Source organism: Erythrobacter sp. F6033 (assembly GCF_023016005.1).
In the GTDB taxonomy this organism is placed as follows: Bacteria; Pseudomonadota; Alphaproteobacteria; order Sphingomonadales; family Sphingomonadaceae; genus Erythrobacter.
On record NZ_JALKAZ010000001.1, the window covers coordinates 2,285,225 to 2,342,895 of the forward strand.

Genomic DNA, 57,671 nt, shown 5'->3' on the forward strand with positions numbered 1-57,671 from the left:
AAAATTTTCGCCCGTGAAGTCGGCGCGACGGCTCAGGTCGCAGGCGGAACGCCCGCGATGTGTGACGGCGTAACGCAGGGCGAAGATGGGATGGAACTGTCTCTGTTCAGCCGCGATGTTATCGCAATGTCGACGGGGATCGCGCTTTCGCACCAAATGTATGACGGCATTGCCGCACTGGGCATTTGCGACAAGATCGTTCCGGGATTGCTGATGGGGGCATTGCGGTTTGGGCATTTGCCAGCCGTCTTTGTGCCTTCTGGTCCCATGCCTTCGGGGATTTCGAACAAGCAGAAACAAGATACCCGCCAGAAATATGCCGCGGGTGAGATTGGCCGTGATGCTCTGCTTGAAAGCGAACTTGGTAGCTATCATTCGCCAGGCACCTGCACCTTTTACGGCACCGCCAATTCCAATCAGATGATGATGGAGATGATGGGTCTGCACATTCCGGGCAGCGCTTTCGTCCAACCCGGCACCAAGTTGCGTCAATCACTCGATCGCGCAGCGGTTCACCGTCTTGCCGAGCTGGCCGGAACGAGCGAGCGCACATTGGCGAAGGTTGTCGACGAGAAGGCGATAATCAACGCAGTGATCGGCCTGCTCGCTACTGGCGGATCGACCAATCACGCGATCCACATTCCGGCAATGGCCCGTGCGGCGGGTATCATCATCGATTGGAATGACTTAGCCGAACTCTCAAGCGTCGTGCCGTTGCTGGCCCGCGTCTATCCCAACGGATTGGGTGACGTGAACCATTTCCACGCTGCTGGTGGCATGGCCTATGTCACACGCACGCTGCTCGACGAAGGTCTTGCGCATAGTGATATCCTCACCGTCTGGGATGGAGGGATGGAAGCCTACACTGCGGAACCTGTGATGGAGGGCGATACGCTTGCATGGTCCCCCGTCAGCGAAAGTCGCGATGATGCGATGCTGCGCCCTGCCTCCAATCCATTCCTGCCCGATGGCGGGATGAAGCTCGTCACTGGCAATTTGGGCCGCGCCTGTTTCAAATCCTCGGCCGTCGCTCGCGAGCGCTTCACAGTCGAAGCGCCGTGCCGTGTGTTCGAAAATCAGGCTGATGTCGTGACTGCCTTTAAAGCGGGCGAACTCGACAAGGATGTTGTCGTCGTCGTCCGCTTCCAGGGACCGCGCGCCAATGGCATGCCGGAACTGCATTCGCTCACACCGTCGCTCGCTGTCCTTCAGGATCGCGGTCACTCCGTCGCTCTTGTCACCGATGGCCGGATGTCGGGAGCTTCTGGCAAAGTGCCAGCTGCGATCCATTGCACACCAGAGGCATTGGGCGGAGGCCCGCTCTCGCTGTTACAAGATGGGGACGTTATCCGGGTTTGCGCAGAAACCGGCGCGCTTTCAACGACCGCCGATTTATCGAGCCGTAGCCCCGCACCCGATCCGGTTTCCGAATGGGGCGTCGGGCGAGAAATGTACCGGATGCTGCAAACCCAAGCCGATGGCGCCGAAAAAGGCGCATCAGCCATGCTGGCCAGCGCAGGCCTTTAGGATGAGCGGAAGCAAAGACATTGTTGCGGTCGACATTGGCGGCACCCACGCCCGATTTGCGATTGCTACGATCAAAGCGGATGGCGAAATCTTACTGGGTGAACCGACGACCCTTCATACGGAGGATCACGCCAGCTTTCAGACCGCTTGGGAAGATTATCAAAATCGCATGGGCGGATCACTGCCAGATGCTTTGGCAATGGCGGTAGCCGGACCGATCAAACCCGATGTGATCCGTTTCACAAACAACCCGTGGATCATCCGGCCACCTTTGATTGAAAGCAAACTGGGCTGTTCAAAATACACGATCATCAATGATTTTGGCGCTGTTGCCCATGCAGCGGCCCGCGCGCCTTCCGATGAATTCATCCACCTTGCCGGGCCAGAGGGTGAACTGCCCGACACCGGAACGATCAGCGTGCTCGGCCCGGGCACCGGCTTGGGCGTAGCCTATTTCTACCGCCGGCCAGACGGCACCTACCGTGTGCAAGCGACCGAAGGCGGGCATGGCGATTTCGCTCCGGTTGACGCGATTGAGGATGCGATCCTCGCACGGCTACGCAAGCGACACACGCGTGTTTCGGATGAACGCGTTGTCTCTGGCCCTGCGATTGTAGATATCTATCAAGCATTGGCTGCGATGGAAGGCCGCGCGGTAAAAGACGCGACCGATATCGAGATCTGGACAGCGGGCACCGATGGTTCGGACAGCCTCGCTGCTGCTGCAGTGGACCGCTTTTGCCTCGCACTTGGGTCGGTCGCAGGCGATATAGCCCTTATACAAGGGGCGAAAGGTGTCGTGATTGCGGGCGGTCTTGGCTATCGCATTCGTGAGACTATCATCGCTTCCGGCTTTGCATCACGCTTCACCGCGAAAGGCCGCTTCGCCGGTCTGATGGCAACATTGCCGGTCAAACTGATTACGCATCCTCAGCCGGGCTTGCTCGGCGCGGCGGCTGCATTTGCACAAGAACACCTCGGAGAATCCCGCGCATGACTTTGCCGCTTAAATCCACCGCCGATCTCAGCGCGCGGCTTCAGGAACTTCACGCTCGCACACGCGAGACGCCATTGTTCAATCCAGTGTTTCAACTGGGATTGGACCTTTCACGCGCGCTGGAAGGTGGCTCGACCGATCTGGACGCGCTTGAAGCGTTAGTTGAAGAGCTGGAATGCGCCGGTCTGGAAGCGCGCGCTGGCCGTCTGCAAAGGCTCGTCGCTCCGGTTACACCGGAAGCCAATCAGACCGCGCTTGGATCGGCTTTGGCCTCCACGACAGATTTCGATGCGTTTCGTGCGCAATGGGAATCCCCGCGTCTGCATGCAGTCTTTACCGCGCACCCGACATTCCTGATGACGCCTGGCCAATCGGCTGCTGTGGCCGAAGCCGCGAGCACCGATGCGCCAATCACCCGCGCCGTATGTGCCGCCGATGCCGATCGTCCAGCGATCACGCTCGAATACGAGCACGGTGAAGTGACGAAAGCACTCGCCAATGCGCAGGATGCCCGCGCTCAAATCGTCAAAGACACGCTCACCCACGCTGCGAAGACTTGGCCAGACAAGTGGCTGGAGCTCGCTCCTCTGCCGTTCCGCTTTGCGAGCTGGGTTGGCTATGACATGGACGGGCGGACCGATATCAAATGGTACACCTCGATCCGTTTCCGTTTGAGCGAGAAGGCGCAGCGACTGCGCCGTTTTGCCGACGATCTGGAGGCAATCTCTGCCGACCACGAATTGATCGACCCCCTGCGGCTCGGTGCGGATCATGCCGCACGCAGTGCCGAGGATTTTGGCGAAGACTTGAGCGAGCCAGAGGCTCTGTCACAAGCCGCCAACCGACTGACTTACGATCATCCAGACAAGCTTACCTCGCTCGAAGCGATCATCGCGCAGCTTGAAGACGAGGCACGCAGCGCGACCGATGCAGACCAAGCAATCGCGCTCAAGGCGCTAGCGTCCTGCATGCGCGCCGATGGTCTTGGCATGGGGCATGTCCACTTCAGAGTGAACGCGAAACAGCTTCACAACGCCATCCGTAGCCATATGCACGAGACGCCCGAACTCGACCTCGCTAGCAAAGGTGCTGTGGCGACACTGCGCCGGATGCTGTCCGGGCAGAAGTCGATGCGGACCAACTTCGCCAGCCTCGCCATCGAAAGCTCAACAGCGACACGGCAGTTTCTGGCGATGGCGCAAATTCTCGAACATATCGACGCCGATACGCCCATCCGGATGCTTATCGCGGAATGCGAGCAGCCTTCGACGGTTCTCGCCGCACTGTATTTCGCCCGTGCATTTGGCATCGAAGACAAAGTCGACGTATCGCCTCTGTTCGAGACGGAAAGCGCGCTGGAGCATGGTGGCCGTTTCCTCGATTCCCTCTGCGCAGAAGAGCAGTACCGTGAATATGTCCGCCTTCGCGGGCGTGCCTGCATCCAGACCGGTTTCTCTGACGCTGGCCGATTTGTCGGGCAGATTCCAGCCAGCCTTGCCATTGAGCGTCTGCAGGGTCGCTTTGCCCAAGCGATGGCCAAAAATCAGCTTACCGATGTCGCGGCGTTAATCTTCAACACCCACGGCGAAAGCATGGGCCGCGGCGCGCATCCGGGCGGCTTTGACGAGCGTTTGACATGGCCGATGAGCGGCTGGGCGCGTCACCGCTTTGCCAGTTCCGGCATCGAGTTGGAGCCGGAAGTCAGCTTCCAAGGCGGGGACGGCTATATGTTCTTCTCCCGCCCCGAACTGGCTCTCGCCACTTTGTCGCGCATCATCTGCGCGCCGGTTAGCAATGCCGAGGCTGCCGAGGATCCGTTCTATTCGCGCACTGATATCAGCCTCGATTTCTACCGCGCGGTGCGCGCGCATCAGCGCCAGCACTTGCGCAGTTCGACCTATTCCCGTGCCGTAACCGCATTCGGGCTTGGTCTGCTGAACTCGACCGGAAGCCGCGTTTCACGCCGCCAGTCGGATATTTCAGCCGATCGCGATATGAACCTGCGCCAAATCCGCGCGATCCCGCATAATTCCGTTCTGCAACAGCTTGGCTATCCGGTGAATGTTATCTCCGGCATCGGCAGCGCGGCTGATGGCAACTATGAAGAACTTGCGAGCCTGATTGAAGCCAGCCCGCGCGGGCAGCAACTCATAAGCTTGGCTCGCGCTTCCAACGGTCTCGCCAGCATTAAGACCGTCGCTGCGTATGGCGAACTGTTCAATTCCGCCTATTGGGCGAGCCGTCCCTATCGCGGGACAGAACCGCATCTGTCTGGAGCCTGCGAAACGCTCGCGGAATTCTTGACCAAAGATGATCGCACGGGCGTTTATCGCCGTCTGGCATCACGCCTGCGGGTCGATGCGCTGAAGCTCTATCGTCTGTTTGACCTGTTGCCGGCTGAGAACCGCGATACGGGCCGCGAGAATACACGCCGCATGATCGGGGCCGCGCAAGCGGTGCGGCTAGCTTTGATGCAGCATATCTTCCTTAAAGCGGTTTCGGTGCCGGTTTTCAGCCGCGCCAACGACATTAGCCGCGAAGATGTGCTTGAGATGGTTTTGAGTTTGCGGATCGAAGATGCACTTGCACAAATGCGCCGCGCCTTTCCTACGCACTTCCCAGAAACAAGCGATTTCGCAATGGACGCGCCAGCCGATTATCCGGACTCGTCAAGCGAAGGCTACGCGCAAATCGGACGGGATTTCATCGATCCGATCGAGCGTGCATACTCGCTGATGCTGCGGCTTTCGATCAGCATCGCCAACCAGTTTGGCGCGCACGGATAGGATCCCGGCGCAAGATTAGCGAGCCACAACACAATTTTACGCGTTAACATTTGCCCCTGTCTCCCGTCCCTTCGCGAGACGGGGGCAGGTTAGTCACTGGCAGTTAACGCAAAAATCCGGCATAACGGTGGTCATGAAACAGATCGCTCTTCACGCCCGAATCACTGCCGCGCTGGCCCTCACCGCGCTTTCAGCTCAATCCGCGCTGGCCGACAATCAGGCTACGCCGGATGATGCTGCAGACGCTGCAGAACAGGTTGCACAAGAAGCTCAAAACGAGATTCGGCGTATTGATCCAACAACCGGCGGACAATCGCTGGTGGTCGATCCGAGCCTTCCTGCGCCCTATGGCGCAGATATTGCGGCGACTGAAGCGCCAGAACTGTCCGTATCCGAACTTCCAGAGCTGCCGCCAGCGGCAACGGTCGCGCCAGTTGCGACGGCTCCTGTAGCCGTTACACCTGCGATCAGCATGCCTGCACCGACAATCGCGACACCGACAGTTGCCTTGCCAAGTGCCGCTCCGCCTCGCGGACCAGCGGCACGAATGATTGCAGAGCCAATCGTTCAAACTGCGCCAGCTTATGACGCTGACGATCCCTTCGTCGTGAAAAGCATTCTGCCGATCGAAGGGACCATCCGTTACGGCGAATGGTACTGGGACGAAAGCAACGCACCCAAAACCGGCAAGTTGGTGATGACAGTCGATCTCGATGCGCGCGTCATCAGCGTATTCCGCGATGGCCACGAAATTGGCACTGCGGTGGCTCTGCTTGGTACGCAAAAGCACCCGACACCAATCGGTACGTTCCCAATCCTGACCAAGGAAAAGGATAACATTTCCGAGAAGTACAACAACGCCCCGATGCCATGGACGTTGCGGCTTACTTGGGATGGTATTGCAATCCACGGTTCGCCTGTCCTTAATGGCTATGCCAGCCACGGGTGCATCGGTGTGCCGGATCCATTCGCCGAGAAGCTGTTTGAAATCGCAAAGCGCGGCGACCGTGTAGTGATCACTCGCGGCTCGCTGATCGGGATAGGCGATAAAATTTCAGGTTGAGGCCGGATTAGGTCTTTCGAGGAGGCTCTTCGCTGAACCGCCACACGCGTAAGGTTACGCCAGTGTCGGCGATCTGTTCTGTCCCGGGAATTGCAAGCACTCCCGCGAGCGACGCGTTCTCGCCTTTCCAAAGACGATCAAAAGCGCGCGCGGCGTCGCTGCGGCTTGTCTCACGCCCAAGTTCCTCAATGATGGAGCGAATGGTCTCAATCGCGACCGCGCGCGGGACATTGGCATAATATAGAAAGCCGCGCCCTTGATCGTCGGAATCAGGAACCACGTGCGTTTCCCAATCTTCTGCCGCAAACCATTCAATCGCACGCCATGCATCCTCAAGATGCTCTGCACTGGCAGCAAGAGCATCGGGGTCAATCCATTCCTGTTCCGCAAGAAACCGTCGCACGCGCGCTCGGTCAAACTTTACATCGACGTTCGAGGGATCGCGAACCGGTTCAATTCGTGACGCGGAAACGACAGACTCGAGTTCGCGCTTACTCCATCTTAGCAACGGCCGGAACAACGTGCCTCCCCAACCTGGGATTTCTGCCGTTGAGCGAATGCCAGCGAGGCCAGGAACACCGCTTCCCCGGTTCAGCCGCATCAACAGCGTTTCCGCCTGGTCATCGCCATGATGTGCGGTAACCAGAACGCCCGCGCGCACTTCATCGTGCCATTGCCCAAGCGCGAGATACCGCGCATCGCGAGCGTTTGACTGAACATTGCCCTTTGGCACTTCGACCGTCAGCGTGGTGTGCGCGACGCCCAATTGCTTGCATATCTCGGCAACGAACGCCGCTTCTGCTGCGCTCTCCGGGCGGAGACCGTGATCAACCGTCGCCGCTTCGATTGCATCTGCTCCGCAGGCTTCGCGCGCCAGCAACAGCAGGGCAAGGCTATCCGGACCGCCCGAAACTGCGATGGCAAGCCGCGTATCGGCAAACCCGAAACGCTCCAGATCGGCGCGAAAACGCGCGATCAAATCAGCATGGATATCCGTATCAATCGTTGCCCCCTATCCGCTGGACAATCAGCTTTCGCAGGTGACTTTGCGGCGATTGGCCTCATAGCGATCCATCAAGCGGCCACTGGCCAGCGCTGGATAGGTTTCGCCAAATTCTGCCAATGCAATGCAGGCGCGGCGAGTATCTTCCATTGCGATCATGGATTCAGAAAGGAACAGCAAACTGTCCGCTGCACGAGGTGCGGTACGATCCGCCTGATAGTTACGCAGGAACCAGCGCGCTGCTTCTTCCGGCATTCCGTCATCTAGGAACGCCCGGCCAAGCAAGTTGCGGCCATAAGTGGCACGCCAGTGCGACGGATAGCTCTCGATAAAGCTCGATAGCTGCTGACGAGCTTCAGGAAAGAAGCCCGCATTCCAAAGGCGGAAGCCATAAGAATACTCATCATCTGCCGCGTCATCGGTTTGCGGCTTGGTGATTTCCTGAACAGCAGCCAGACGTTCGGCGCTTGGACCAGCTGTGGCCGTTGTCGCTTCTTCTTGGCCGCCTTGTGAGGATTCACCGCCAGTCATCGCTGAGAGGTTGCTATCCGTCACCGACGGTTGTTCGGGCTCGATAGTACCGGCGAGACCTGCTCCAGCAGCAGGCGATGCCTCCAGTAAAGCCAAACGGCTTTGGATTTGGGACACCGCATTTGAGTTCTCTTCCGTTACCGAAGTAAGGCGCTGCAATTGCAGTTCCATGGCGTCCAAACGGGCCAGAATATCGGTTACAGCAGTGGTCGAAGATGTTGTTCTGTTCGCTGGCTGCGTGGCCGATCCATCATTCGAGATTTGCGGTTCAAAAAACCGGCCATCGCCTCCCGGAAAAACGTTGCGTTGAAGCGCGCGGATCTCTGCTTCCATCTTGCGCAACCGGGCCTCGGGGTTGGCGTCCTGCGCCATCGACGGGACAGGCGATGTTGCCACAGTCGCCGCGATTGCAAGAGCACCTGCCAAGCGGATAGTAGTTGAAGAAAACGGTGATCGAAGAGCGAATTTCATTGGTCTCAGGCTCCGTTTTAAGTGCGCGCTCATGCCGAAAGGCCACCGCGCATTTTCGCATCAATTGTACATGCCGTTTACCGTGGCATATGATGCATGAACGACACCCGAATCTGTGCCGCCTGACAGGCGACAAGTCGAGCGTGAACAGCACTAAATCGGTGGGAAAGGGTTCAGTTTACGGCCGATTCGGTGGGATCTGCTCTCGCCAACAACGCCGTAGCCGATATGGGCTCATCGCCGATTGCTATGGGTTCTTCGGCCAATTTGGGCACTTCACGCCCGCCGATTGTAATGACCAACGCGTCTGGTCTTCCCGTGTTGATACGGGGTTCGGCGACATTTGCCGGCAAATCGAATGAATCGCCCGCGCTCATAAGACCTTCGAAAATAGGTTCGCGTGTTTGCTCGTAATCGGCGTCATAAAAGCGGACCCAAAGTTCATCCATGGCAGTGAATACAACTTGACCCGAAGCGTCAGGAGCACTCGCTGCGGCGCTCTGTTCGGCGGCATTCTCGCCAGAGAGAGCTTCGCCGGTCTGGGAATCATCCGCAGAGCCTTCCGCGATAAGAGGCTCTAGGCCGTCACCAGCCCCGAAATAGGTGCTGTAGAAGAAGTAAATTCCAACCGCGAGGATGAGAGCCGCGAGCGCACCGAACCAAGCAAGACCAGCCGATGGGAGTTTACCTGGATCGCCGGGTTCCATGCCCCCCGCAAGGGCAGACTGCCGACTATAACCGCCCGCCAAATCTTCTCGCACGGCATCGGCGATCTCTGATTCGTTTAAGCCAACCACCCGCGCATACGATCGGGCAAATCCTATCGCATAGGTGCGCGATGGCAGTTTATCGAAGGTGCTGTTCTCGATAGTCTCAAGATGACGGAGTGGAATGCGAGTTTCAGCCGCAACATGCGACAACTCCAACCCCTTTTCCTCACGCGCGGTGCGCAGACGGTCGCCCGCAGTCCGTGCTTCTGCAACAGGTTCTTCGGTCAGCTCTTCGCTGCTATTATCTTGCTCGCTATCCATGACCCGTTCCACTTTAATGTGGTTTTTAGATTGTTCGGTGTCTCACAGAGAAACTTTGTGAGACACCGAGTCAAGGATTCGCTGCGCTGGCAAACGTAAATTGAGCCCAGCTAGCACACCAATCGATCTATCAATCGACCTCTATGCCGCGCTCTTCCGCCCATGTAGTCAGCTCGCTGCGTATATTGATCGACGGGTCTGACAGCCAATCGGTCATAGCTGTGGTGATCTCCGCCAGATCGACCTTGCGTACCAACTCTTTGATCGGGCCAACTGCCGCAGGCGTTATGGACAGCCTCCGAAAGCCGATACCCAAGAGCGCGAGCGCTTCAAGACGGCGCCCCCCCATTTCACCGCAAACTCCCACGTCCACATCGCTGCCGACAGAGTTCTGTATCACACGGCGCAGGAAGCGGAGGATTGATGGGCTAAGCCAGTCGTAGCGCTGCGCCAATTTCGGATTGGCGCGGTCTGCAGCGAACAGGAACTGCGTCAGATCATTTGTCCCGATCGAGAGAAAACTCAACTTCGGCAGCAGTAGATCAAGCACTTCTGCGAGAGCAGGCACTTCGAGCATGGCGCCGAATTTGATCGATTCAGGCAATTGTTTCTTATTGGACCGCAGGAATGCAAGCTGCTCGTCGAACACAGCCTTCGCAGCATCAAACTCCCATGGCTCAGAAACCATTGGGAACATTACATGCAGCGATCGACCAGCGCTCGCCTCTAACAATGCGCGGGCCTGCGCCTTCATCAACCCTTTGCGGGTCAAAGCAAGGCGCAATGCCCGCCAACCCATTGCCGGGTTCTCATCCTTATCTGCAATGTCTGATGCGAGGTAAGGTACCGATTTGTCACCGCCGATATCGACTGTCCGGAAAATAACCGGCTTTTCGCCTGCTGCATCCAGCACATCGCGATAGAGGCGTGTCTGGCGTTCACGCTGCGGCAATGTTGCCGAGACAAGAAACTGAAATTCTGTGCGAAACAGTCCAACCCCGTCCGCGCCTGTCATGGCCAGCGAACTAATATCATCGCGCAGGCCTGCATTCATCATGACCTGAATTCGAGTGCCGCAGCGCGTGAATGGTTCAACATCGCGAAGGCTGGCATAGGCAGCTTGCTTTTCGCGTGTCTTGGCAAAGCGCGCTTCGAATGCCTCGGCAACCGAGGTCGTTGGCCGGACGGTTGCGGTTGCGGCTGAAGCATCCAACAAAACTTCGTCGCCGTCGCGGATAATGCCGCGAACACCGCCCGCACGGCCAAGCACTGGCACACCCATCGACCGGGCTACGATCACGACATGCGCGGTCAACGAGCCTTCTTCCAGAATTACGCCTTTAAGCCGCCTTCGATCATATTCGAGCAGCTCCGCCGGGCCGAGATTGCGAGCGATCAAAACCGTATCTTTACGAAGGCCTTGTGATGCAGCCGTACCAAGCTGTCCTGACACAATTCGTAACAACCGGTTCGCCAAATCTTCAAGATCGTGCATCCGATCTGCCAGAAGCGGATCATCGATTTCACGCATCCGCATGCGGGTGTGCTGCTGCACGCGCTCAATGGCCGCTTCCGCGGTTAGCCCGCTATCGATTGCCTCATTGATCCGGCGTGACCACCCCTCGTCATAGGCGAACATCTTGTAGGTTTTGAGCACTTCCTCCTGCTCGCCGCCTATGCCGAATTCAGCTTGCCCCGTGAGCGTATCGATCTGCTCCCGCATCTTATCAAATGCTCGGTAAACCCGCTGACGTTCGGCTTCAATATCATCCGCCACGACCTGCATGATTTGAACACGCGGTTGATGGTAGACCGCTTGCCCGACCGCGAGTCCTTTCACCAAAGTAAGGCCAGAAATGCTCTGCGGCCCGGTTTCCTGAATAGTCAGGCCGAGAGCCTCTTCTTCATCGACCAATTCCGCATTCGCGATCAATTCCGACAGAACCATGGCCGTGGTCTGGAGCGCTTCGATCTCTACGTCTTCGTATCGGCGGGGCTCGACGTGCTGAACGCAAAGTACGCCCACAGCGCGTTCGCGGTAAACTATGGGGACGCCAGCGAAAGAATGAAATTTCTCTTCACCCGTTTCCGGGCGGTATTGAAAGTCTGGATGCGCTTTGGCCTCAGCCAAATTGAGGGTCTCGACATTCTCCGCGATCACACCGGTCAGGCCTTCACCGATCGCCATACGGGTGACGTGAACCGCGCTCTTATTCAGGCCGCGTGTGGCGAACAATTCGAGCATGCTCTCACGCAGAAGATAGATTGAACACACCTCGCTCGTCAGGCTTTCTCCGACGATTTCGACGACACGGTCGAGCTTGCCCTGCGCGTGCATGCGCGAAGCCATCACTTCGTGAAGGCGCGTAAGGATCTGTCGGGCGGAGGCGGCAGCAGTCATTGCATTTCTGACTTAGGCAGTCCGGCGCACAAAAGCAAAAGCAAGCGGTGCGGCCCGCAAGTCAGCTTTCATGCTACCGGACCGTCGTTATCAAAGGCAAACGAGATGCCCGCCCCTGAACAGCGTTTAATCGGCCACAATTAATCGGAAGGTTCAGCCTTCGCGTTCTGAAGCAATTGTTTCAGGCGCTGGCGATTTCTTCCTTTAATCGCAGTTTATGTTTCTTGAGATCCTGAATCGTCGCAGCATCAGGCACGGGGCGGGCCATTTCTTGGCGAAGCTTCGCCTCAAGACCGGCATGTTTGGACTGGAGCGCATTGATGTGGGACGATGCCATAGAGTGTTCTCCTGATATGCGGGGGTGCACCCCCGAGGGAAACGACTCGACACAAAGCGGGCGAGCCGCTGATTTCCAAGAAACCATACAGACGCTGACTTGCAAAGCCCTTCATTTGAGTGAAACGATGGAAACGCATAATTGCGCGGTGAATCGGTTGGATGGCCACCTGATGTTTCCGGCAAAGCACAAAAGGGGCGTGAGGCCAGATGAACGAGCAAGAGCTCACCAAGAAACTGGAATTGATGCGGACAGAGCACCGAGATCTGGACGCAGCAATCATCGCCCTGACTGAAGCAGGATCAACAGATCAGCTTCAGATCGCCCGGCTTAAAAAACGCAAGCTGCATCTGAAGGATCAGATAGCAATCGTCGAAGACACCCTGCTGCCCGATATCATCGCCTAATTGGCTCCAAATCGGATTGGCTTCGCCGCCATTGCGGAACAGTCTGTCTCGTAAACGGATCGGCGATTCTGTCCCGCTGGGAGACAACGCGGAATTCCGTCTGGATAATAACCTTACTACCATAGCGGCCAAGGCAATCGGAGCGTAGCGGGGTCATCAGTCATGATTCCTGCGACAAACCTTTCTCGCCCGATTATCGAGGCGCTGTATACCGAAGCGCTCGTGCTTGCTGACGATGTGCGAGCAGTGTTCGCTTTGGGCACAAAAGAACCTGGGTCTGGCGAGAACGCGATGGTCCGCCTCGCGCTTTCAACAGAAGGGCTGAAAACAACGACGCGGATGATGCATCTGCTCGCGTGGCTGCTTAATCAGCGCGCCTATTTCGCCGGCGAGATGACAGAAAATCAGGTGCGCAATCACGGTACGCTTCCTGCGGATCGTCCGTCTGAACCCGCACAGCTTGAGTTGCTTGAGCCCGAAACTCGCGCACTGATCGCCGAGACAGAAGCGCTTCATCAGCGTATCGCACGACTTGATCAAGCGTGGCGCCAGCAATTCGAAATGGGCTCACCCGTCCGCGCATTTCAAGATCGCATAGGGCGCGAGCTCGGAGGATCAGAACAGCCGATCAGAATTCACCAGTCCGGTCCTCGCCAGCGCTAGGCAGCAGATAGGGCATTCTGCCAACGCGCAAGCCGCGCCTGACGAACGTCCTCTCCCATTTCAGGCTCAAACCGGGTGAGTTTGCCGCGCATCTTTTCGGCGGCGCTTGCAAGATCGGGATACAGCCCCGCCCCGGCCGCAGCGAGCATGGCCGCGCCCAGAGCAGTCGTTTCGACAAAGTCGGGCCTCTCCACCGGCACATCCAGCATATTCGCAAGGTCCTGAGCCATCCACGTGTTCGCCGCCATGCCGCCATCGATACGCAGTGTTTCCCAGGGAGTGCCGTCTGCGGCGAATGCCCGCGCCAGATCATGCGTCTGATGGGCCATCGCCTCAAGCGCAGCCCGGGCCAGTTCTGCTTTCCCGCTCGCGAAGCTCAACCCGGCAATCACCCCGCGCGCCTCGGCCCGCCAATGTGGCGCACCCAATCCAGCCAGCGCCGGTACGATCGTAACCCCGCCCGTATCAGCTATGGATTTCGCCAGTTCTTCTGTTTGGCTGGCCACTTCAACGATGCCTAAAGAATCGCGCAGCCATTGGACAAGACTGCCCGCGACGAACACCGATCCTTCGATAGCGTAAGTCCGTTCGCCACCGATCTGCATCAAAACAGTGCCCAGCAAACGGTTATCGGAATGCGGGACCGTGCTTCCCTGATTGGTGAGCACAAACGCCCGGTGCCATAGGTCGCTTTCGTTTGACCCGGAGCAAGACACGCTTGCCCGATAGTTGCTGCCTGTTGGTCGCCGACAAGCCCGGTGATCGGAACTTCACGCCCGAACAGCGAGGCCTTGGTCTTTGCCAATGCGCCCGACATATCGACCACCTTGGGCAATGCCGAATGCGGCACACCGAGAAGTTCACAAAGCCCCTCGTCAAATTGCGCACCCGTCAGTTCGAGCAAGAGCGTGCGGCTCGCATTGCTTGCATCGGTGATATGATCACCGCCTGTCAGTTTGAACGTCAGCCAGCTTTCCACCGTTCCAAAGGCCAACGTACCGGCCTCCGCAGCCGCGCGCACCTCCGGCACATTGTCGAGCATCCAGCGCATTTTCGTGCCGGAGAAGTAAGGGTCGAGTAGCAGGCCGGTGCGTTTCTGCACGTCGGCCTCATGTCCCGCCTCGCGAAGCTCAATACAGAAAGGCTCTGTCCGGCGATCTTGCCAAACGATTGCACGCGTCAACGGCTCGCCGGTCTCTTTGTCCCACGCCACAACGGTCTCACGCTGGTTCGTGATGCCGATGCCCGCAATCATCGCCGCGCCACCTGCTTTGGGGATTACTTCCTGCGCGCAGTCGAGTGTTTTCTCCCAGATTTCAGCCGCGTCATGCTCAACCCAGCCGCCCTGCGGATAATGCTGCGTCAGCTCTTGCTGCGCGCTCGCGATCATCACCCCATCACTCGCGAACAGCATCGCGCGGGTCGACGTCGTCCCTTCGTCCAGCACCAGAATATAGTCGGCCATAATCCCTCTCTTCTTGGCCCGCATTCCTAACCGCTTGCGCGATCATCGCAAGCCGCAGATCGCGCGAATCCTCGACAGTCTGCGCTAGCCACTGCATAGGAAAGTGCATGGCAGGTATCCCGCCCAAACCGTGGCCCACTGGCGAGGCCGAGCAACTTGAACCGCTGGTACGGCGCGTACTTGCGCCTAACCCATCGCCCTACACATACACGGGCACTCAAACCTATGTGGTTGGCGCGGGCGATGATGTGGCGGTGATTGATCCTGGCCCCAATGATCCTGCACATATCGAGGCGATCATGGCTGCTGTGGGCGATGCAAAGATCCTCGCAATCATGTGCACGCATACGCACCGCGATCATTCGCCCGCTGCAGCGCCGCTCGCGCAGCGAACGGGCGCGCCTGTCGTTGGCTGCGCCCCGCTGGTATTGGAAGTGGAGGGGCCCCGCTCAGACGAAGCGTTTGACACCACATACGAACCCGACCGCGTTCTCGAAGATGGCGAACAAATGCGGGGCACCGGATGGACGCTGACGGCGGTGGCAACACCCGGTCACACGTCCAATCACCTCTGCTTCGCACTCGAAGAAAGCGGCGCTCTTTTCACAGGGGATCACGTGATGGGCTGGTCCACCAGCGTCGTGATCCCGCCCGACGGTGACATGGGCGACTACATGGCGAGCCTCGAAAAACTGCAGGCGCGCGACGACACTGTCTACCACGCGGCCCATGGCGCAGCGATCACCAAACCAAAGCAATTGGTGCGCGGCATGATCGGCCACCGCCGCCAGCGCGAGAACCAGATCTTGCGGCTGCTGGGCGAGGAAGCACGCGCAGTCTCGGCCTTCATTCCCGCGATGTATAAAGGTTTGGACGAGCGCTTGATCGGGGCCGCCGAAATGAGCGTAACCGCGCATCTGATTGACCTCGAAAAGCGCGGGCAAGTGACGCTGGATGGAGATATTTGGCGGACGGTGTGATTGCCCGCAATTCCGATTAGAGTGGACCGCTCAATCATATCGCACAACGGACAGAATTGATGAAAGTTATTATCCTTGGTGGATATGGAGTTTTTGGAGGACGCCTAGCGCAATTGCTGCGCGACGTTCCGGATTTGAGGATATTCATCGCCGGGAGAGACGGAGAGAAGGCGCGCAAATTCTGCAGCTCGATAAAGGGGCAAGCCAAATTCGAGCCAGTGGCCATTGATCGGCGAGACATCGGCGCTGCACTTAGCGAAATTGAACCCGACCTCTTGGTCGATGCGACTGGCCCCTTTCAACAATATGGCAGCAACCCGTATTCTGTGGTTGAGGCATGCATAGATGCCCGCGTAAATTACCTCGACTTCGCGGACGGCGCTGACTTTGTTTTCGGGGTTTCAAAATATGACGATGCGGCCAAGGCAGCAGGTATCTATTTGCTTTCCGGTGTAAGCAGCTTCCCTGTCCTCACAGCCGCTGTTTTGCGTGAATTCGCCAAGACAATGGATATCAAAAAGGTGATTGGCGGTATCGCGCCGTCACCTCACGCTGGCATCGGTCTAAACGTTATGCGAGCCGTGATAGGTTATGCAGGAACGCCCGTTAAACTGCTGCGAGACGGGAAAGAGAGTTTCGGCATTGGCCTTGCTGAAAGCAAACGTTTCACCATCGCGGTCCCAGGCCGATTGCCGCTGCGCAACATCCATTTTTCGCTCGTCGATGTTCCCGATTTGCAAGTGATCCCCCCGCAGCATCCAACGATGACCGACATCTGGATGGGTGCCGGGCCAGTTCCAGAAGTGTTGCACCGAATTCTGAATCTCTTGGCCAAGGCGAAACATGCACTCCGCCTGGCATCACTGGTTCCGTTTTCACGCCTCTTCTACCGCATTTTGAACCTCATGAAGTTTGGGGAACATCGAGGTGGGATGTTCGTGACCGCATCAGGACAAGCGAACGGTAAACCGGTTGAGAGAAGCTGGCATCTGCTAGCTGAGGCTGATGATGGGCCGCTGATTCCTTCGATGGCGATTGAGGCCATTGTTCGTAAGACTGTGGCAGGCGACAGGCCGCCGCCCGGCTCGCGGCCTGCTATCAATGCGTTGGAATTATCCGATTATGATAGTCTATTCAGGGGCAGGGAAATTTACACCGGCTTTCGCGATGATTTGGAGCAAGGTCCAATCTATCGCACCGCCCTTGGTCCGGCCTTCGCCACTTTACCTCAGCAAGTTGTGGCATTGCACGACAGTTTATCGGAACGGCAATGGGTTGGCACCGCCCAGATTCAGAGAGGTTCTAGCCTACTCGGTAGAATTCTGGCTGCGTTTATCAGCGCTCCTCCCAGTGGAAATGACATACCCGTCACCGTCACCTTCAAACCTGACGACAAAGGGGAGTGGTGGATCCGCAACTTCGGGGGCAAGATATTCAAGTCTCACCAACGCCTTGGCACTGGCAAAAACACGCATTTGATCATGGAACGGTTTGGCGTGGTCGAGGTGGCGCTCGCACTGGTGATAGAGGATGAACGGCTCAAGCTGGTTCCAAGGCACTGGTCGCTTATGGGCTTTCCATTGCCGCAAAGCCTTCTTCCGAAAGGGAACAGCTTTGAATCAGAAGAAGGGGGATCTTTCCACTTTGACGTTGAAATCGCCGCTCCCGTAATAGGACTAGTTTGCGCCTACAAAGGGACTTTGGAGCCGCAGTAGCCTGTTGTTTGCTTTAATCGGCTTCCCCAAATTCACCCTTAACAAAAGCCTCTGCCAGCTGAAATTTCTGGATTTTGCCTGATCCGGTGAGCGGGAACTCCTTCACCCAGACCCAATGCGCTGGCGTTTTCTGCGGGGAAAGGCGTTGGCGGATAAAGCTCTTCAACTCGTCTTCGTTAGGTTTCTCGACGCCTTCGGGCGCGCGCATGAAGCAAGCGACGATCTCGCCCCATTTTTTATCCGGCACACCTGCAACAGCGACTTCGGCGATGGCTGGATGTTCAAGCAGCGCAGCCTCGATCTCCGCCGGAAACAGGTTTTCTCCACCGCGAATGATCATCTCTTTCACGCGGCCCGTGATCTTCACATAGCCGCGCGTGTCCATCGTGCCGAGGTCGCCGGTGTGCAGCCAGCCATCAGCATCAATTGTCTCAGCTGTGGCCTGAGGATTGTCGTTGTACCCCGCCATCATATTGAACCCGCGCATGCATATCTCGCCCTGCTCGTCAGGCGCGCAGATGGAATTGTCATTCGGCGAACGGATGGAAACTTCCATATGCGAGCATGGCTGACCAATCGTGTCCGTCAGGTCTAACCCTGTGTCGGTCGGCCAAGCCGCCGTGATCGCGGGCGAAGTTTCGGTCTGCCCGTAAACGATCAGGATCGGCACGCCGAACACATCCTGTGCCGCGCGGTTCAACTCCGGCTGCACCATAGCGCCGCCGCTGATCACGGTTTCGACACCGGATACGTCCGTTCCGGTTGCCTTGGCAGCCTCGATAATCGCGAAAATCATGGTCGATACGCCGGCCACGACCTCGGGTTTTTCGCGCTCAATGGCTTTGGCCACAGCCACCGGATCGAACACCGATACAAGCAGCAACACCGCCCCTTGCGCGATGCAGCCCAGCACGCACACCGCGCTGCCAGCCGTATGGAACAGCGGGAACGGGCACGTCACGGTTTTGCCGGTGGTGATGTTCCAGCGGGCAAACACGTCTGCATTGCTTTGCACCAGACCGTGTTGATGCAGCAGAACGCCTTTGGGAAAACCGGTTGTGCCCGATGTGTATTGGATCATCACAATATCATGCGGCTTGGTGGGGCGCAGCTCACCGTCTCCCTCACCCGCGAACAGTTCGGCGTGATCCTCAATATCGATCGTGTAATCAGCAGCGGTGAGGCCGGCTGCAGCTTCGTCCACCACGGGGCGCAAAGCCGTGCCGCGCACATTGGGCTGGTAGTATACAGCACCTGCTCCCGATTGTTCGAGCACATAGCGCACTTCCCGCGGTGTAAAGGCCGGGTTGACGGTTACAATGGTGAGCCCCGCCATCGCCGCGCCCAGCTGTACCAGCACCCATTCAGGGCAATTGCCGCCCATGATCGCGATACGTGTGCCCGCCGGATGCCGCGCGGCCAGCGCCCGCCCGCATTTCTCGCTATCTGCCTGCAGTGAAGCAAACGTCCATTCCCGTCCTATAGACCCGTCTGCCAACAATTCCCGCAAAGCCGTCGCACTGCCCCTGACCGAAGCCTGTTCGCGCAACACCTCTTCAATAGTTCTCTCGCGATATTCGGTGTCCGCCTGAGCCGGGCAATAGGCTTCGGTCAATTCGAGCTGATACATCTTGTCTCTCCCCACCCGACTCGTCTAGCACGGCCTCGCAAATCTGCGAAAAAGACCTATGTAGGCGGCAACTTAGACAGCGGGATCACAGCCATGAGTATCGAGACAAAAATCCCATCGGGCGACGATCTGCTCGCTGAAATTAATCGCCTGCGCAAAGAGCGCAATGCGGTGATCCTCGCGCATTATTACCAGACGCCTGATATTCAGGATATTGCCGACTTTGTGGGCGACAGTCTGGAGCTGTCGCGCAAGGCGGCGGAAACCGATGCGGACGTTATCCTGTTTTGCGGCGTGAAGTTTATGGCGGATACCGCCAAAATCCTTTCGCCCGACAAGACCGTGATCCTGCCCGATATGGATGCCGGTTGTAGCCTAGAAGACAGCTGCCCGCCGGAGAAGTTCAAGGCTTTCCGCGAAGCACATCCCGATCACATCGCGTTGACTTACATCAATTGCTCGACCGAAGTGAAGGCGCTGTCCGACATCATCGTGACCAGCTCCAGCGCAGAAACGATTCTTGAACAGATTCCAGCAGATCAGAAAATCATCTTCGGCCCTGATCGCCATCTTGGCGGTTGGCTCTCGCGCAAGTTCGACCGCGAAATGCTGCTCTGGCCGGGCGTGTGCATCGTGCACGAAGCATTCAGCGAAACCGAGCTGTTAAAGCTGAAAGAACAACACCCCGATGCACCGGTCGCCGCGCACCCGGAATGCCCACCTGCGATTATCGATCACGCCGATCACGTTGGCTCCACCAGCTCGATCCTGAAATTCGCGAAGAGCTTTGAAGGCGACACTCTGATCGTCGCGACAGAACCGCACATCATGCACCAGATGGAAAAGGCGCTGCCCGAAAAGACGTTTATCGGCGCACCGGGCGCGGACGGAAACTGCAACTGCAATATCTGTCCCTACATGGCGCTCAACACGATGGAGAAAATGTACACCGCCCTGCGCGATCTGGAACCGCAGATTGTGATTGAGGAAGACGTCCGCCTGAAGGCCAAAGAGAGCCTCGACCGGATGCTCGGCATGGCTGGCGGGACTGTCGGGCTGGGCGATTTGGGTCAGGTGCCGTTTAAGGCGGATTGAGGCGAGACTATCGCTTAGGGATGCGCAATTGCCAGCTTCCAGTCTCAATCATATTTTGGATGCATGAATAAACACGATGCAGGCATAATTCGCGAAATAGCGAACTCCAAAAATCCGTTCATTGCGCTGACCGCTTTGTTGATCCTCCAATGTCGGTGGCCATTCTTTCTTTCTGGCACGTCTGTCGCGATAGTTGTGCAGCTGGGTTCGATAGTCTCATAGTCGATGCTTCGCATTCTTCCTCTGCGTAGCCCGCGCCACCACCAGCGCACTCCCCAACAGCACCATCCCGCCAATATCGAGCGGAGTAAGCACCTCGCCAAACACGCTATACCCGATCACCGCCGCAATCGCGGGTTGCGTTAGCAGTGCGAGACCGATCACAAGCGGCGGGAAGTGGCCTAGTGAATAGACTAGCAGCCCCTGCCCGATCAGTTGGCTCGTAATGAATAGCGCAACAATCGGCGTCCAATTGGTTGGCCAGACGGGTTCTCCCAGCGCCAGTGCGAGCACCAACAATACGGGTGCCGCAAAAATGCTCACCCACACCAGCAGGCTCCACGATCCGAACCGAGCCCGCTCCCCTTGCAGTGTGAGCAGATACACCGCGTAGAGCAGTCCGGCTGTGATACAGAACAGGTCGCCCGCGAATGTCTCAGCGGAAATCTCGAGACTCCGCCCCAGCAAGATACCCGCGCCTGCCAACGCACAGACGATCGCCAGCCACTCGGCCCCGCGTGGCAGTGCCCGAGCGATGATGAAGCCCCAGAACAATAGGATGATAGACCCGGCATTGCCGAACAGGGTCGCATTGCCCAGCCGCGTCATGCCGATCCCAATATGCCAACTGGCAAGGTCTCCCGCGAAAGCAAACGCGCCAATCGCGACCAGCACCAGTGTCTTTCGCGGCATGCCGGACAATTTCTGTCCCGCCATATGTGCAAAGACGACGAGAAACGGCAGCGCCAGAAATAGCCGCCAGAATGCTGCACTTACGGGTCCTGTATCGGTCAGGCGCACCAGCCACGGCCCCAAAGCAAGGGCAACATTCCCGCAAAGCAGCGCGGCAAGCAGCAGCGCCGCCTTCCAATCAAACAGCTTTTCTTGGGAGGTGCCGTCATTTTCCATGCTTGCGCACTAACCCGATCAACGCCAAGTGAATAGCCAATCGAAACTGAAAAGAGGATTTCCGCCCATGCATGACGTTCTGTTCCAGCCGCTCACGATGGGCGCGCTTGAGGCGAAGAACCGCATCTTTATGGCCCCGCTGACGCGCGGCCGCGCTGCTGATCCGATGTTCACGCCCAACGCGATGATGCAGACCTATTACGAGCAGCGCGCGGGCGCGGGCATGATCCTGACGGAGGCAACGGGCATCAGCGTCGAAGGGCTTGGCTGGCCATCGGCCCCGGGTATTTGGAGCGACGAGCAGACCGAGGCATGGAAACCAATCGTCAAAGCTGTGCACGAAAAAGGCGGCCTGATCGTAATGCAACTGTGGCATATGGGCCGGATCGTTCATCCGCACTTCCTCGGGGGCGAAGCACCATTCTCAGCCAGCGCGACCAAGGCGCCGGGCGAAGCGCACACGCCCGTCGGCAAACAGGAATATGCGACCGCTCGTGAAATGACGCAGGAAGACATCGAGCGAACGATCGGCGATTATCGCCGCGCTGCGGAAAACGCCAAAAAGGCAGGGTTTGACGGTGTGCAATTGCACGGCGCAAACGGATACCTGATCGACCAGTTCCTGCGCGACAACACGAACCTGCGCACCGACAACTATGGCGGATCACCGGAGAACCGCACGCGCTTTATGCGCGAAGTGCTCGAAGCGATTATCGACGTATGGGGCGCGGACCGCGTTGGCATCCGTCTTTCGCCCAACGGCGATTCTCAAGGCGCAGACGATAGCAATCCCGAGGCAACCTTTGGCGCGGCGGCCAAGGTTTGCGAAGAGCTGGGTCTGGCTTTCGTAGAACTGCGCCAGCCAGGACCAGACGGCACTTTCGGCCGCACCGATGTTCCCAAGCAGGACCATGTGATCCGCGCGAACTACACCGGCCCACTGATCCTGAACTCTGACTACAGCGCACAAGAAGCCGATGATGACGTAACAAGCGGTCGCTGCGAAGCGGTCAGCTTTGGCCGTCCGTATATCTCCAACCCTGATCTGGAAAAGCGGATCGCGGCAGGCGCGGAATTCAACCCAAACACGAATGTGCCGAAGAGTTGGTACTTCCCTATTCCGGAAGGCTACATCGATTATCCGACGATGGAAGAAGAGCAGGCTGCGGCCAACGCGGCCTGAACTTACTCTTCCAGAGGCGCAGCAACAGGAGGGGCCGGGTCAGCGGAAGCTGGCTCGGCCTCTTGGCTTTCCGCGTCAGGTTCTTGCTCGGCTGCAGGAGCACTTGTCCTACTCGAACTGTCGCCGTCGCTTGATGCAGTGGGCTCGGCTGGCGGGGATGTCGATGTGAGCTGATCCAGCGGGATCATATCGTCGCTGATCGAGCCGCCCAATACTTCACCAGTTGCCGCGCCGCCTTGTTCGGTTGCGGTTTCTCCAGCGGGTTCAGGATCGCCGCACGCAGCGAGAAGTGCCAAAGGGGCGAGAGCAAAGAGTGGTCTGTACGTCATGTTGCGCAGGCTCCTCGCCCGGTTTTGGCAAGCGCGTCAAGAAATTCCTGTGAACGTGCCATCAAGGCCTCGTCCCATTCATCCTGCGTCACAGCCTTGCCCAGCTTTGCAAGACTGGTGACGCCAAACTCATCGATCCCGCACGGTACGATCCCGCCGAAATGCGAAAGGTCAGGATCAAGGTTCACGGAAAAACCGTGCATCGTAACCCAGCGCCGCACTCGCACGCCAATGGCTCCAATCTTGGCCTCACGCCCGTCAATGTCCTGCGTCCAAATGCCCACGCGCCCTTCGGCCCGCCATGCTTCGACCCCGAAATCGGCGAGCGTGTCGATCACCCAGCCCTCGATCGAATGGACAAAACAGCGCACGTCCTTGCCGCGCTTATTGAGATCAAGCATCAGATAGCCGACCCGCTGGCCTGGTCCATGATAGGTGTATCGCCCCCCGCGTCCCGCCTCGATCACTTCAAAGCGCGGATCGACCAGTTCGCTGATATCAGCGCTGGTTCCGGCGGTGTAGACTGGCGGATGTTCTAACATCCAGATCAACTCATCCGCTTCGCCAGCAGAAACTGCCGCGTTGCGTGTCTCCATTTCCGAAAGCGCCCTGCGATACGGGACCTGCGCATTTTCGCACCGCCATTCGATCGGACGGATGGTGGATGTGTCTGGAGCGGAACTTGCCATAGGGTCTTGGTGGGGGCATTGCATTCCGATATCAAGGGATAAGCGCCGCTGGCATTTATGGCGCGCGCATAGGGGATCCGCATGACATTCGATATGAACGCCGCTTGGTCGCGCGCGATGGTTTTGGCCCGCGAGAATTTTTCTCTTCTAGTGGTGATCGCAGGAATATTTCTGATGCTGCCCACGGTGGCGATTTATCTGATGATTCCTGACATGGCGACATTGGCCGATCCCACGGCGAACCCTGATATGACGCCGGAACAGATGGCCGAGCTGTTCACGCCTATTTTGGGCTGGATGCTCCCCATCATGTTGATCCAATTCGTTGGCTACAACGCTATGGTCGGCCTGATGGGCGGAGATCGTCCGACTGTTGGACAGGCACTGGGAGCTGGCGCGAAGTCCGTGCCAAGCATCATTGCGGCATTCATTCTTTTTATGGTCGCATATATGCTGGCCAGCGTTGCGGTCGTCATCCCTTTTGCGTTGCTGGCTGCAGCTACCGGGGTAACGGCCATCGGGGCTATCGCACCGGTTATGATTTTGCTGGTCGCGATATTCCTAGCAACCCGGTTTTCTCTCACAATGCCAGTCGTGATGATCGAGGCCACGCTTAATCCGTTTCGCGCGATGAAGCGGTCTTGGGATCTGACCGGCCCGCAGCAATGGCGGGTGATGGCGTTCTGGGGAATATTGGTCATCGCCTACATCGTGATCCTGCTGCTCGTAAGCGGCGCGATCGGTGTCTTCGCAGCAATGGCAGGGTCGGGCATCGCGTCCAAACTGATACTCGGCATCAGCAATGGAATACTGGCGATCATCGTCGGCATCGTTCAGTGCGCGTTGGCGGTTTCGATTTACAGCCAGCTTGCTGGGCCGAACGAGGCAGAAGTCACCTCTACCTTTGAATAAGGGTCAGCGCGCTTTCCAAGCCCAATACAGCTTGCATGGAAGGATGTTGAGCCACTCGAAGCCTTCGTCAATGCGTTCGAAGAATGGTTTGGATTCATCGCGCACAGCTGAAGTGAATTGATAGGCCAAAAAGCCGCCGCCTGGCTTTAGAACGGTGTGAGTGGCCTCTGCGATTTCCGGCGCCACGCCGCTAGGCAGAGTTGAGAACGGCAGACCAGACAAGACATAGTCCGCTTTTTCGACGCCAAGATCGGCCAGAATCTGCTCAACATTTTCTGCCGAACCAAGAACCGCATGAAAGCGTTTGTCGCGGATCGTGCGGGTCAGGTAATCGATGTAGAGCGGATTTGTGTCGATCACGATCAACACCGCATCGCCGCGCAGCTTCTCCAACACAGGGTGGCAGAATGTACCAGCGCCCGGTCCATACTCGACAAACACCTCGCAAGTGCCCCAATCGACCGGTTGCAGCATCTTTGCGATTGTGAAGCGAGATGAGGGAATGATCGACCCCACCATACGCGGATGCTCAACGAAACCACGGAAGAAAACAGACCATTGATCGGCGTATCGGCGCCAGCGTGAGCGCAGCCCCAAACGTTTGCCGATTGCTGAAATATTGCCTGTCATCATTTCTCCTATGGGTGCGACCCCAATTTGTTTTACCCTACGTAAGGCCAAGTCGCAGACGGGATATCCGTTTGCAAGTGGCAATGCGGTGGCTTAGCGGTTTGCCGAGATGGCCCACCTACAAGATCAACCAGCTGATGTCTCCGCCAAGGCTATTTCCAATGGCCGAATGGCTTTGCTGTTTACTGTCATGCTCGTGACGGCGGCAGGCAACACCGCAATGCAATCGGTAATGCCGTCCATCGGGACCGCTTTAGAAGTCAGCGATGTCTGGATCAGCCTTGCTTACAGCTGGTCAGCGCTTCTCTGGGTCGTTTGTGCCCCGATCTGGGCCCGCCGGTCTGACAAACGCGGGCGCAAAGCGATGATGGCGCTGGGTCTAGTCGGGTTCGTGGTATCAATGGCGCTTTGCGGGGCGGCGCTTTGGGCGGGCCTGTCGGGCTGGCTTACGGCATTCTGGGCATTGATCGCGTTCGCCGCAGCGCGCAGCCTCTATGGCGGCTTTGGCAGCGCTGCACCTCCAGCCGTCCAAGCTTATGTCGCCTCTCGAACACCCCGTGCAGATAGAACTCGGGCGCTGTCATTGATCGCCTCCAGCTTTGGTCTTGGCACAGTCATCGGCCCGGCCCTTGCGCCCTTAATGGTATTCCCATTCTTGGGCTTGGGCCTGACGGGTCCATTCATCTGTTTCGCGCTTGTTGGGCTGGCCGCATTGATCGTGCTGCGGCTACGGCTTCCCAATGATGAGCCACAATTTGCCGCCAGAGGCCAAACAACACCTTATGCAAGCGGATCGGGTGCGCCGAGCGATACAAGTCACGATGAGGAGCTCGACGGAGATGAAATCCCTGTCCGGAACCTGAAATGGTTTGAGCCTAGGCTTCGTCCATGGGTGATCGCCGGTCTTGTGGGCGGCCATGCACAGGCCATGATCCTTGGCATTTCAGGGTTTCTGGTTCTGGATCGCCTCGGCCTACGCGACGCACCAGCCGAAGGTGCAGGGCCTGTCGGGCTCGTTCTAATGTTCGGGGCCTTAGCAACGCTACTCGCGCAATGGGGCCTGATCCCGCGCTTCAATATGGGTCCGCGAGTGGCGACGCTATCCGGTATCCTTGTTGCCGCCGTGGGCACCGCAATTCTTGGCGCTGCTCAGGAATTGCACCAGATTGCGCTTGGCTATTCCATTGCCTCATTGGGCTTCGGTCTGTTCCGCCCTGGGACCACAGCAGGCACATCGCTCGCCGTGACACGGGCCGAACAAGGCCAAGCCTCTGGTGTCGTGGCAAGTGTTGCCGGGGCAAGCTTTATCTACGCGCCCGCGCTTGGTGTCTGGCTCTACAACATCGATGACTGGCTTGGCTTTGGCCTTATCATCGCGCTGTGTCTGGCCGTGTTCGCGCTAGGTTGGCGCGGCCTCACAAGCGATGCGGTCCTCACGACCGAAAAAGAAACCTTCGAATAGTCAGAGCAGGTCGTGGACCTTGTCCTGTGGTCGGCATAGCGCCGCGCCTTTATCAGTCTCAACCAATGGGCGTTCAATCAGAACCGGCTCAGCGGCCATCGCATTCAAGACAGTATCGGCATCAGCATCAGGCAGGCCGCGCTCCTTTGCGTCCGTACCGCGAATACGCAGCCCTTCCTGAGGTGTGATCCCCGCATCTTTGTACAGCTGTGCCAGCTTTTCGCGGCTGGGCGGAGCCTTCAGGTACTCGACAACGGTCACATCCACACCCGGCGCTTCTTCAAGAATGGCCAAAGTCTTGCGGGAAGTACCGCATTTTGGGTTGTGCCAGATTGTTGCCTTCATTGATCGCTCCTCGCTTGAATGTGTGGCCTCGCCCTAACGCGATTGATGTTGTTTCGCCACACGCAACGCAAGTTGCGAATAATTCTCAATTTCACCCTTGCAGTTGCGAATAAGTTGCAATAGCGAGAATGCAACGGACGAAAAGGGATGCTTTAATGACACTTCGATTCTCGCGCATTGCTCTGCTCGCAGGTTGCGCAACCTTCGCATTCCCAGCATTCGCGGAGACGGCGCCAGACAAGTCGGAAGAAAGCGGCGAGGCAGTCGATTATGGGGATCGCGAAATCGAAGTGCGCGGTGACGTGCTCCAATCAAGCCAGATCAACTCAGTCAAGACGCCCACGCCGATCATCGATGTACCGCAAAGCCTTACCATCACGACCGAGCAAGACATCCTTGAACGCGGTTTCACCAGCATCGGCCAGATCGTCGACTACACTCCGGGTGTGAACACATCGCAGGGCGAAGGGCACCGCGACGCCATCGTGTTTCGCGGCGTGCGTTCAACCGCAGACTTCTTCATCGACGGTGTCCGCGACGATGTTCAGTATTATCGCGGGCTCTATAACCTTGAGCAGATCGAGATCTTGCGCGGCCCCAACGCTCTTCTCTTCGGGCGCGGTGGCACCGGCGGTATTCTGAACCGTGTGACGAAGAAAGGCGTGATCGGCGAGACATTCGGCGGAGGCCAGATTGCAGTCGATACATTCGGAGAGACCAGCATTCAGGGCGATCTGAATTTCGCCGCAGGTGAAGGCGTGGCTGTCCGCTTGAACGCTTCTTACGAAAGCCTCGCGAACCACCGCGACTTCTATGACGGTGATCGCATCGGGTTCAATCCGACCGTGCGGTTTGAATTGGGCGACGATACGCTTTTCGATCTGTCTTACGAATACGCCAATCACGAACGCTTCATTGATCGCGGCATTCCAACGGGTGCCGATGGCCGTCCGGTTGAAGCGCTCGAAGATGTTGTCTTTGGCAACCCGAGCGAAAACTTCACCACTCTCGAAGCGCACTTGCTGCGCGCAAACCTGAGTCATCAATTGTCGGATGGCTGGAAAATCACAGCCGGCGGTGCCTATGGCGATTACGACAAGGTTTATTCGAACTTTTACGCGTCAAATTATGACCCTGTCACCAACATCGCTGAGCTCGATGGCTATATCGACACAACTCAACGCGAAAATCTGACCTTCTCGGCGAACCTCGTCGGTGAATTTGAGACTGGCGCCATCGAGCACACGCTTTTGATCGGCGCTGAGTATATCAGCACCTCTTCCGATCAGGACCGGTTCAACCCTGAATTCGATACGTCACTCGCCGATCTTACTGCGATTGCAGGTGGCGCGACTGACACAAATATCTTCGGCCGAACCAGACCAGATCGCGCGAACTTCGTCGCGCAGCGCCCTCTTTCATTCAATGGCTTCTCCGGCACGCTTGCGGATGGCCGGACCACCAATTTCGGGTTCACCGACCTTAACGACTTCACTCAGGTCGAAATCGATGTCGTATCGCTCTACGTTCAAGATGAGATCAAGCTTACCGATTGGTTGAACGTGGTTGTTGGCGGGCGCTTCGATAGCTTTGACATCACCGTCAACAATGTCCCGAATAGTGAGATCCGCACGCGCAAGGATGAAGAATTCTCCCCGCGCGGCGGCATCATCATCAAGCCGCAAGAGAACGTTTCAATCTATGCAAGCTATTCGGAAAGCTTCCTGCCGCGTTCCGGGGAACAATTTGCCAATATCAACGGCGACAATGATGCTCTGGCGCCGGATACCTTCACCAATCTGGAAGCGGGCGTAAAGTGGGACTTTGCGCAGGGTCTTTCGCTAACCACTGCCATCTTCGAGATCGAGCAGAGCTCTCCTCAGCCGAATGACAATGACCCTGCGACGCTGGATGTGATCGATTCCCGAATTCAGGGCTTCGAATTGCAGTTGCAGGGCAAAGTCGCCGAAGGCTGGTCCATCTCTGCGGGCTACAGCTTCCTGGATGGCGAACAAGTGAGCCGCACCGGACCGACCGGCCTGCGCCCGCGCGAACTGCCGGAAAACATGTTCTCGATCTGGAACAATATCGAGGTCTCAGACCGCTTTGGCGTGGGCTTCGGCCTGACGCATCAGGATGAAAGCTTCATCGACAATGGCAACAGTGCCGTTCTCCCTGCTTACACGCGGGTTGATGCGGCAGCTTACTTCGACATCACCGATCAGTTCCGCCTGCAGGTGAATGTCGAGAACCTGACCGACACGCTGTATTTCCCAAACAGCCATGCGACACATCAGGCAACCGTCGGCGCGCCGCTCAATGCGCGGTTCGCAATTACGGGCCGGTTCTAGGAACCGTCTTCGGTTTCAGCGGGCAGAGGACGCAAAGCGGGCACACTCGCCGCAGCGTCCTCTGCGCTGATTCCGGGAGCAGGAGCAGCACTGATACTTTCGCCGCGCTGCATAACGCGCCCTGCGCGCTGGATTGCGCTCACGAGACGCGGATAAACACCGCAGCGGCACAGATTGGTGATCGCAGTTTCGATCTCTTCTTTGGAAGGCGCAGGATTGCGCTGAAGCAAGCCAGCCGCTGCGATCACAATCCCCGGCGTGCAATAACCGCACTGGATAGCTTGTTCGGCCACCATCGCCTGCTGCACGGGATGCGAACGGTCGCGGCTCAAACCTTCAATCGTGGTTATGAAGCGCCCTTCGGCCTCGGCCAGTGTGATCCGACAGGATCGCAGCGCGGTGCCATCGACCAGCACCATGCACGCGCCAACACAATCACCGCCGCCGCAGCTTTTTGTGCCCGTAAGGTTCGCAGCCTCGCGCAACGCATAAAGCAGCGGCATATCGGCATCGAGATCAAACTCGACCGGGCGATTGTTCACGGTCATGCGCGGCATAAGCGCATCCTAGGTTTGTGCTGAGGTCTGAATTAGCTGCGCCAGGTCGTGTCGATCCGGTCAATCCGGCGCTTCCACGCTTCGAAATCAAACACGCCAGCCCCGCCCTGCGCCTGCATCACAGAAAGGTCACGCTGATGCACATCGACGACTTCCTGAGGAACGACATTGGGCTTACCCATGCCAACGGTCGCAACCTGAATTTCGCAAGCACGCTGAAGCGCCCACATTTTCACGAACATACCTTGGATCGATTTGTCCATCACTACTGGACCGTGATTGCGCAGCATCAGGATGGTGTGATCGCCAAGGTTTTCGACGAGACGCTCGCCTTCTTCTTCGCGAACGGTCACGCCTTCAAAATCGTGATAGCCGATCTGGTCCTGGAAATTGCAGGCATAGAAGTTGGTCGGCATCAGCCCGTCTTCGTGGCTGCATACAGCCATCGTTGCGGTGGTGTGGACGTGACAGATGGCATCTGCTCGGTCACCCAGATGTTTGTGGAAGTAGGCGTGCTGAGTAAAGCCCGCTTTATTGACCATATATTGCGACGGGCCGACATTGTTGCCCTCGACATCAATCTTCACGAGGTTCGACGCGGTCACTTCGTCATACAGCAGGCCGAACGGGTTGATCAGGAACGTATCTTCCTCGCCCGGAACCTTCAAAGAGATGTGATTGTAGATCGATTCCGACCAGCCGAGATGATCGAAAATACGGTAACAAGCGGCGAGATCAAGGCGCGCCTGCCACTCTTCTTTGCTGCATTCGATTGTCGGTTTCAGCTGCGTTGCCATGATCAGGAATCCTTTGTTTCTGTTCGTCTTTGAAACCTATATCGCACGCACTTGGGCTGCTGCACAAGCATTTCGGCGGTTTTGGCTTTGCCAATGGTATGACGCGCGGCTAGGCGACCTCTTGTAATGAGCGATGACAACACTGCCCCCGACAACTCATCGGCAAAGCTCGTTCGGGGAAGCATCACCGGACATCTGATTGGCCAAACTTTGCCCGCGATTGTGGGCGTGGCTGCAATCATGTCGATCGGCCTCGTCGATGCTTATTTCATCGGACAACTTGGAAGCGATGCACTAGCAGCGATTTCATTCATCTTTCCGATCTCGGTTGCTCTTTCCAGCCTAGGCGTTGGCGTTATGGTCGGCATCAACTCGGTCGTCGCGCGGGCTCTTGGTGAAGGCGATGACGATAAAGCCGCGCAGCGCGCCAATTTCGGGATCGTGTTTGCTGTCGGCAGCGGGGTCGTGATGGGCCTTGCGCTTTATGCCCTGCTCAATCCGATCTTCGCGCTTATGAATGCGCCAGACAATCTATTGCCTCTTATACGGCTTTACATGGAGCCATACGCGCTTGGCTTTCCGCTGATCCTTGCGATCATGGGTCTGAACGGCGTGCTGCGCGGGCAAGGGGAAGCGCGCAAGACCAGCACCGTTTCGATCAGCTATGCTGCCGCTAATTGGGTACTAGACCCGATCCTAATCACCGGCGCGTTCGGATTTGAAGGTTTCGGTATAACAGGCGCTGCCTATGCTACTATCATAGGCTGGATGGTCGGTATTGCGGTCGCTCTAATTCTGACCCGCTCGGCAGCCATCCAGATTGATCTCGGCAAACTTCGAGGAAGCAGCCTTGTCGATCCGGCAAAAGCAATCATGAGCGTCGGTCTGCCCGCTGCCATGTCCAATGCGATCAATCCCATCGGGCTTTCAATCCTCACAGCACTTGTTGCGCTCGAAGGCGAAGCCGCCGTCGCCGGGTTCGGTGCTGCTGGCCGCCTGCAAAGTTTCGCAACCGTCCCGCTGCTCGCCTTGTCCGGCTCTATCGGAGCGATCGTGGGCCAGAATTGGGGCGCGAAGGAGTACGGTCGCGCCCGCGAGGCCGCGATGTATGCTGGCGGTTTTTGCATCATCTGGGGCCTTGGCATCGCCGTGGCCATGGTCGCCGGCGGAGAATGGTTTGCCGACCTATTCAGCGAAGATCCCGAAGTGATCGCAGAATTTGCGCTCTATTTGCAAATTGCTGCCTGGGGATATGCCGGGTTTGGCCTTTTGATCGTAGCCAACGGCATCCTGAATTCGGTCGACCGGGCCAGATATGCACTGGGCCAGTCCGCTTTGCGTGTATTCTTGGTGATGCTGCCAGTGGCAATTTTGCTCCAAGGCAGTTGGGGCAGCGAGGCGATCTACACCGCTGAACTCGCGGCGAACCTGTTTGGCGGGCTGACTGCCGTCATTCTGATCTACTACATTTTGTATAGGCGCGCGCCGGAATGACGGCTCCGTTACCCTTCGTTAACCATCCGCCTTCATAGAGAGACCAAGAGTATTTCTTTTGGGGGCATGCGCGCCATGGATGACCTGCTGACGGACTTCGTCGCAGAAACACGTGAGATGCTGGAGGCCAGCGAGGGCGAAATTGTCGCCTGGGAAGCTGATCCTTCAGACACCGCACGCGTCGACACAATCTTCCGCTTTGTTCACACGGTAAAGGGCAATTGCGGCTTTTTCGATTTTCCGCGCCTTGCCGCGCTAAGCCACGCTGCGGAAGATGCGTTGGCCGATTGCCGCGCAGGCCGCCGCGAGCCGGATGCTGCTTTGGTAACCGCAGTTCTCGCAATCATTGATCGGATTGCATTGATGGTTGATGCCATCGAAGCAGGCGAGGATTTTGCCGATGGTGGTGATGAGGCTCTAATCGCCGCACTCGGCATAGATCTTGGTGATGAAATAAGCGTAGTCGAAGAAATCAGCGGACATGACCCTGCGAGCGCAACGCCAGAAAATGCTGCTGCATCGGATGAAACCGTCTCAGCGAAAAGGCCTGAAGGAACGGCATCTGTCCAGCGCAGCATCCGCTTACCAGTCGACCTGCTCGACCGGGTGATGAGCGGTGTGTCCGACATGGTTTTGGCCCGCAACGATCTCGGCCACCGACTTCGCCAGGCTGGCACTCAGCCAACAATTGACGGCCCTTTTGAGCGTCTGACTACTATCCTATCCGACGTTCGCGACGCGATTACCCGCATGCGGATGCAACGGATTGAAACCGTTTTCGCCGCCCTTCCCCGTCTTGTGCGCGACCTCTCTGCCGACCTTGGAAAACAGGTGATGGTCGATCTGGAAGGTGGTGATGTCGAGCTTGATCGCGAAATGGTCGAAATGGTGCGCGATCCGCTCACCCACATTATTCGCAATGCGATTGACCACGGGATGGAAACGCCATCCGATCGTATCAAAAAGGGTAAGCGCGAGATCGGATTGCTTTCGATCGCCGCGCGCCAGTCAGGCAACACAATCTCCATCGTCATCAGCGATGACGGTCGCGGGCTTGTCGAGGATAAAATCGCCAACAAGGCCGTGAGCACAGGTTTGATCACCGCAGAACAGCGCGCTCACATGAGCCGCGAGGCAATTCTTCAGCTGATCTTTGAGCCCGGTTTCTCTACCGCAGATGAAGTCAGCAACGTGTCTGGTCGCGGTGTGGGATTGGATGTCGTTCGCGAGAATCTTCAAAAAGTCGGCGGCAGCATTAAGGTTTCAAGCCAGCCAGACGTTGGCACGCTCTTCACGCTGCAAATCCCGCTGACCCTCAGCATCATCGCCGGCCTTACAGTCGAGGTCGGCGATCAACGCTTTGCCATTCCGCAAAGCTATGTCGAAGAAATCATCCATTCATCAGCCAAGGCGCTCGATTTCACCCGCGTTGGCGAAACTGCGTTGGTCACTTTCCGCGGACAGCGTGTGCCCTGCCTAATGCTGGCTCAAGTTCTGGGCTTTGACGCGGACGATATCGCCGAGGGCGATCACACAATGGTCTTGTTGCGGCTTGCTTCCGGCGATCTCTTCGCTCTCGCCGTTGACCGCATCCATACGCATGGTGATCTTGTGGTGAAACCACTTGCGCCTGCCGTCATGCAAAGCGGCTATTATGCCGGATCGACCTTGCTCGACGATGGCCAGCCAATTCTGCTGCTTGATGTCACCAATATTGCCGACGAATACGGACTAGTATCGGATGCGCGCAGCCGAGTGGTCCAAAACGCCGAAGAAGCCGAGACGCAGACCGAAAAAGACGTCTGCCGCGCGATGCTCTTCACTGATTTCGATGGGCGCCGCTGTGCCGTGCGTTTGGAACTAGTCAAACGGATCGAAACCGCGCCGGTTTCCGCAATTGATCGTACGTCCGCAAGCACGCGGGCAGTCATCGACAACGCAATACTTCCTTTGATCGGGCTACCCGATGGGCCGTTCCCGTCCGAGAAAATACGATTGCTCCGGCTGAGCGATGGCGACTGCGAATTGCTCCATGCCGTTCGCGAGATCGACGATGCCGTTGAACTGACTGAGAAACTGAAACCTGTTAGCGATGATCCGCTGATCGAAGCGGTCACCCTTGTTGGTGATCAAACAATCTCTTTGATTGACGGGCATGAGCTTTTCGCACGGCACGGCGAACCTCCTGAATTGACTCAAAAACCTCTTTGCCGCTTGCCCGGAAGCGAGTGGTCACGGACAATCCTCGGGCCGCTCGTGACATCAGCAGGGTATGATATCGCCGACGAAAACAGCGATCCAAGCAATGACGGCAGCGAAATCTGCATCATGCTTGAAGAAGAGTACGAAGCCGCTGCCGCGCTTGAAATGCCAATGCCTGACTCGGTCATTCGCCTACGCGATTTGCCACAAGAGAAACCGGGTGAAGACACGATCTACCGATACGATCGCGAAGCACTGGTCGCCGCCTTACACAAAGCCCGCGCTTCGGGAGGAGGTCGCTGATGACTGATTTGATGGTAATGGCCCAGATTGCTGGGCGTCGCTGCGCTCTCCCTGCGCATGATGTGCAATCGGTTATCGAGCTGGGAAAGGTTACCCCTGTTCCCCAGACACCGGAATTCATCGCGGGCATCACCGCGCTGCGCAGCCAAGCATTGACCGTGATTGATTGCCGACTTGCCTTGGGTTTCCCTGCGATTGAATGGCACACTGACTCGCGCGCAGCTGTCGTCTCGATCAACGGGTATTCTTATGCGCTGGTCATTGATGCAATTGAAGACATCACGACCAGCATTGGCGAACCAGCACAGGTTACCGGTGGCTTTGGTTCGGAATGGTCACGCGTGGCCACGGGCATGATTGAAACATCGTCCGGCCCCGCATTGTTGATCGATCTCGCGGAACTGATCGCTGGTCCACCATCAATTGTGGGTGATCTCTCAAACGCAGCTTAATCCCTTGGTTACGGCTTGGGCGTATCAGGATACGAAAATAATTTAGAGGTCTTCATGAAAACTTGCCTGATAGTCGACGATTCGCGGGTCATCCGGAAAGTTTCGAGACATATTCTCGAGACCCTCGGCTTTGAAGTTTCTGAAGCTGAGAACGGTCAAGCGGGTCTTGATGCTTGTGATGCAAGCATGCCCGATGTTGTTCTGCTCGACTGGAACATGCCTGTCATGACCGGTATCGAATTTATCGTTCAACTGCGCCAGCGCCCGGGCGGTGATGCACCAAAAGTCGTATTCTGCACGACTGAAAACGACGTTGCCCATATTCGTGAAGCAATTCAGGCCGGTGCAGACGAATATGTCATGAAGCCGTTCGATCACGAGACTTTGCAGATTAAGCTACAGTTGGTTGGCTTCTCTTGAATGCACAACCGCCTCGAACCAGCAGAATACTAAAGGTCGAACCGACTTCCACCACCCCGTCGAAGCCGGTTCAGGCCGACGCAGTGCGTGTGATGATCGTGGACGATTCGCTCACCGTACGCACCATCTTCAAGCGCATGGTCGAAAGCGATCCGGCAATGAGCATTGCTGGAACAGCCAGCAGCGCCGAACGGGCAATTGCCCAGCTTAAGAATACCCCCGCCGACGTTATCCTCCTTGATCTCGAAATGCCCGGTATGGGCGGACTAGAAGCTCTACCGGCGCTCCTTGAGACATCAGGCGGCGCGCAGGTTCTTGTCGTGTCTTCCCTGACCGATGATGGTGCAGAAGCGACCGTAACCGCGCTTTCCATGGGTGCGGCCGAAACTATGTTGAAGCCACGTCCCGGCGGGTTCAACGAGGATTATCGCTCGCAGCTTCTCGGTAAAATTCGCGCGCTGGGTGGAACAGCAGCAGAAGCATCAGGCTCTGAATCCGAAGACAAAACCTCCGCTGCAAAGGGTGCACATGCTCCGCGTGGCAAGAAACCCGAAGTCCTCGCCATTGGTGCGTCGACTGGTGGCATCCACGCCCTCAATCTGATGCTGCGGCAGATGACGCCCGACTTTGACCTGCCGATCCTGATCACACAGCATTTGCCCGCGTCTTTCGTGCCTGTCTTCGCCCGCCAGGTCGAGGTCGCTTGCGGCCGCAAGACCGTGATTGCCGAGAATGGCGCCGAAATCCGCCGAGGCGAAGTCATGATTGCAACTGGTCATGGTCATATGATCGTGCGGAAGATTGGCGATCGTCTGGTCACAAAGACATCTGCGGATCCCGCGCGGAGCGGTTGTATGCCGTCGGTAGATCCAATGTTGTCCAGCCTCACACACGCCTGCGGTGGCCGTGTGCTTGCAATTATCCTTTCGGGCATGGGCAGAGACGGATTGGAGGGGGCAAACGAACTGGCCAGTCAAGGGGGCACCATCTACGCGCAGAATGCCGAAACCAGCGCGGTATGGGGTATGCCCGGAGCTGTAACAAAAGCAGGATTGGTCAGCTTGACAGGTTCGCCCGAAGAGCTTGGCGAAGCCATCATGTCTTTTGCACCGGCAACGGTTTCCAGATGATGCAGGTGCAATAGGACCATGGAAGTCAGTCAGGCATCATATCAGATCATCGCGGACCTCTTGGAGGCGCGCACCGGACAGCATTTGACCGAGAGCCGTCGATGGCGCGTAGGCACGGCATTGTCCGGTGTATTTCGCGAACATGGTATCACGAACGTGGATCAGCTTGTCTGTCTGCTGGATTTACCAATGCGAAGTCCAGGCAAACCGGACCTGTCGCAGCAAGTCGTAGAAGCTTTGCTGAATAACGAGACCTATTTCTTCCGCGACAAACCAACCTTTGACCAGCTTCCAGAAAACATCTTACCGGAGATCGCCGAGCGCCGGAAAGACACGAAACGCATTTCAATCTGGTGCGCGGGCTGCTCAACCGGACAAGAAGTTCATTCGCTTGCCATGCTCTTTGTGGATTCAGCAGACCGCTGGAAAGACTGGACGATTGAAATTCTGGGCACCGATGTCTCGCACCGAGTCATCAACGCCGCACGCAATGGTGTCTATAGCCAGTTCGAAGTTCAACGCGGCCTCGGGATTGCTCAGATGCTGCGTCACTTCGAAGAAACAAGCCAAGGTTGGCAAGTCCACGAAGCAACCCGGGCTCTATCGCGTTTTCAACAGCACAACTTACTATCGGAACCGCCATCACGTCATCGTTTTGACCTGATCTTATGCCGCAACGTTCTGTTGTACTTTGATCAAGCAATGCGCGAACGGGCGTTTTCCAGACTCTCAAGCGCGTTGGCAGATGACGGGGTCTTGATGCTTGGCGCGGGCGAAACGGTAGTAGGCCAAACAACGGCATTCAGGCCGCTGCCCAAGCGGGCGAGCATGTACACAGTTGAACGAGCCTCCGCTCGCATCCCACACACAGCAGTTTCTTAACCTTAGCTCAGCTCTCAACTGGCCAAAAACGCGACTTTGACTGGCTTGGTTTACGCTTCGTTAGCCAATGCTCTTTAGGAATCTACGTATAAATTCGGATGTCACGTTCGCGCGGCATCTTTGGCGTTCGCAAACTACGGGAAGCAGTTGTGCTATCACAGGGAAAGCCTCTTCGATTTTCAAAAGCTGGCTTGGTGCTGACCCCACTTGCCGTCCTTTCGATTGTCACCGCACTCATCGTGCTTGTGGTGATTGCAAGCGACCAAATCGCTTTCGCCTCGCCGGCAGCTTTGCTCATCGCTGGTTTGCTCGTTTACGCCGCAACGCTCGTCCTTCTTGGTCGCAATGGCTTCGCCCATATCGAAAAATTGGAAGAGGTCATCGGCCACGATGGCCTCAGCGATTTGCCAAACCGCCGCAGCTTGCACAGTGATATTGAACAACTTTCCGTCAAAGAAGGCGAAGTCGCACTCGCGCTGATTGATCTGGACTCCTTCAAACAGGTCAACGATCACTACGGCCACGCGGTTGGCGATCTATTGATCACACAATGCGCTGAATTGATCAGCGATGTGTGCGGTGACGAAGCCAATTGCTATCGATTGGGCGGTGATGAATTTGCAGTTGTAATGGGCGGTCAAGCCGCTGGTACAATCCTTGAAGGGATGTGCCGTTCGTTGTTGCAACAGCTTGTCACACCAATCGACATTGATGGCCGCGACATCCAGGTTGGTGCCAGCATCGGCCTTGCTCGTTGTGATAACAACAATCGTTTGAGTTCATCGGAAATGCTCCGCCGAAGCGACGTTGCGATGTATATGTCAAAACGCGGCGGAAAAATGCGGTGCACGTGGTTCAACGAGACATTCGATCAACGCCGTGAAGCTGTTCGCGAGCTTGAAGGAGACCTTCGCAAAGGACTTGCCGAAGGTGAGTTCGAACTCGCTTATCAACCGCTTGTTGATGCGAACGAAGGAAGCATCGTCGCCGTTGAAGCTTTGCTCCGCTGGGAGCGTCAAGACGGCAAGAAAATCGGGCCCAATGTGTTCATTCCTGTCGCCGAGGAAAGCGGCATTATCAACCCGATCGGGCTCTGGGTGCTGCGCAAGGCGGTCTGCGATGCGATGCGTTGGGGCAATATCTCGCTGTCTGTGAACATCTCGGCAGCACAGCTGCGCAATCCAGAATTCCCAATCAAGCTCGGTGAGATTTTGGAAGAGACTGGCTATCCAGCGCACCAGTTGGAGCTTGAGGTGACTGAAACTTGCCTCGTGCTCGATCCGGTGGTTGCTGAGCGCAGTTTGGACGTGATCCGCGGCTTTGGCGTTCGCATTTCGCTGGATGACTTCGGCACCGGCTACGCATCAATCGGGTTCCTGCGTCAATTCCGGTTTGAGAAACTGAAACTGGATAGAAGTCTGGTTGTTCAGGCTTGCGAAGACGAAGGCAGCAGAGCGATGATGCTTTCCAGTATCGCACTCGCGCAAGCGCTAAAAATGGGCGTGACCGCTGAAGGTGTCGAAACGGCTGAACAAGCTGACATGGTTCGGCTCGCCGGTGCAGATCAAATTCAAGGGTGGCTCTACTACAAAGCCATGCCTGCTGAAGAGGTCGATCGATTGATCAATCAACAGAACGAGGCAGCGAATCCTGTCGAAGCATTAAAGGGGGGGCAGGCCGCATGAGCGAACTGCAGCAAATTTCTGTCGAAGACGAAACCAGCGCGATTGAAGCGGCCACGCCAAACTCGCACGAACCGAGCGCCGATGCGCATCGGTATGATCAGGACGTTGGCCTTGTCACAAACAGTTTCCGGCGCCTTGGAACGATGGCAAAACTCTTGCTGACAGTTGGTGCTCCGCTTTCGCTGGTAATCCTGACCGCGGCATTCTCATTTGTTTTGCTAGGCGATGTTTCGCATCATCTGAAGGCAGGCGATGCGGCATCTATCGCCAAAGCTTCTGCCGAGGCGGATATGCTCCGCTACATTCTGATTGGCTCCGTCGCTGTTGGTGTTGGGCTAACACTGGTGCTTTTTTCAATAATTCGAACCGATATCGTCCGCACCTCACGGCAGCTCATCGATTGTCTTCAGCGGATTTCGCAAGGCCAGAGCGACATCGTTGTGCCCCACCGGGATCGCATCGATGAATATGGCGTTCTGGGCAATGAGATCGAAGAAATTCGTCTCGCCAGTATTCAGCTCGCACGGCTTAATACCGAACGTGCAGATCGCGCGACATTAGAATTGGAAGAACAGACCCGGCTGCAATTGCAGCGCGAAGAATCGCAAATGGAACGCGAAGCGGCGTTGCGCGACCTTGCCAATCAATTCGAGCGCACCGTTGGCGATGTCGTCAGCGGCGTTGCGTCGGCATCTTCTCAACTTCAAACCACATCGACCATGATGGCCAGCTCTGCCGAACAGGGCAGCGAACGCACAAATGAAGTCGCCGTGGCAATGCGCGAAGCAAACACAGGCGCCACAGCAGCTGCGGCCGCAAGCGATGAATTCGCGATGTCGATCGGCGAAATCAGCCGGCAGGCTGCATCGTCAGCGGAACTCGCGCGGCGCGCCACAGAATCCGCGAACGAGGCCGACCAGACCATTTCCGCATTGGCGGATTCAGCGGATCAGGTTGGGCAAATTGTCGAATTGATTCAGACGATCGCGCAGCGCACCAACCTTTTGGCGCTTAACGCATCTATCGAAGCAGCTCGGGGCGGAGAAGCTGGCCGCGGTTTTGCAGTTGTTGCAAGCGAAGTGAAAGAACTCGCGATGCAGACCAGCCGTGCGACCGAGCAGGTCGGTGAGCAAATCCGTTCGATGCAAGACACGACAGGTGCCAGTGTCTCAGCCTTGCGATCCATCTCGAACCAAGTTCAAGAGCTTGAAACAACGGCTGTCTCAATTGCTAGCGCAGTTGATCAGCAATCCGTCGCAGGTCAGGATCTTGCTCGCAGTATTGATCTGGCCGCACGCGGGACCGAACAGGTTGCTGGTCACATTGACGAAGTTCACCAGCTATCGCTGTCAACAGGTTCGGCTGCCAGCCAAGTGCTTTCGAGCGCTACCGATCTTGAAGAACAAGCCACCACCTTGCGCAGTCATGTGAATGAATTCCTCGGCAGCATTCGCGCCGGATAACTGCCGTTTGCGGTCATATTCCGATGCCGCTGGAAAGGTTTTGGAAAGCATTCTCGTTCAGGAATAGCCGTAGAGCTTTTCCGGACAGGGTACGTCGTCAATGAATATGATCAGCAATCGGGATCAGCGGGAAGAATTTGCCGTCCCTGATTATGTCACCGAGCTTGAGGCCGATTTTAAGGCCGAAGGCGGGCATGCAGATTCTCCAACAGCTCCACCGAGCTTTCTCGATCGCTTCACATGGTTCGGCAATCTTAGCATTAGAGGCAAGATCCACGCCGTCTTCGGCACCTTTTTCGGTGTCTGCTTCGCAATGACGCTAGTGCTGACACTGGGCATGAGCGAGCTTCTTGTCCGGTATCAGGCATCTACTGATGTGAACGCTGGGGTGGTGGCTGCGGTAGAGTTCCGTGGTGCGACCGGAGAGCTACGCTACAACACAGTTAGAACCATTTTCGGCGGAGAAGGCGACGCGTTTCAACGACAAAGCGAAACGTTCGAAGCCGCGCAGCAACAGCTCGGCGAACTTGAAACAATAATCCAGAAGCATGCACCGCAGCTTTCTGGGCGTCTCAATGACACGCGCGCAAACTTGGCTGAATACAACGCAACATTTGTGGCTTTGACCGAGCGGCTTGGTCCGCAAGGGCGCAGCCCCGAAGTGACCGCCCTCGCCTATCAATTGTCCGAACAGGGCGACGATCTCTATTCTCAGGCGGATCGCTTTGCCCAAGACCTTTCGGTGTTCGGTTCGGATATCAAACAGACGGGTCTCGACTACTTTTACACCATGATCGCCATTGTCATCGCGCTTGGTCTGATAGGTGTGCTCATTCTGCTCGCCGGCTTGAACTACCTGTCGGGTGGTTTCTCAAGCACCCTGTCGGAGATCAGCACGGCCATGAAACGGCTTTCCAAGGGAGACCGCAGCTTCGAAATTTCTGGGCGCCAAAGCCAAGACGAGATCGGGGATATGCTTCAATCATTGACCCTGTTCAAACGAGCCAGCCAACAGATGGAGGTCTGGGCCAGCGAGCGCGCAGAGCGAGCGGATGCTGAAATTCGCGCGCAGCTGGATCGCGCGCGCGAGCAAGAGGAAGCCCAAGAGCGCAAAGCCAATCTGTTAGCTGATATCGCAAGGCAGCTTGAACAGTCTGTCGGCGAAATTGTCGATCGGGTCACAACGGCATCGACCGAATTGAATACGACCGCGTCGCAAATGAAGGACGTTGCGGAACATACCAGTCTGCGCACCAATGAACTGTCGCAGGACATGGCGGAGGCCAATGCAGGAGCCACCTCTGCAGCAGCCGCCAGCGACGAATTCGCTCTTTCCATCAACGAAATCAGCCGTCAGGCCACGTCATCCAGCGAACTTGCACGGCTGGCGAGCGATGCGACAGAGGAAGCCGACACAACAATCTCCGCACTGTCAGATTCCGCCGATCAGGTTGGACAGATTGTCGAATTGATTCAGACGATCGCGCAGCGCACCAACCTTCTGGCGCTTAACGCATCTATCGAAGCAGCGCGCGGCGGCGAGGCCGGCCGAGGCTTTGCAGTCGTCGCAAGCGAAGTAAAAGAACTTGCGATGCAAACCAGCCGCGCGACCGAGCAAGTCGCAGATCAGATTCGCGCGATGCAGAACACAACTGGCGCGAGTGTTTCAGCACTGCGATCGATTGCCGACCAAGTCAGAGAGCTTGAAACTTCAGCCGTTTCCATCGCCAGCGCTGTGGATCAGCAATCCGTAGCCGGTCAGGATCTGGCCCGCAGCATCGATCTTGCCGCACGAGGCACAGAGAAAGTTGCAGGTCACGTTGATGATGTAAGGGAGCTTTCGCTTTCAACTGGCACCGCCGCGAGTCAGGTACTGAGCAGCGCGAATGACCTCGAGAAGCAAGCCAGCATCCTTGATCAACAGATCGACGCATTCGTAGCGCAAGTGCGCGAGCGGTAACGTGATCTTTCGCTGAAACCCGTCGCGCCAGGCCGACCAATTTGGAGCGGCTTTCTTAGACCACGGCCGCTCGCGCCATAACAAGGTTTCCCCGTTCGAGAACGTTTGCGTGCAAACGGCGCTCAATCATGCATAACTCATCCAGAACACCTGTTTGGGAGAGCATTATGCGTTTCGCGGTCATGTCCACTTTCGCCGCTATTGGGTTAGCGGCGACGCCGATTGCGGCGGAAGAGCAAAAGCCGGTCGAGGAGCAAATCGGTTCAGGCGGACGACCGGTCGGTGCGAATTGGTCACGCAGTCCGGTGATTGCCCCCAATGGTATGGCTGCCACTGCGCATCCACTGGCAACCCAGATCGCACTTGATATCCTCAAAGACGGCGGCACCGCTGTCGATGCCGCTATTGCTGCAAACGCCGCATTGGGTTTGATGGAACCGACCGGCAACGGGATCGGCGGCGATCTCTATGCGATCATCTACGATCCAAAGACCGACCAGCTTTATGGCATCAATGGTTCTGGCCGCTCTCCCAAGGGACAAACGCTCGACGATCTTCTCGCCAAGCTGGGCGACCGGACCTCCCTTCCCCCGGTTGGCCCGTTACCGGTAACAATACCGGGCACGGTCGATGCGTGGTTTGCGATGCATGAAAGGTTTGGCAGGTTGCCGATGAACGATGTCCTCGCGCCGACTGTCTCTTACGCGCGCGAAGGGCATCCGGTGGCGCCTGTCATCGCCATGTATCTGGAACGCAGCCGTGCCGCTTACAATGCACGTCTCCAGAGCTACGACTTTGAATTCGACAATGCCCGCGCGACCTATTTTGAAGGCGATCGCGCTCCCGCAGTTGGCGAAGTGTTCAAGAACCCAGATTTGGCGCAAACACTGGAAACGATTGGCCGGGACGGACGCGACGCTTTTTACAAGGGTGACCTAGCCAAGATCATGGTGGATTATCTCCAACGTCAGGGCTCTGCCTATACCTTGGACGATTTCGCCTCGCATTCAAGCGACTGGGTAGAGCCCGCCTGCGCTGAATATCGCGATGGGTTTGAGCTGTGCGAACTTCCGCCGAACGGGCAAGGCTTTGCCGCGCTGCAAATGGTCAACATCCTGAAGAACGTTGATCTGCGCCAATGGGAACGCGGCAGCCCTGAGGTGATCCATTACATCACCGAAGCAAAGCGGTTGGCCTATGCCGATGTCGCGCGTTTCTATGCCGACACGGATTTCTTCGGATTTCCAATGGATTTGCTGAGTGAGGAATATGGCCGGGAACGCTTCGCACTGATCGATCCCAAACGGGCCACAACCGAATTCGGCCCGGGCGAGCCAAAGCTGGAAGGCGAAGGCGACACGACATACCTCACCGTAACAGACAAAGACGGCATGATGGTCAGCCTGATCCAGTCCAACTATCGCGGCATGGGCGGCGGGCTTGTGCCCGATGGCCTCGGCTTCATGTTTCAGGATCGCGGTGAACTCTTCAGCCTAGATCCGAATCATCCCAACGCATACGCCCCGAGCAAGCGCCCGTTTCACACGATCATCCCTGCCTTTGTAAAGAAGGATGGCAAGCCATATATGACGTTAGGTCTGATGGGCGGCGGGATGCAGCCACAGGGGCACATCCAAGTGCTGGTCAATATTGTCGACTACGGCATGAATATCCAAGAAGCTGGCGATGCCGCACGGATAAACCACGATGGTGGCAGACAACCGACCGAGGCCTTGGGCGGCCCTGCGTCCGACCCTCTCGGCACATTGAATGTCGAACCGGGTATACCCGCCGCGACGGTCGAGCAATTGCGCGCAATGGGTCACAATGTCCGCGTGGTCAGCAATGGCATTATGTTCGGCGGGTATCAGGCGATTGCCCGCAATCCCGAAACCGGGGTCCTTTCAGGCGCAACAGAAATGCGCAAAGACGGGCAGGCCGCCGGATATTGAACCTCATCACAACGCGACACAACAAGACCTCAACGAACGAAGGTGCCTCCCCATGCGACATTTCTGGTTTCCTGCTCTCCTAGTCTCCGGATTGGCTTCCGCAGCGGCGGCTGAAAATGAACCTCGCCTCTTTTCAGCGGAGGATGTCTTCGAACTGGAATGGGCGGATGAGCCGCAGGTTTCACCTGATGGTCAGCGGGCGGTCTATATCCGCCGCTCGAACGACATTATGGCTGACCGGACGGTGTCGCAGGTCTGGCTCGTCAATCTCGACGGGACGCTGCATGAGCCACTGTTGGCCGATGGGAATTCGTACCGTTCGCCGCGCTGGTCACCGGACGGCAATCGGCTCGCTTATATAGGCCGAGTAGATGGGCGATCTGCACTGCACGTCCACTATTTGCAATCGGGCAGAACCGCGCTGATCGGCTCGTTCGAAGAATCTCCGAGCGGCCTCACTTGGTCACCCGACGGTCAATCGCTCGCCTTCTCGATGGCGGTCGAGGCAAAAGGGGAGCAGCTTGTTTCGAAGCCCAAAAAGCCCAAGGGCGCGAAATGGGCGGAGCCCCCGGTTGTTATCGACCGCGCCCGCTACCGAACCAACGGCTCGGGCTTTCTCGACCTCGCTTACAATCATGTGTTTGTTATTCCATCTGAAGGCGGCTCAGCGCGCCAGCTGACATCAGGCGATTTCAATCATGGCGGTTCACTCTCCTTCTCACCAGACGGGACCGAAATCCTGTTTTCCGCCAATCGCAACGCCGATTGGGAGCTGCAATCCAGAGAATCCGATGTCTTCGCCGTGAATGTCGAGACTGCCGCGCTTAGGCAGCTTACGAAAACGCCTGGCACAGAAACGAGCCCTACAGTCTCACCAGATGGCAAACGGGTGGCGTATCTAGGCACAGGCAATGAACGCGAGCCGTTCCTTCCAACCAATGTGTTTGTGATGGACCGCAATGGCAATGGAGTTCGCAACCTTACCGAAGGTCTGGACCGACGGGCCGGTGACATCGATTGGCTTTCAAATAACGAGATCACTTTCTCGTTCCAGAACCGCGGGTTGAACAATATCGGCGCGGTAAACCTCAGCGGTCAGCGAAGGACTGTTGTCGAAGGTATCGGGGGCACCTCCATCGGCAGACCGTATGTCAGTGGCACCTACGACGCGGGCCGAACTGGCGCGGTGGTCTACACCAAAGGTAGCGCGCACCGCCCCGCAGACCTGTATTCATTCAAGAACGGGCGGACACAGCGGCTCACCTCGCTTAACGAGGATCTATTGGCGCACCGGGACCTCGGTGAAGTCAGTTCGTTCACCTACGCGTCGTCGCTGGACGGACTTGAAGTGCAAGGTTGGATGATCACCCCTCCGGGTTATGAAGAGGGCAATACCTATCCGCTCATCATCGAAATTCATGGCGGTCCACACCTCGCTTATGGTCCGCATTTCTCGGGTGAACTTCAACGCATGGCGGCGGCTGGCTATGTCGTAATTTACGACAACCATCGCGGCTCAATCGGTTATGGCAGCGAATTCGCCAACCTCCTGAAATACAAGTATTCCAGCCCGGATGACTTCGCCGATCATATGTCGGCGGTTGATTGGGCGATCGACAATGGGTTTGCCGATCCGAAAAACCTGTTCATTGCTGGGGGCTCGGCGGGCGGCATTGCAACAGCCTATGCCGTCGGCTTGACCGATCGCTTCAATGCAGCTGTCGCCGCCAAGCCGGTGATCAACTGGGTCTCGAAAGTCCTCACCGCTGACAGCTATATCGGCCAGATTGCCAATCAGTTTCCCGGTCCGCCATGGGAGCATCTGGAGCATTATTGGCAGCGTTCACCGCTATCATTGGTCGGCAACGTCAAAACACCGACGATGCTGATCACAGGCGAAGTTGATTATCGCACACCGATCTCGGAAACCGAGCAATTCTATCAGGCGCTCCAGCTGCTACGCGTGCCCAGCGCGATGATCAGGATTCCTGGCTCCAATCATGGCATCGCCAGTCGCCCGTCGCGATTGAATGCCAAGACAGACTACACCCTCGCTTGGTTTGAAAAGTACAAAGCAGAAGCGGGCGATAGCGAGGAGCAGTAATCTCGGCCGCGCAACCTCTGCATCAAAAAAAGCTCTCACAGTTCTGCGATACTGCTAGAAGACGCCAGAATTGATACACTCGCTCACGGAGCCGCTATGAAAGCCTTGCCAAATACGAGCCGCCGCCAGTTTCTGGCCTCAACCGGATCAGCGTTCGCCGCGCTTCTCGCGAGTGGATGTATGACACGCGGTGCTGCGCTCGCCCCGCAGGGCATATCGACATCAGGTTACGGCCCGCTGCAGCCCGATCCGTCCGGCATGCTGGATCTTCCCGAAGGCTTTTCCTATCGCGTTCTATCCAGCCTTGGCGACGCGATGAGCGATGGTGGAACGGTCCCTGACAAAGCAGATGGTATGGGCTGTCTCGACATTGGTAATGGCGAAATCGTGCTGGTGCGTAACCACGAACTGATACCGAGCGATGATGCCGGCGGTCCAATCGCGAAAGGGTTTGGAACGCATAACGGGAAAATTGTTCCGGGCGGCACAACCAACATTGTGCTCGACGCTGCGACCTTGGAGGTCAAACGACAATTCAGGACATTGGGCGGGACCATCCGCAATTGTTCCGGCGGCGTTACCCCATGGGGAAGCTGGATCACATGTGAGGAGGCACCCACCGGCCCGGGCCAGCGTTATGGTGATGGATTGGCCGTCAATCACGGTTGGGCCTTTGAAATCCCCGGCAATGCCACCGGTCTGGTTGATCCGGAGCCGCTACGCGCAATGGGCCGGTTCAACCACGAAGCTGCCTGTGTCGATCCCGAAACAGGCTATGTCTATCAGACCGAAGACCGTGACAACGGCGTGCTGTATCGGTTCCTGCCCAAAACGCCCAGTAAGCTATCAGACGGCGGGCGTCTGCAAGCCATGGTTATTGAAGGCCTTACCGATACCCGCAATTGGAACGGTGCAGTCATGCCGGTACGCCAGACATTCAATGTCCAATGGGTTGATCTGGATAATGTCGAGGCTCCTGAAGACGATTTACGTAGCCGCGCCGCTGGGCAAGGCGCCGCACTGATTGCGCGGGGCGAAGGCCTCCATATGGGAAAGAACGACTTCTATTTCTGCTCCACCAGTGGCGGAGCGGCCAATCTCGGCCAGATATTCCGGTTCATTCCTGGCCGCGGAACGGCAACGGATCAGGTTGAACTGTTCTTCGAAAGCGAAAGCAAGGAGCAGTTCGATTACGGTGACAATCTGTGCGTTGCACCGAACGGCCACCTGCTTGTGTGCGAAGACCAATACACCGATGTCGTCGACAACCACATTCGCGGCATCACCCCTGATGGCAGGCCCTATGACTTTGCACGCCTTAGAATGCAGACCGAATTGGCCGGGGGGTGTTTCTCTCCCGATGGCAAATGGTTCTTTGTAAACGCATATGCGCCGACACGAACATTGGCGATCAAGGGCCCTTGGGCATAGCGCTTTAAAGGCCTCTTAGGCTGGCGGAGGGCTACCGGTTGCGAATTGCGTGAGCGGAGAGGGTGCGATCTATGATATATTGGTTGACATAGCGCAGGCCTGATGGCTATCCGCGCGCTCCTTCTGAACGTTCGTACGAATGTACCGAACGTCGATGGGCCCAGATGGCGGAATTGGTAGACGCGCATGCTTCAGGTGCATGTATTCGCAAGGATGTGGAGGTTCGAGTCCTCTTCTGGGCACCATTTTCACATTCACCGCTGATCGTGAATGCCCAATAAAATGCTGAAAGATATAGAAAAATAGAAACGTGATTGTTCGCGGCTGACCGTTGTTGTTCGCGTGTTGATGCCCCCAATGGGGGTCGATTTGGGGGTCAATTGGGGGCATCACATTCTCACGAGGTCGGCGCGTTCGCGTGTTTAATTGCATCGAGCTCGTTGGACCACCACTGCATCATTTCGACACGCTCTTCCCAGTAAGCTGTGCGGTTATAAGCAGCGCGCACAGCATTGCTGTCCTGGTGGGCGAGGCTGCGTTCGATGGCGTCGGGGTTCCACTTGTTGCTTTCATTCAACAGGGAGCTGGCAGTCGTGCGAAAGCCATGTGCAGTCATCCTTCCCTCATAGCCAAGGCGCTTCAGTGCTCCGGTGACCGCGTTCTCGGATAGCGGCTTTTTAGGATTGAAGCTTGGGAACACATAGATGCTGTAATCAGCGACATGCTCCATCGACCGAATGATTTCGACTGCTTGACGGGAAAGAGGCACGCGGTGCTCCCGCCTCATCTTTGTCTCAGCGGCCGGTATCGTCCACACCGCCTGATCGAGATCGACATCTGCCCACTTCATTTTCCTGATTTCGCCGGGACGTTGGAAAACATGCGCAGAAAGGCGCAACGCGGCATTCGTGGAGGCGTGACCGCGATAATTGTCGATGGCTCGTAGAAGTTGGCTGAGCTCTTTGCGATCAATGATCGCTGGATGGTGGCGGACCGCGGGCGTAGCCAGTGCGCGCTGGAGCGCAGGCGCCGGATTGTTCTCGGCCCGCCCCGTCACAATGGCAAACTGGAACACTCGCCCTGCGAACGAACGCAAGCGTCTTGCAGTCTCTCTCCGACCGGACTCGTGAACATCTTGAATAACCGAGAGAAGCATAGGTGCGCTGATTTCGCGGATCGGGATGGCTCCCAGCTTTGGTTCAAGCAGTGAAAGCAACCAAACGGTCTTATCTTCGGTGGTCTTAGAGATTCCTCCTTCACCGTCCGCTACTCGCTTTGCAATCAACTCGCGAGCGATCACGGCAAACGTATCGCCGCGCGTCAGCTGTGCTTCAAGTTTGCGTGTCTTGCGATCTGCAGAAGGATCAATCCCGTCCGCAAGCAGCGCACGAGCTTCATTGCGCTTGAATCGAGCTGCTTTAAGGGTGACCTCCGGGTATGCGCCGAACGCGATCCGCTTTTCCTTACCGTCGAAACGATATTTCAGGTGCCAGCGCTTCGAGCCGGTCTTAGCGATCAGGAGGAATAGACCTTTCTCGTCGGCGAGTTTGCGATCTTTCAGGGCAGGTTGTGCGCTCTCGATTGCTTTAACTGTTAGTGCCAAAGTCAACTCCCCTTAGACAGCGTGTCGTTGGAGGAGGGCATCAACCGATTCCGCGGCGATGAGTGTACTTGCACCCAGCTTGATACGCTGGAGTTCGCCTTGGCTGATGAGTTTGTAGATAGTCGTTCTGCTTATACCCAATGCTTGGGCCACTTCTTTCACTTTGAGAGTCTTGCGTTGCATTTCTTTTAATCCTTGATTGGTCGCCGTTTGCGCCATCGGGGCGCCCTTTGGCTCAGGCGAACGTTGATGTGAGTGCTATTTAACACACACCGTGTTCAGAGTCGATAGCGAATTGACACACGGAGCGTGTTGGCTGACACAGATCCAATGAGTGTTAGAGATCAGAGCTTAGCGGAAACTGCCGCTGCGAAGATGCTGTCAGCGGCTTTGAAGCGCGCAAGCGAAGAAAGGGGCATGAGCCTTCGCAAGCTTGCAAAAATGATGGAATACAAACAGGCTGTGGTGCTAAGTCACATGTCGCTTGGCAGGGTTCCGATCCCCCTCGACAGAGCGGAGCAGTTCGCGGATGTGCTCGGAATCGACAAGCCGACTTTCTTGCGCGCCGTTCTGGAGCAGCGGCATCCAGAGGTGGAATGGTCGTTGTTGTCGGGTGCGGCCGTTGACCCAGCTACTGGGAGTGACCCGCTTGCCGAAGAACTTCAGGTCATTTTGGGCAAGGCGCTTAAAGATCTCTCCAAGAGCCAGCGCCGCGTTTTGCGAGAGGTAGCAAGTGACGCAGAGGCAGCACGTCGTTGGCTTTCCGTCCAAGAGTTACCCGTAATGGAGCTCGTTCGCCAATGGCGGCCAGGTATCGTAGAAAATGGATTATCTAGTGATGACCGCGTTTCACTGAAATCTTTCTTTTTCGAGCAGCCCCGTCCTCCACGCCGGACAAAAAGGTAAAAAGTCTTCGTACCCTAGCGCGTATACGTGTGCGTGCGCGTTGCGCGCGAATATGCTCCATGGAATCATATACTCACATGTAACCCATAGAATCATAGTTCATATACTCACTATACCGTATACTCTTACAGAGTATGGAAGCGGTGCTTCTTTTTGTCGCATTTTATTATCGATTAACAATAACTCCTCGGAGTGTGAGAAGATTGCATGACGTGTGACGGTTCTATCATCGAAACGGCTCCGACAATATCTTGGCGCTAAAGGTACGCTCTCGATGAAATGGCGCTCACGTCAGCGGTTGAACATGCCGTCAGGCAGCCTAGGATCGCCTCTGAAAGGCGAAATGAACGTTTATGCTACCTGGGTGCCGCGACAATCAAAAAGGCGCTAAGAAACAATCTGTGTGCCTCTCCACACACATCGTCGGAATGGCGGCCTGAACTGGTCACTCTGAAGGGTGGCTGTTTGAGCGCCGGATGTTATCAATCGAATGTTGTTGTCCCCTAGCGCGTATACGTGTGCGTGCGCGTTGCGCGCGAATATGCTCCATGGAATCATATACTCACATGTAACCTATATAAGATAACTCACATATACTCACCATAATGTATACTCTTACAGAGTATGGAAGCGGTGCTTCTTTTTGTCGCATTTTCTTATTGATAAACAATAACCTCTCGGAGTGAGGCAAGAATCCTACGGAGTGATCTTGTCTTGCGCGGAGTTTGCCCGGCAATCCATGCTAAGCTTAGAGGCGAGTTCGGCAGAGGGCTTGGGCTGGCGATTACTCATCTCGGTAAGCAAACATCTGACCGCCGCTAGGATTTTCGGGAGGATTTCAATCCGTGGCCAAGTTGAGAGTGGTTGTACAAAAGTTGACCTGATTCACGCAAAAATTTCCAGCTAGGCGCATTCACACATTCACCGGCTCGGAACCTTAATTCTTATTTTACAGCTCTTTAATAAGAATTTCAGTGATCGTCGTTGGTTGAATCGCTCAACCTCTTCCCGGCGCCCACTTCCCACCGCTGCCACTGCATTGCCCACCCGCGTCCAAAACGCAGATCGCTTACCAAACGAGCATCACCAACCAAGAAGGTAATGCTCAATGAAATTTGAATTGTATCAGGTCACCATCTCTCGTGCACAGCGGCAGGTCACAGGCTTTGTGCTGGCCCCTGACCCGCAGCGAGCCGAAGAGATCGTCACCGCAAACGAACTGGCGCTCAACGAGGAGAACCAGGGCTTTACTCTGGAGCGCGTTGACGAGACCCTCCCACCTGATCAGCGCAAAGGTCTTGATGCGCTTCTTGAGAGCGCTCCAGTAGGTCTGGCGAGCTATTGCGAGCCAATCGGTTGGATCGCTCATGCCATTCCGGCACCAAAGCTGCGCTTGTATCGGATCGAGGAAATGGTGGGCGGCACACACTTTGTCATCGCCCCGACCTTTGATCTCGCTGTGGCCGTTTACTGCGATTGCATGGAGCTTGAAGAGGGTGGGGATAGTGTCTTCAATGTCCAAGACGGCACCATCGGCCTCAAGAATGAGGGGCTGCGCGGATTGCCAGCACTGCTCGAATTTGGCCCCATCGGACTTGTGCAGTGGCATGATGATGTCGGCTGGTCGATGAAGTAATCGATCACAATGACCTTGCCGTGAATGGAACACCACTTCACGGCAAGGTCTTTCTTCTAAACGGGCAATATGCTTGCGGTGCTGGCGTCGTAGCGGTGCCGTGTGATCGTGCGTGCTTTCACGAGCTCCACGACCTTGTCGATGATCGGAAGCGGAACCAAGAACCACTCACGAGGCCGAACGAAATTACCGAAACGGTCGGGTATTTCGATGTCTAGACCAACATCAGCAAAAAACCGATGAATTAGCTTCTCCAGCTTGTGAGGATTTACGTTGAATAACTCATAGGTGGCTACGATCTCGACGTCGGCTAACAGGTAGGTCGATTGTAAACGAGCTCCGGCGATGCGCTGCTCAACTTTTCCGTTTGTCACCCCTATCTTGTGCAAGACCTCTTGGTGCTTCACTACCGTGGGATGATCAGACTTACTACGGAGCACATATATCGTGCCGCTCGCCTGATCGCCCTCTTCGTGCTCACCAGAGAACAATGGTCCAGCGTCAGCCTCAACTACGCGCCTCCCGGCATCGCCATCGGCGTTGAGGGAACGTTGGAGCGACCGCATGAGCATTTCGCTCTGCGTACCATTGTCGAAGATAACACGCAGTCGCGCATCGGAGCGCCCATGATCGGTGATGAAGGTCTCACCCATTTCAGCCACATACGCGATTTGCCCGCCAACGATGAAGAAGCGCCCTTGCTGGATTTCAGACTTCAGCCCGAACTTCCGCGTCTCACGTACTCCGCTTGCAATATCGGCAGCCACTTGGTTCAGCAGAGGCTCGAATTCTTCAAAGTCGGGACACTTCTCACGGCTGGCAACTTCCTCGGCAGCTTTCTTTTCGGCGCGGGTTTGAACATGCCGAAGGTTCCGAATATCGCCGCTTTCCAGCCCATCGCCCAGCTCGGCGAGCAACTGATCAGTATCAATTTCTTCAGCAGATAGGGCAGACGGCTGACCTTGGACGTCAAGCAGACCATCGGCGTCAAGATCGGCAAGCAGGTTTCGGCATTCCTCGGATGAGCGAAGACGATCGAGCCTCACCGCGTATAGCCGCTCGAATATGTCACGCTCTTCCCCATGCTGCGGAGCGCGACTATGCTGTTCGAAGAAACGTAGAATATCCTCGAACCCGCCAATGATGCGCTCTTCGCGAGGCGTAAAGTTGGCTCGCTTCGGCTTTGACTTGGCGAAAGCGTCCAGTTCTGTGCGCAGAGCGTCGAGGTCGTCAGTCATAGCGACCCTCATCTTTATACCGGACGAACGCGGCTGCACCTTCTGCCAATCGCTTTTCCCAAGCATCCGTAGAACTGATCTCTGGAAGCTTGCTACGCTCGCGCTTGAAACGGACGGCGCGCAAAGCGAGGTCCTTCGCTTCATCTACAGAGATAGTAGTACGCTTGGCTGAAATTACAGATGCGACCTGCTTGAGTGTGCCTTCGCTCATCGATTTTGCAAGCACTGAGTAGGCGGCTTGGAACGGGTTGATGCTATCGATAAGATCGATGTCGAGATCGCGCACGTCCATGGCGAACTTGCGAACACCATCTATTAAAGCGGTATTGGCACGTTCCTGGTTCGGGTCATCGTCGGCGGTATCGCTTGTTGCAGCCAGCTCCTTGGCCTTCTGAGTAATGCTGAGGGCAGCTATGGCATGCTGGCGCACGGCTTCCTGATCCTCATCAGTGAGGTCGGGATAGCGGTCACGAACTATTTTCCCCATCTTCAGTTTGGTTAGTTCCTGCGGCATGGTTTCACCGCCTACGTGCTCAGCATCGAAGAGGCCACGCTCCAGGGCACTCTTGTCCTGCACGAACGCGGTGATGACCTCGTTCAGATCCTCGCGGCAAATCCGCGACGCTTCAGGCGTCTTTGGCTCAACAAGCCCCTTGATCTCGAAGTGCAGCTGCCCCGTCGAGTCATTCACGCCAAAGTTGGTTTCGCCCTTTTTGTAACCACCGGGACCATAATCAAAATCTTCAATCGGCCCCATGTCTTTCGGCGTGAAATTGAAGCGCGGCGCGAGAACCTGCTCCATCAACAAGCTCGCAGCGATCGCCTTCAAGGTGTCGTTGATCGCATCTGCTACTGCCGCTTCTGAGGCATCAGGTTCAGCAATCAGGTTGGTAAAAGTGGCGCTTGCCTTTCCTGGTGCATCCCGCGTCGCGCGGCCAATAATCTGAATGATCTCTGTCAGACTGGATCGATAGCCGACGGTCAACGCATGCTCGCACCAGATCCAGTCAAAACCTTCTTTGGCCATGCCGAGTGCAATGATAATGTCCACATGGTCGCGATCGTTTTTATGCTTGGGGTCTTTCAGCGCAGCCAGCACCTTCGAGCGGCGAGCAGGATCGCTGTCATCCACCAGGTCGGCTACCTTGACCAGCCGACCATCTTCCATTTTCACTTCATGGAATCCGGTGACAGAATTGGCGCCCTGCCATTCCCCGATACTCTCCATAATGTGTTCGACTTCCTTGACCTTGTCCTTCGTGCTTTCGCGAGCGTTGACCGAGGGTATATGCACGATCGTTTTGCGGGTCGGGTCAAGCACCGCTTCGATCGCGTCGAGATACTTTCCGGTGTAGAAGAAGTAACCAATGTCGAGCGACTTCAGGTGCTCGTAACCGTTCAGCTGCTCGTAGTACGTGTAGGTCACCGTCTCAAATTTGAGTTCATCTTCCGGTAGCAAGACAGGTTCCGCGTCACCTCGAAAATAGCTACCCGTCATTGCGACGACATGCGCCTTGTCGCGTGTGATCAACTCGGCGAGTTGACTGCCCAACCTGTTCTCTGGGTTTGACGATACGTGGTGGAATTCATCAACAGCAATGAGACGGTTATCGAATGCCCCTATGCCGAGGTTCGCAACGGCGAACCGGAAGGTCGCGTGTGTGCAAACAAGGATCTTGTCGTCGCTTTCGAGAAACTGCCCAACGGCGCGCACTTTTGATGGGTCGGCTCGCTCTTCGTCCTCTCCCGGCGTGTTGCAGAGGTTCCACTTCGGCTTGACGTTCCAGTCTGCCCAAAAGCCAAACTTCGAGAGCGGCTCGTCGGCGAAGCTGCCACCGATCGACTTCTCCGGCACCACGATGATCGCCTGCATCACCGCTTGATTATGCAGCTTGTCGAGCGCGATGAACATAAGCGCGCGCGATTTACCCGAAGCTGGTGGTGATTTGATCAGCAGGTATTGCTCGCCGCGGTATTCGTAAGCACGCTCCTGCATTGGGCGCATGCCCATTTCATTATTTTTGGCAGATGCCCCGGTGCGTGCTGTCTGGAAGCTGACGGCTGGTATTACTTTCGACATTTAGCTGATTGCTCCATAGCGACGCCCGCCCGTCATTTGCATGACATTATGGATCTTGCTCCCAAAAAGGTTCTCAAATTCTTGAGCTTCAAGAGCATTCATCAGGACACCTTTTGAAGATCGCTCAAAGACCAAGACCTTACCATCATAGACTCCGAAGCCATGAGTTTCAGGCATTGGGAGTGAGATTTTTTCCATGCCGTTTCTGTTGAAACGCAGCACATTAGTGACATCGTCGCCGACAGGGGTTCTGAATGTAACCGATCCGATGATTGAATTTTTCTTTGGGTTCTTCTTCCCTTTCAGCCCGAAGAAGGTGTGAAAACCCTTAGGGAAGAAAATTTGATTCCCAGGTTTGTCATTACCTCGGTTCTTCGTCACGTAACCAGCCTCGATCCAAAATCGGTTTGTAACTTTTGCCTTCCCCTTGGGGACCTTGGAGTCCTTTTCGGATTTGCTGGCCGCGAGACGAAACTCATACTGCTCAAGGATATCTTCAAGGGGCGTCGAGACTGTCCAAAGTTCCTCAAACCTTTGTTTGGCATTTCCCAGAACAGGCGGGTCGGCAGATGTGACCGAAAAAAGTGAAGCTCCCGCTTCGATACTGCGTCGCAAGCCGTTGTATGAGAAGTTGCCTGAACCTAGGACTATTGCCGTGCCTTCTTGACCCTTCATGAACGCGATCTTGGCATGGAAATCCCTACGGGGCTGGAAACCCTCCTGCTCAAGGACCCAATTACCGTCGAATATTCTGACTTCTGTGTTCGCCTGATCCGAGATTGCGCGCAAAGCCCTTGGGTCGGTTCGGCCATAGTCAATACCGAATAGCCAGCGAGAGCTGGTGTCATTCCAAAAATCCGTCCCGAAAGCCAGATCAAACGCTCTAAAGCCGGATTGGCGGGCATAAGCGTAGCAGCCCAAAAATTCACTAGGTGATAGGGAATCTGCCATCCGACGCAACTCAGAGAGCGTGGAGACATCATCATCAAAGTCGTGAGCAAAGGCAGTCATAAGCTCTCATCACCTCTACTTTCTGCAGCATCATACGATGCGAACAATCGTTCTAACCTTTCCGTGTCATTTGGGATCTTCTTACCAAAAAAGATTCTTTCGACGACTTCATCATTCTGCTCGTGAGCCCTTTTGAGATCGTCAGGCATTTCGCCAGCAGCATATAGATCCGAGATGGTAGCCGGATAGTGCGCTTCACGCGCTAGTAAAATGCGTTCCGCGCTACGTGTAAGATCTGCCATCTGTCTTTCGGTCAAAGATGGCAGAGGAAATGTGTTCCAGCCCAGAGTGTTTGAATAGGAAAAGTCAGTCCGCATCCTGACGCATACAGTTCCGATCCATACCCAATGCAATCTTGAAGCTATGACAGCGAGATTCCACAGCGGTGCATCATAGAGAGCAAAGTTGCGATCACCGATGACGTAGTTGTCAGCTAGGTAATCGACTGGCAAATAATCCCGATTTTCAGACGATACTCGCGGAACGACTATTGCGGCATTCTCTGCTCTGCCTGCAATTTGAACAAACCTGTGCGGTCGTTTAGCAAATTCACGCGTTGAAACTGCAGGTGATTGACCTCGATTTTGAGCAACCTTGGACAGCCTGTCTTTGATGAAAGGGATTTCGTGTGCCGCCTCCACGTCGTCATCTTCGATCCAAAGACAATATCGAAGCTTTCCATTGATCAGCTCTTCTGAGCCGACAAAACGTCGGACAAACCGCCTGCTTGATGCATCATCTGCGAGCCGCTTAGCTTCTTCAGATGTCAAAAATAGGTGTCCACCATCGCGGGGCATGTTGCCAAATAGCATCGTCGATTGAGGGCCAATTGGGAGATTTGATTTTCTGACCACGCCGTTCTGGTCTGGCACAAGGTATGGCCCGATTACATTACACTCGCGGACCATACCTGCATCGTCAAAGAGGAACTTCGGTTTTTTTGATTTGCGGCCAAGCCCCACAATTATGACCGTCACACCGGCATTATGACTTGCAAGATTTTGCCATTTGAATGGGGTGTGTGCGAACCGAATCTCAATGTCGCTTATGTACGCAACGGGCCAAATATCCGAAGCCTGCTGCCCTTGGCATATGCTATTCGTAGTCACAAATGCAGCGACCGTCCCTGGCACGACGTGTGCGTATTCCAAGAAGCGCGCAATCCAGCCAGACACAAAGTCAGTCTTTCGCGCAAGTTGCCGATGCTTGCTCCAAGCCTTGGCGAGATCAGCTT

Annotated in this window: 46 protein-coding genes, 1 tRNA gene and 1 pseudogene (2 of these 48 running past the window's edge); 28 read left to right on the forward strand and 20 right to left on the reverse strand. The window is 56.3% G+C overall.

Features of this window, described 5'->3' with window-relative positions:
* The 4 genes from edd to MWU39_RS10990 form a co-directional block, all read left to right on the forward strand.
* Nucleotides 1–1,527 carry the 3' portion of a phosphogluconate dehydratase gene (edd, locus tag MWU39_RS10975; RefSeq protein ID WP_247160035.1) on the forward strand. The gene continues 279 nt to the left of window position 1, outside the view, so only the last 1,527 of its 1,806 coding nucleotides appear in the window; its start codon lies beyond the left edge, outside the window; it ends in the stop codon at nucleotides 1,525–1,527.
* 1 nt (nucleotide 1,528) lies between these two features.
* Entirely contained in the window at nucleotides 1,529–2,524 is a 996-nt protein-coding gene (locus MWU39_RS10980) for a glucokinase (RefSeq protein WP_247160037.1), read from the forward strand.
* Nucleotides 2,521–5,310, forward strand: a complete 2,790-nt coding sequence (locus MWU39_RS10985) for a phosphoenolpyruvate carboxylase (RefSeq protein WP_247160038.1) — start codon at nucleotides 2,521–2,523, stop codon at nucleotides 5,308–5,310. Before MWU39_RS10980 ends, MWU39_RS10985 begins: the two co-directional genes overlap by 4 nt.
* Before the next feature lie 133 nt (nucleotides 5,311–5,443).
* Nucleotides 5,444–6,373, forward strand: coding sequence for a L,D-transpeptidase family protein (locus MWU39_RS10990; protein WP_247160039.1), 930 nt, complete (start codon nucleotides 5,444–5,446; stop codon nucleotides 6,371–6,373).
* 7 nt (nucleotides 6,374–6,380) lie between these two features.
* On the opposite strand, the gene tilS is transcribed toward MWU39_RS10990, so the two are convergent.
* The 5 genes from tilS to MWU39_RS11015 form a co-directional block, all read right to left on the reverse strand.
* A complete protein-coding gene (gene tilS / locus MWU39_RS10995; RefSeq protein WP_247160040.1) occupies nucleotides 6,381–7,352 on the reverse strand; it encodes a tRNA lysidine(34) synthetase TilS in 972 nt (323 codons plus the stop codon).
* 48 nt (nucleotides 7,353–7,400) lie between these two features.
* A complete protein-coding gene (locus MWU39_RS11000) occupies nucleotides 7,401–8,378 on the reverse strand; it encodes a hypothetical protein (protein WP_247160042.1) in 978 nt (325 codons plus the stop codon).
* Between the two features lie 173 nt (nucleotides 8,379–8,551).
* The gene (locus MWU39_RS11005) at nucleotides 8,552–9,409 is read right to left on the reverse strand and encodes a helix-turn-helix domain-containing protein (protein WP_247160044.1); all 858 of its coding nucleotides are present in this window, start codon (nucleotides 9,407–9,409) and stop codon (nucleotides 8,552–8,554) included.
* A 130-nt stretch (nucleotides 9,410–9,539) separates the two neighbouring features.
* Complete coding sequence (gene ptsP, locus MWU39_RS11010) at nucleotides 9,540–11,810, reverse strand: phosphoenolpyruvate--protein phosphotransferase (RefSeq protein WP_247160046.1); 2,271 nt, start codon at nucleotides 11,808–11,810, stop codon at nucleotides 9,540–9,542.
* Between the two features lie 181 nt (nucleotides 11,811–11,991).
* A complete protein-coding gene (locus MWU39_RS11015; protein ID WP_247160047.1) occupies nucleotides 11,992–12,147 on the reverse strand; it encodes a YdcH family protein in 156 nt (51 codons plus the stop codon).
* 209 nt (nucleotides 12,148–12,356) lie between these two features.
* Between MWU39_RS11015 and MWU39_RS11020 the strand changes: the two genes are divergently transcribed.
* Nucleotides 12,357–12,554: a DUF465 domain-containing protein gene (locus tag MWU39_RS11020; RefSeq protein ID WP_247160048.1), complete on the forward strand. Its 198-nt coding sequence runs from the start codon at nucleotides 12,357–12,359 to the stop codon at nucleotides 12,552–12,554.
* 162 nt (nucleotides 12,555–12,716) lie between these two features.
* On the forward strand, nucleotides 12,717–13,217 hold the full coding sequence (locus MWU39_RS11025) for a DUF1465 family protein (RefSeq protein WP_247160049.1): 501 nt from the start codon (nucleotides 12,717–12,719) through the stop codon (nucleotides 13,215–13,217).
* On the opposite strand, the pseudogene glpK reads toward MWU39_RS11025, so the two are convergent.
* Nucleotides 13,214–14,682, reverse strand: a pseudogene (gene glpK, locus MWU39_RS11030) (glycerol kinase GlpK). The gene MWU39_RS11025 and the pseudogene glpK overlap by 4 nt on opposite strands.
* A gap of 107 nt (nucleotides 14,683–14,789) precedes the next feature.
* Here glpK and MWU39_RS11035 point away from each other — a divergent pair.
* Both MWU39_RS11035 and MWU39_RS11040 read left to right on the forward strand, forming a co-directional pair.
* Nucleotides 14,790–15,662: an MBL fold metallo-hydrolase gene (locus tag MWU39_RS11035; RefSeq protein WP_247160051.1), complete on the forward strand. Its 873-nt coding sequence runs from the start codon at nucleotides 14,790–14,792 to the stop codon at nucleotides 15,660–15,662.
* A 59-nt stretch (nucleotides 15,663–15,721) separates the two neighbouring features.
* Nucleotides 15,722–17,377, forward strand: a complete 1,656-nt coding sequence (locus tag MWU39_RS11040) for an SDR family oxidoreductase (protein WP_247160053.1) — start codon at nucleotides 15,722–15,724, stop codon at nucleotides 17,375–17,377.
* 13 nt (nucleotides 17,378–17,390) lie between these two features.
* Here the strand turns inward: MWU39_RS11040 and MWU39_RS11045 are convergent, their stop codons facing one another.
* Nucleotides 17,391–19,007, reverse strand: coding sequence for an AMP-binding protein (locus MWU39_RS11045; RefSeq protein ID WP_247160055.1), 1,617 nt, complete (start codon nucleotides 19,005–19,007; stop codon nucleotides 17,391–17,393).
* A 93-nt stretch (nucleotides 19,008–19,100) separates the two neighbouring features.
* Here MWU39_RS11045 and nadA point away from each other — a divergent pair, with 93 nt between their 5' ends.
* Nucleotides 19,101–20,102 (forward strand): quinolinate synthase NadA, encoded by a 1,002-nt coding sequence (nadA, locus tag MWU39_RS11050; protein WP_247160056.1) that lies wholly within the window; start codon nucleotides 19,101–19,103, stop codon nucleotides 20,100–20,102.
* Between the two features lie 216 nt (nucleotides 20,103–20,318).
* On the opposite strand, the gene MWU39_RS11055 is transcribed toward nadA, so the two are convergent.
* Entirely contained in the window at nucleotides 20,319–21,230 is a 912-nt protein-coding gene (locus tag MWU39_RS11055; RefSeq protein WP_247160058.1) for a DMT family transporter, read from the reverse strand.
* A gap of 67 nt (nucleotides 21,231–21,297) precedes the next feature.
* Between MWU39_RS11055 and MWU39_RS11060 the strand changes: the two genes are divergently transcribed.
* Complete coding sequence (locus tag MWU39_RS11060; RefSeq protein ID WP_247160059.1) at nucleotides 21,298–22,413, forward strand: alkene reductase; 1,116 nt, start codon at nucleotides 21,298–21,300, stop codon at nucleotides 22,411–22,413.
* A gap of 2 nt (nucleotides 22,414–22,415) precedes the next feature.
* Here MWU39_RS11060 and MWU39_RS11065 read toward each other — a convergent pair whose 3' ends face one another.
* Together MWU39_RS11065 and lipB are read right to left on the reverse strand one after the other, a co-directional pair.
* Entirely contained in the window at nucleotides 22,416–22,742 is a 327-nt protein-coding gene (locus MWU39_RS11065) for a hypothetical protein (RefSeq protein ID WP_247160060.1), read from the reverse strand.
* A complete protein-coding gene (lipB, locus tag MWU39_RS11070) occupies nucleotides 22,739–23,431 on the reverse strand; it encodes a lipoyl(octanoyl) transferase LipB (protein WP_247160061.1) in 693 nt (230 codons plus the stop codon). Before lipB ends, MWU39_RS11065 begins: the two co-directional genes overlap by 4 nt.
* A gap of 81 nt (nucleotides 23,432–23,512) precedes the next feature.
* Between lipB and MWU39_RS11075 the strand changes: the two genes are divergently transcribed.
* Nucleotides 23,513–24,343, forward strand: a complete 831-nt coding sequence (locus MWU39_RS11075) for a hypothetical protein (RefSeq protein WP_247160063.1) — start codon at nucleotides 23,513–23,515, stop codon at nucleotides 24,341–24,343.
* Between the two features lie 3 nt (nucleotides 24,344–24,346).
* On the opposite strand, the gene MWU39_RS11080 is transcribed toward MWU39_RS11075, so the two are convergent.
* The gene (locus MWU39_RS11080) at nucleotides 24,347–24,976 is read right to left on the reverse strand and encodes a methyltransferase (protein ID WP_247160064.1); all 630 of its coding nucleotides are present in this window, start codon (nucleotides 24,974–24,976) and stop codon (nucleotides 24,347–24,349) included.
* A gap of 106 nt (nucleotides 24,977–25,082) precedes the next feature.
* On the opposite strand from MWU39_RS11080, the gene MWU39_RS11085 reads away from it, so the two are divergent.
* On the forward strand, nucleotides 25,083–26,435 hold the full coding sequence (locus MWU39_RS11085) for an MFS transporter (protein WP_247160065.1): 1,353 nt from the start codon (nucleotides 25,083–25,085) through the stop codon (nucleotides 26,433–26,435).
* Here the strand turns inward: MWU39_RS11085 and arsC are convergent, their stop codons facing one another.
* A complete protein-coding gene (arsC, locus tag MWU39_RS11090) occupies nucleotides 26,436–26,780 on the reverse strand; it encodes an arsenate reductase (glutaredoxin) (protein ID WP_247160067.1) in 345 nt (114 codons plus the stop codon). It abuts the gene before it with no gap.
* A 155-nt stretch (nucleotides 26,781–26,935) separates the two neighbouring features.
* Here arsC and MWU39_RS11095 point away from each other — a divergent pair, with 155 nt between their 5' ends.
* Entirely contained in the window at nucleotides 26,936–29,131 is a 2,196-nt protein-coding gene (locus MWU39_RS11095; RefSeq protein ID WP_247160068.1) for a TonB-dependent siderophore receptor, read from the forward strand.
* Here MWU39_RS11095 and MWU39_RS11100 read toward each other — a convergent pair.
* Nucleotides 29,128–29,688 (reverse strand): (2Fe-2S)-binding protein, encoded by a 561-nt coding sequence (locus MWU39_RS11100; RefSeq protein WP_247160070.1) that lies wholly within the window; start codon nucleotides 29,686–29,688, stop codon nucleotides 29,128–29,130. The genes MWU39_RS11095 and MWU39_RS11100 overlap by 4 nt on opposite strands.
* A 32-nt stretch (nucleotides 29,689–29,720) precedes the next feature.
* Entirely contained in the window at nucleotides 29,721–30,485 is a 765-nt protein-coding gene (locus MWU39_RS11105; protein ID WP_247160071.1) for a class II aldolase/adducin family protein, read from the reverse strand.
* Nucleotides 30,486–30,611: 126 nt separating this feature from the next.
* Here MWU39_RS11105 and MWU39_RS11110 point away from each other — a divergent pair, with 126 nt between their 5' ends.
* The 13 genes from MWU39_RS11110 to MWU39_RS11170 all read left to right on the forward strand — a co-directional run bounded on the left by MWU39_RS11110 (nucleotide 30,612) and on the right by MWU39_RS11170 (nucleotide 48,208).
* Nucleotides 30,612–31,979 carry an MATE family efflux transporter gene (locus tag MWU39_RS11110; protein ID WP_247160072.1) on the forward strand — a complete coding sequence of 456 codons (1,368 nt, stop codon included), beginning with the start codon at nucleotides 30,612–30,614 and terminating at the stop codon, nucleotides 31,977–31,979.
* A gap of 66 nt (nucleotides 31,980–32,045) precedes the next feature.
* Entirely contained in the window at nucleotides 32,046–34,484 is a 2,439-nt protein-coding gene (locus tag MWU39_RS11115) for a chemotaxis protein CheA (protein WP_247160073.1), read from the forward strand.
* A complete protein-coding gene (locus MWU39_RS11120) occupies nucleotides 34,484–34,936 on the forward strand; it encodes a chemotaxis protein CheW (RefSeq protein WP_247160074.1) in 453 nt (150 codons plus the stop codon). The genes MWU39_RS11115 and MWU39_RS11120 overlap by 1 nt, the downstream gene beginning before the upstream one ends.
* Nucleotides 34,937–34,990: 54 nt before the next feature.
* A complete protein-coding gene (locus tag MWU39_RS11125) occupies nucleotides 34,991–35,356 on the forward strand; it encodes a response regulator (RefSeq protein WP_247160075.1) in 366 nt (121 codons plus the stop codon).
* Nucleotides 35,357–35,448: 92 nt separating this feature from the next.
* Nucleotides 35,449–36,486, forward strand: coding sequence for a chemotaxis-specific protein-glutamate methyltransferase CheB (cheB, locus tag MWU39_RS11130; RefSeq protein ID WP_247160368.1), 1,038 nt, complete (start codon nucleotides 35,449–35,451; stop codon nucleotides 36,484–36,486).
* 18 nt (nucleotides 36,487–36,504) lie between these two features.
* Complete coding sequence (locus tag MWU39_RS11135) at nucleotides 36,505–37,368, forward strand: protein-glutamate O-methyltransferase CheR (protein WP_247160076.1); 864 nt, start codon at nucleotides 36,505–36,507, stop codon at nucleotides 37,366–37,368.
* 194 nt (nucleotides 37,369–37,562) lie between these two features.
* Nucleotides 37,563–39,053 carry a bifunctional diguanylate cyclase/phosphodiesterase gene (locus MWU39_RS11140; protein WP_247160369.1) on the forward strand — a complete coding sequence of 497 codons (1,491 nt, stop codon included), beginning with the start codon at nucleotides 37,563–37,565 and terminating at the stop codon, nucleotides 39,051–39,053.
* Entirely contained in the window at nucleotides 39,050–40,516 is a 1,467-nt protein-coding gene (locus MWU39_RS11145) for a methyl-accepting chemotaxis protein (protein WP_247160077.1), read from the forward strand. The genes MWU39_RS11140 and MWU39_RS11145 overlap by 4 nt, the downstream gene beginning before the upstream one ends.
* Nucleotides 40,517–40,616: 100 nt before the next feature.
* Nucleotides 40,617–42,476, forward strand: coding sequence for a methyl-accepting chemotaxis protein (locus tag MWU39_RS11150; protein WP_247160078.1), 1,860 nt, complete (start codon nucleotides 40,617–40,619; stop codon nucleotides 42,474–42,476).
* Nucleotides 42,477–42,643: 167 nt separating this feature from the next.
* The gene (gene ggt / locus MWU39_RS11155) at nucleotides 42,644–44,428 is read left to right on the forward strand and encodes a gamma-glutamyltransferase (RefSeq protein WP_247160080.1); all 1,785 of its coding nucleotides are present in this window, start codon (nucleotides 42,644–42,646) and stop codon (nucleotides 44,426–44,428) included.
* 52 nt (nucleotides 44,429–44,480) lie between these two features.
* A complete protein-coding gene (locus MWU39_RS11160) occupies nucleotides 44,481–46,532 on the forward strand; it encodes a S9 family peptidase (protein WP_247160081.1) in 2,052 nt (683 codons plus the stop codon).
* Between the two features lie 96 nt (nucleotides 46,533–46,628).
* Nucleotides 46,629–47,963, forward strand: coding sequence for an alkaline phosphatase PhoX (locus MWU39_RS11165; RefSeq protein WP_247160082.1), 1,335 nt, complete (start codon nucleotides 46,629–46,631; stop codon nucleotides 47,961–47,963).
* A gap of 158 nt (nucleotides 47,964–48,121) precedes the next feature.
* A tRNA-Leu gene (locus MWU39_RS11170) sits at nucleotides 48,122–48,208 on the forward strand.
* 152 nt (nucleotides 48,209–48,360) lie between these two features.
* Here the strand turns inward: MWU39_RS11170 and MWU39_RS11175 are convergent.
* Both MWU39_RS11175 and MWU39_RS11180 read right to left on the reverse strand, forming a co-directional pair.
* Complete coding sequence (locus MWU39_RS11175) at nucleotides 48,361–49,566, reverse strand: tyrosine-type recombinase/integrase (protein ID WP_247160084.1); 1,206 nt, start codon at nucleotides 49,564–49,566, stop codon at nucleotides 48,361–48,363.
* 12 nt (nucleotides 49,567–49,578) lie between these two features.
* The gene (locus MWU39_RS11180) at nucleotides 49,579–49,785 is read right to left on the reverse strand and encodes a helix-turn-helix domain-containing protein (RefSeq protein ID WP_247160086.1); all 207 of its coding nucleotides are present in this window, start codon (nucleotides 49,783–49,785) and stop codon (nucleotides 49,579–49,581) included.
* A 111-nt stretch (nucleotides 49,786–49,896) separates the two neighbouring features.
* Between MWU39_RS11180 and MWU39_RS11185 the strand changes: the two genes are divergently transcribed.
* Nucleotides 49,897–50,472, forward strand: coding sequence for a helix-turn-helix transcriptional regulator (locus MWU39_RS11185; RefSeq protein ID WP_247160087.1), 576 nt, complete (start codon nucleotides 49,897–49,899; stop codon nucleotides 50,470–50,472).
* A gap of 1,108 nt (nucleotides 50,473–51,580) precedes the next feature.
* Nucleotides 51,581–52,108 (forward strand): hypothetical protein, encoded by a 528-nt coding sequence (locus MWU39_RS11190; protein ID WP_247160089.1) that lies wholly within the window; start codon nucleotides 51,581–51,583, stop codon nucleotides 52,106–52,108.
* Between the two features lie 56 nt (nucleotides 52,109–52,164).
* On the opposite strand, the gene MWU39_RS11195 is transcribed toward MWU39_RS11190, so the two are convergent.
* The 4 genes in view from MWU39_RS11195 to MWU39_RS11210 are tightly spaced (each overlapping or abutting the next) and all read right to left on the reverse strand, a layout consistent with a single transcriptional unit that may run on beyond the window.
* Nucleotides 52,165–53,346, reverse strand: coding sequence for a GIY-YIG nuclease family protein (locus MWU39_RS11195; RefSeq protein WP_247160090.1), 1,182 nt, complete (start codon nucleotides 53,344–53,346; stop codon nucleotides 52,165–52,167).
* Complete coding sequence (locus MWU39_RS11200; protein ID WP_247160091.1) at nucleotides 53,339–55,426, reverse strand: DEAD/DEAH box helicase; 2,088 nt, start codon at nucleotides 55,424–55,426, stop codon at nucleotides 53,339–53,341. The genes MWU39_RS11195 and MWU39_RS11200 overlap by 8 nt, the downstream gene beginning before the upstream one ends.
* Complete coding sequence (locus tag MWU39_RS11205; RefSeq protein ID WP_247160093.1) at nucleotides 55,427–56,437, reverse strand: hypothetical protein; 1,011 nt, start codon at nucleotides 56,435–56,437, stop codon at nucleotides 55,427–55,429.
* A protein-coding gene (locus tag MWU39_RS11210; protein WP_247160094.1) for a DNA methyltransferase crosses the window boundary here: on the reverse strand, nucleotides 56,434–57,671 show its final stretch. Its footprint extends 1,504 nt past the window's final position; the window shows 1,238 of its 2,742 coding nt (coding positions 1,505–2,742); the start codon falls outside the window, past its right edge — the gene reads right to left on this strand; the stop codon is at nucleotides 56,434–56,436. Before MWU39_RS11210 ends, MWU39_RS11205 begins: the two co-directional genes overlap by 4 nt.

Bases quoted from the DNA above. Each gene is read 5' to 3' on its own strand.
- MWU39_RS11085 (WP_247160065.1), top strand. From the start codon at position 25,083: ATGGCCCACCTACAAGATCAACCAGCTGATGTCTCCGCCAAGGCTATT.
- MWU39_RS10990 (WP_247160039.1), top strand. From the start codon at position 5,444: ATGAAACAGATCGCTCTTCACGCCCGAATCACTGCCGCGCTGGCCCTC.
- MWU39_RS11060 (WP_247160059.1), top strand. From the start codon at position 21,298: ATGCATGACGTTCTGTTCCAGCCGCTCACGATGGGCGCGCTTGAGGCG.
- MWU39_RS11000 (WP_247160042.1), bottom strand. From the start codon at position 8,378: ATGAAATTCGCTCTTCGATCACCGTTTTCTTCAACTACTATCCGCTTG.
- MWU39_RS11205 (WP_247160093.1), bottom strand. From the start codon at position 56,437: ATGACTGCCTTTGCTCACGACTTTGATGATGATGTCTCCACGCTCTCT.
- MWU39_RS11025 (WP_247160049.1), top strand. From the start codon at position 12,717: ATGATTCCTGCGACAAACCTTTCTCGCCCGATTATCGAGGCGCTGTAT.
- nadA (WP_247160056.1), top strand. From the start codon at position 19,101: ATGAGTATCGAGACAAAAATCCCATCGGGCGACGATCTGCTCGCTGAA.
- MWU39_RS11200 (WP_247160091.1), bottom strand. From the start codon at position 55,426: ATGTCGAAAGTAATACCAGCCGTCAGCTTCCAGACAGCACGCACCGGG.
- MWU39_RS11115 (WP_247160073.1), top strand. From the start codon at position 32,046: ATGCGCGCCATGGATGACCTGCTGACGGACTTCGTCGCAGAAACACGT.
- MWU39_RS10980 (WP_247160037.1), top strand. From the start codon at position 1,529: ATGAGCGGAAGCAAAGACATTGTTGCGGTCGACATTGGCGGCACCCAC.
- MWU39_RS10985 (WP_247160038.1), top strand. From the start codon at position 2,521: ATGACTTTGCCGCTTAAATCCACCGCCGATCTCAGCGCGCGGCTTCAG.
- cheB (WP_247160368.1), top strand. From the start codon at position 35,449: ATGATCGTGGACGATTCGCTCACCGTACGCACCATCTTCAAGCGCATG.
- MWU39_RS11040 (WP_247160053.1), top strand. From the start codon at position 15,722: ATGAAAGTTATTATCCTTGGTGGATATGGAGTTTTTGGAGGACGCCTA.
- MWU39_RS11190 (WP_247160089.1), top strand. From the start codon at position 51,581: ATGAAATTTGAATTGTATCAGGTCACCATCTCTCGTGCACAGCGGCAG.
- arsC (WP_247160067.1), bottom strand. From the start codon at position 26,780: ATGAAGGCAACAATCTGGCACAACCCAAAATGCGGTACTTCCCGCAAG.
- MWU39_RS11150 (WP_247160078.1), top strand. From the start codon at position 40,617: ATGAATATGATCAGCAATCGGGATCAGCGGGAAGAATTTGCCGTCCCT.
- MWU39_RS11080 (WP_247160064.1), bottom strand. From the start codon at position 24,976: ATGATGACAGGCAATATTTCAGCAATCGGCAAACGTTTGGGGCTGCGC.
- MWU39_RS11185 (WP_247160087.1), top strand. From the start codon at position 49,897: ATGAGTGTTAGAGATCAGAGCTTAGCGGAAACTGCCGCTGCGAAGATG.
- MWU39_RS11160 (WP_247160081.1), top strand. From the start codon at position 44,481: ATGCGACATTTCTGGTTTCCTGCTCTCCTAGTCTCCGGATTGGCTTCC.
- MWU39_RS11045 (WP_247160055.1), bottom strand. From the start codon at position 19,007: ATGTATCAGCTCGAATTGACCGAAGCCTATTGCCCGGCTCAGGCGGAC.
- MWU39_RS11195 (WP_247160090.1), bottom strand. From the start codon at position 53,346: ATGACTGACGACCTCGACGCTCTGCGCACAGAACTGGACGCTTTCGCC.
- MWU39_RS11145 (WP_247160077.1), top strand. From the start codon at position 39,050: ATGAGCGAACTGCAGCAAATTTCTGTCGAAGACGAAACCAGCGCGATT.
- MWU39_RS11015 (WP_247160047.1), bottom strand. From the start codon at position 12,147: ATGGCATCGTCCCACATCAATGCGCTCCAGTCCAAACATGCCGGTCTT.
- MWU39_RS11095 (WP_247160068.1), top strand. From the start codon at position 26,936: ATGACACTTCGATTCTCGCGCATTGCTCTGCTCGCAGGTTGCGCAACC.
- MWU39_RS11125 (WP_247160075.1), top strand. From the start codon at position 34,991: ATGAAAACTTGCCTGATAGTCGACGATTCGCGGGTCATCCGGAAAGTT.
- MWU39_RS11005 (WP_247160044.1), bottom strand. From the start codon at position 9,409: ATGGATAGCGAGCAAGATAATAGCAGCGAAGAGCTGACCGAAGAACCT.
- MWU39_RS11105 (WP_247160071.1), bottom strand. From the start codon at position 30,485: ATGGCAACGCAGCTGAAACCGACAATCGAATGCAGCAAAGAAGAGTGG.
- MWU39_RS11065 (WP_247160060.1), bottom strand. From the start codon at position 22,742: ATGACGTACAGACCACTCTTTGCTCTCGCCCCTTTGGCACTTCTCGCT.
- MWU39_RS11165 (WP_247160082.1), top strand. From the start codon at position 46,629: ATGAAAGCCTTGCCAAATACGAGCCGCCGCCAGTTTCTGGCCTCAACC.
- MWU39_RS11055 (WP_247160058.1), bottom strand. From the start codon at position 21,230: ATGGAAAATGACGGCACCTCCCAAGAAAAGCTGTTTGATTGGAAGGCG.
- MWU39_RS11120 (WP_247160074.1), top strand. From the start codon at position 34,484: ATGACTGATTTGATGGTAATGGCCCAGATTGCTGGGCGTCGCTGCGCT.
- MWU39_RS11135 (WP_247160076.1), top strand. From the start codon at position 36,505: ATGGAAGTCAGTCAGGCATCATATCAGATCATCGCGGACCTCTTGGAG.
- MWU39_RS11035 (WP_247160051.1), top strand. From the start codon at position 14,790: ATGGCAGGTATCCCGCCCAAACCGTGGCCCACTGGCGAGGCCGAGCAA.
- MWU39_RS11075 (WP_247160063.1), top strand. From the start codon at position 23,513: ATGACATTCGATATGAACGCCGCTTGGTCGCGCGCGATGGTTTTGGCC.
- lipB (WP_247160061.1), bottom strand. From the start codon at position 23,431: ATGGCAAGTTCCGCTCCAGACACATCCACCATCCGTCCGATCGAATGG.
- MWU39_RS11020 (WP_247160048.1), top strand. From the start codon at position 12,357: ATGAACGAGCAAGAGCTCACCAAGAAACTGGAATTGATGCGGACAGAG.
- ggt (WP_247160080.1), top strand. From the start codon at position 42,644: ATGCGTTTCGCGGTCATGTCCACTTTCGCCGCTATTGGGTTAGCGGCG.
- MWU39_RS11100 (WP_247160070.1), bottom strand. From the start codon at position 29,688: ATGCCGCGCATGACCGTGAACAATCGCCCGGTCGAGTTTGATCTCGAT.
- ptsP (WP_247160046.1), bottom strand. From the start codon at position 11,810: ATGACTGCTGCCGCCTCCGCCCGACAGATCCTTACGCGCCTTCACGAA.
- MWU39_RS11110 (WP_247160072.1), top strand. From the start codon at position 30,612: ATGAGCGATGACAACACTGCCCCCGACAACTCATCGGCAAAGCTCGTT.
- MWU39_RS11180 (WP_247160086.1), bottom strand. From the start codon at position 49,785: ATGGCGCAAACGGCGACCAATCAAGGATTAAAAGAAATGCAACGCAAG.